This is a genomic window from Brevibacillus sp. AF8 (assembly GCF_021270385.1).
Taxonomy (GTDB): Bacteria; Bacillota; Bacilli; order Brevibacillales; family Brevibacillaceae; genus Brevibacillus.
This window is the reverse complement of sequence record NZ_JAGQDN010000014.1, coordinates 1-57,671: the sequence shown is the minus strand read 5'-3', so window position 1 is coordinate 57,671 and position 57,671 is coordinate 1. Positions and strand designations below refer to the sequence as shown.

Below are 57,671 nucleotides of genomic sequence, written 5' to 3'. Positions count from 1 at the left end.
GCGGACGCCGCGGGGGCGGGTTCTTACCCCAAGTGCGTACCAACACTTTGGTCGGGAGATGAAATCGTGAATCCTGTAGCCAAGCTACTCATTATTGGTGGTGCTGCTTTAATCGTAATCGGTCTTTTGTGGCAGGTAGGTGGCAGATTTTTGCCGCTGGGGCGCTTGCCCGGAGATATCGTGGTAGAAAAGGAAAACGTCAAGTTCTACTTTCCGATCGTGACTTGTATTGTGATTAGCATCGTCCTGTTTCTTGGTATGTATTTATTCCGGCTGTTCAAATAGGGGAAATGTGAAGACCATCGGAGCTCATTGTTCCGGTGGTTTTTTTGCGTGCGGGCGTTTGGTCCCATTTTACGAAAAAGGCAGGAGATCAGCCTGCGATTGTCGAAAAACAGTGGGAAGACATGCCAATTTTTGTTGTAAATCAGGTGAAGAAAGGACAATGGACGACATGAGAAAGAAATGGATGGGGAAAGTCCTTTCGGTGGGCCTGCTGTCAGTAGTTCTCGTAGGAGGACATGTACCAGCGCAGGCAGCCGGCGACAATATCAGAGTTGCGCTTTTTGTGGATACAGGGCAAGGCTATCGGGGAGTAGTTCCTTCCATTACGCTGACTGCCGAAAATGGAATGGATGTCGTGCTCAATGGACCCGAAGGCAAGACAGATTTACCCGAATTAAAGGGAGATGCAGCTCGTTACCGGGTTGATGAATATCATCTGATCGTTGCCGAAACAGGTGACTGGAATCGCGCACAACAGATTGCACAGCAAATGAGTCAACGAAAATACGAAGGCTCAATCCAGGTGGCTAATCGTAACGGTCAGACCGTCTATCAGGTTGTAAGCGGAACGTATGACACGTATCAGGCTGCTGCAAATCAGGCAAAAACAGTTGCCCAAGCAATCGGGCAGAATCCGCTGGTAAAAGGTCCGCATCGACTCGAAGCGGGTACATTCAAAAGCTTAAAGGAAGCACAAGAATGGCAAGCGTCATTTGAAGCAGCAGGTATTCCTGCTTACCCCGTGATGGTATCCGATGGGGATAAAGTCAAATATGCGGTTTGGATCGGTGACGAGGTTAGCCCTGATGCCGTGAAAGAATTGAAACGAAGAGCAAACGCTGCATTTCCCTCTTTCTCCTATCAGGAGCCAGACAGCCAATCTTATGTTATATTGAAGCAGGATGTATACGGATCACCAGATGAAGTGATTTGGAAGTACGTTTTCTCCCCTCAAGTTAAGCTGACAGTTGAAGCGAATAAAGCAGGCGATGAATCGGTGATAGGCGTTGTGGAACGAGAGCAGCGTACATATCGCGGTGAGATGGAACTGTCGGAATACAATGGTCACTTGACACTAGTAAATGAGCTTCCAATGGAAGAGTATCTGTATGGTGTCGTTGGCTCTGAAATGGCTCCAGGCTGGCCGTTGGAAGCATTGAAAACGCAGGCCGTCCTTTCGAGAACTCGTGCTGTGTGGCAAGGCAATAAGTATGGAGTTGCCAATGTGTCTGATACGGTTTTCGAACAGGCATATTATGGTTATACAAAAGAGTCTGATGATGTGCGTGAGGCCGTCGACGAGACTGAAGGCGAAATCATTTACTACCAAGGCAAACCTGCTGAGTCGCTCTTCTATTCCAATGCAGGCGGTATGACAGCGGACGGCACAGAAGTATGGGGCAATCCCGTTCCTTATTTGCGATCTGTCGAGAGTAAAGACACCTATCCAATGGACAATGCAAGCGTATGGTATAAGGTGGCTTTAGCAGATGGCACGCTCGGCTATGTAAGAAATGATCTGGTAACCGAAACGGGCCAAAGCAATTCAGCGGGCCAAAGAATCGCGGTCATTTCGACCGAGAATACCAATTTGCGCTCAGGTCCAAGTACAACGACACAACGTGTGTTGTCTGTACTCCCTACTGGCGCAGAGGTTACGATCCTTTCAGAAGTAAAAGAAGAAAATGCGTATTCGTGGACGCGCGGTCCATTTACCTCTACAGAGATCGCAGCCATGATCAACGCCGCGCATGACAAGAACAAAGCTCCACGCATTTCGGGAAACGTAACGAGCCTGAAAGTGACAGAGCGCGGTCCATCTGGACGTGTGATCGCGATGGAAGCAAACGGGATGCCAATCGTCGTCTCTTCACCGGATGCTTTGCGTTCTGTTTTTCAACAAGGTGGCTCCCCTCTGCGCAGCACGAAGTTTGAAGTAGAAAAAATCAATGGTTCGCAGTTCATCTTCCGTGGTACTGGCTTTGGACACGGACTTGGTGTTTCGCAATACGGAGCACGTGCGATGGCAGAGGAAGGGTATGACTACAAGGATATCTTGCAACACTACTACCAGGATGTGACAATCGAAAAGTAAGTCGTTTGCCACAAGATCTACCGCAAAAAGGAGTAACGATTTCGTGGACGTGCAACAATTTGATTTTGATTTACCAGAGCATTTGATCGCCCAGCACCCGCTAGAAGACCGAACTTCATCGAGATTGCTCGTGTTAGAGAAACAAACAGGCAATATCGTTCATCAGCAATTTACCAATTTAATCGATCATCTCCAAGCAGGGGACGTACTCGTCATGAATGACAGCCGCGTTTTGCCTGCCAGATTGATTGGTGAAAAGGCTGAGACTGGTGCGAAAATAGAAATCCTTTTGTTAAAATCACTTGGTGACGATCGCTGGGAGACGCTGGTGAAGCCCGGTAAGCGGATGAAGCAGGGGACAGAAGTGGTTTTTGGTAACGGTCTTTTGCGTTGTGTTTGTGAAGACGTGACAGAGACAGGTGGACGAATCGTGCGCTTTGTGTACGAGGGTATTTTTTACGAGATTCTCGACCAATTAGGCTCGATGCCTTTGCCACCGTATATTCACGCGCAACTGGAGGACAGTGAACGTTACCAGACAGTCTATGCGAAGGAGCGCGGTTCAGCAGCAGCTCCGACAGCCGGGCTTCATTTCACGAAGCCGTACTTGGAGCAAATCGCTGCCAAAGGAGTACAGCTGGCTTATGTAACACTGCATGTTGGACTTGGGACTTTTCGCCCTGTATCAGCGGATTCCGTGGAAGAGCATGTTATGCATGCGGAGTACTATCAGATTCCCGAGGACACAGTAGAGCTGGTGAACCAGGCAAAAGCAGAAGGTAGAAGAGTAATCGCTGTCGGGACGACATCCTGCCGAACATTGGAGACAGTAGGGCGCGCGAATGGAGGAAAGCTGGTGGCAACCTCTGGTTGGACGGATATTTTCATTTATCCGGGTTACACGTTTTCCATCCTGGACGGGCTACTGACAAACTTCCACTTGCCGAAGTCTACGCTCGTTATGCTAGTGAGTGCTTTGGCTGGAAAAGAGAATGTGATGCGTGCTTACAAAACGGCTGTGGAAGAGGAGTATCGTTTCTTCAGTTTTGGCGATGCGATGCTAATTTTATAAAAATGTGAACAACCCACCTGTATAAGTGTATACTTATTAGTCAGGTGGGTTTACTTCACCCAGAAGTTTTTCTATAATAGGTAAGACTTACATACATAGCTTGAGGAGTGCAAAGATTTGGCTGTACGCTACGAGTTAATCAAAACATGCAAGCAAACTGGTGCACGTCTCGGTAAGCTACATACACCTCATGGGACGATTGACACCCCTGTCTTTATGCCTGTCGGTACACAAGCGACAGTAAAGACGATGAGCCCCGAGGAGTTAAAAGCGATTGGTGCGGGCATCATCCTCAGTAATACGTACCATTTGTTTCTTCGTCCAGGGCATGAAATTGTTCGCGAGGCAGGCGGACTGCACGGCTTTATGAATTGGGACCGTGCCATTCTGACTGATTCCGGCGGTTTTCAAGTATTTAGCCTTAGTAACCTCCGCAAGATCACGGAGGAAGGAGTATCCTTCCGTTCCCACCTAAACGGAGAGAAGCTGTTTATTGGTCCTGAAGAGGCTACACAGATTCAAAACGCGTTGGGTGCCGATATTTTCATGGCATTCGATGAGTGTGCTCCTTATCCTGCGGAGTACGATTACGTAAAAAAATCAATGGAGCGAACAACCCGCTGGGCAGAGCGTTGTCTGAAGGCGCATACTCGTCCAAACGAACAAGCGCTGTTTGGTATCGTTCAAGGTGGAATGTTCAACGATTTGCGCGCACAAAGTGCACGAGATCTCGTTTCCATGGATTTCCCAGGATACGCGATCGGCGGTTTGAGCGTGGGAGAACCGTTTCCTTTGATGTACGAAGTGCTGGAGCATACTGTTCCACTGCTTCCAACAAGCAAAGCCCGCTATTTGATGGGGGTTGGTTCACCAGATGCTCTTATCGAAGGAGCGATCCGAGGCATCGACATGTTTGATTGTGTGTTGCCGACAAGAATCGCCCGCAATGGGACATGCATGACAAGCCAGGGAAGACTGGTCATCCGCAATGCAAAATACGCGCGCGACTTTACCCCGCTTGATCCAAATTGCGATTGCTACACCTGCAAAAATTACACACGTGCTTACATCCGACACCTGGTCAAGTCGGAGGAAACCTTTGGCATCCGATTAACTACCTACCACAACCTGCACTTCTTGGTGAAGTTAATGGAGCAGGTGCGTCAGGCGATTGCCGAAGACCGCTTGCAAGATTTCCGCGACCAGTTTTTCGCTCAATATGGATTGGGTGAAGATAGATCTTTTTAATCGAGGGGGATTTTTTTCATGGATGGCTTGACTCAGTTTTTACCGATTATCATCATGTTTGCGATTTTTTACTTCTTGCTGATTCGTCCGCAACAAAAGAAGGCAAAACAACGCAACGCTATGCTTGCTGCTCTGAAAAAAGGCGACAAGATCGTAACAATCGGTGGAGTGCATGGAACGATCCAAGAACTGTCTGATGATACAGTTACGTTGCGTATTGCTCACAACGTAAACGTTACTTTTGATCGTGGAGCGATCAACAATGTAGTTTCTTCCAGCAACGAACCTGCGAAGAGTGAACCAGCGAAGAGCGAAGAGACAAAAGAAGAATCCAAATAATACATGCGAAAAGCAGGTGGGTGATCCACCTGCTTTTTTCTGTCTTGTTTTAGCGGCGAGGCTTGATAATTTTAGGTTTACTGCCTTTGTGCTTGTTGTTGGAATTGGCCGAATTCACGCCGAGAATCCCACCTAACGCGGCCACTCCAAAAGCGCCGAACAAGAACAGGAAGGTCCCCCATTGCATTGGTGCGTCAAAGCCGAGGAAGCCGATCAAGAGGATGAAGAGGAAGTATGTGAGTCCGGTAAGTCCGCCGTAATACCAGCCCTTGCCGCCACAACGTCGTCCTGTAACGAATCCCCCAATCAAGAGGGCGATGGCATTGATCACGTACGTAAAATAGGGCAGCGTGCCTTCCCGTATCGAGGTAAAGCTAAGAAGCAGGGTCGCGAGCAACGCTCCAATTAAAACTAGACATGTCGTATACAAGAGACCGGTCAGTACAGATGTGGATGCACTTCGCACGGTATGTACCCCCTTATTGGAAGTGTTTGTACATCTATATGAGAGGCTTGGCTCACGTATTCATCTTCGCGTTGAACATTGATAGGAATTTTCGTATGATGGATGGGGAACGAGACGGGGGTGAGGAAGATTGATCAAAACGTACTTTTATAACCACTCTGAACAGAAGATGTTTCACGACGTTGATCTGGCAACGAAAGATCAATGGCTGAAATCACCAGAGGATTTGCTCTGGATCGATCTGTATGATGTGGGAAACAATGAACTGCCCTATATTGCCAAGATTTTCGACTTTCACCCGCTGGCAATTGAGGACTGCCTGCACGTCAGTCCACGTGCCAAGGTAGACAAGTACGATGACTACTATTTCTTCGTTTTTCACGCCCTGCGTTACAATGAAGAAAGCGATGACGAGATTACAACGGTAGAACTGAACGTTTTTCTCGGCCCTAACTACATCGTTACGATCCACAAGTCTCCGATGAATACCATCGGTCGGATCGCTGCCATGTGTCACCGCAACATTTCTTACTTGAACAGAGGTCCCGACTATTTGCTGTATGCCATAGTAGACGGGATTACCGATGAATACTTTCCCATTATTGATCGGATTAGTGTGCGGATTGACGAGCTGGAGGACGAGATTTATGAACATCAGATGGAGGAAATTACCGAAGAGTTCCTGGCGCTGAAGCGAACAATTATTTTAATCAGGCGTGTGATTATGCCGCAAAAAAGAATTTTCGCGAACGTCAATGGCCGTTACTCCTTCGATATTTCCGAGGAAAACGTTCCGTTCTACACCGACCTAACAGACCACTTGGAGCGGATTTCGGATTCAACGGAAACCTTCCGTGATCTGGTAAACGGTGCGTTGGATACGTACTACACCATCATTAGCGCCAAAACAACGGAGACGATGCGAGTTCTTACTATCATCTCCACGATCATCCTACCGTTGACATTTATCACCGGACTGTTCGGGATGAATACTTTCGCATGGCTGGGAGAAGAAGCAGAACCTTATATGCTGATCGTGGCACTCGTGATTATGCTAGCCATGACGTTTGCCATGCTTCACATTTTCCGCAAGCGAAAGTGGCTGTAATTGGTGCTAATACTTTCCCTGCCCCCTGTTGAACACTACTATCAAATGTTCTTTGGGGGGCAGCGTAAGTGGATAATATTACTATGGTGTTACTTCGCACCCTTTTCTCGTATTTTTTCCTCCTGATTTTAGTGCGGTTAATGGGAAAGCGGGAATTGGGAAAGCTGTCCGTTTTTGATGTGGTCATCTCGATCATGCTTGCAGAAATGGCTGCACTGGCGATTGAGGATGTCGATAAGCCTGCTCTTCGGTTTTATTTGCCGATGCTGTTGATTGCCTTGTTGGAAGTCGCCTTCGCTTATCTGTCATTAAAGAGCAAGAAATTCCGCGATACAGTGGACGGCTCTGCCGATTTGATTATAGAAAATGGGCAAATCAGGGAACATGCGATGCGTCGCAATCGCTTGAACATGGATGATTTGATGGTACATCTGCGGCAAAAAGACGTAAAAAACATTGCGGATGTTGAATTTGCGCTGTTGGAGCCAACTGGACAGATGAGTGTGTTTTTAAAGGAGCAAAAAGAAAAGGTCTCGAGGGAAGATCTCGCGTTGATGGAGAAGCCACAGGTCGGTCTTGTCTCGTACAAAGGTCTGCCCATCCCGCTGATTCTCGATGGAAAGGTGAGAACGGAGGCCTTGAACAAGATCGGACAAAACGAGCTTTGGCTCAAACGAGAAATCCGGAAATACGGGATCAAAGACATTCGAGAGGTGTCTTTTTGCAGCATTGACGAGCGTGGCATCATGTATTTGGACAAAAAAGACAAGCCGCAGCAATAAGTGCTAGCGGCGAGGGAAGAACACGGCGAGTTGTTCGCCAATCCACGGAATGCGACGTACGTCTTGCTTGCCCAAGACGCGCATGGCGACGAGCAGGACAATGTACAGCAAGGTGCTAATGAAGGTGCTTGCAGTCAATAGCTGTCCAATCGAAATGTCCATAAACCAGTGCCTGGCAATGTAGGAACCGGAATAACCCATGAGAAGCATGGCGATCGCGATTTTGCCGAATTCCCGAAGGTCGATCGTAAAACCGATTTTTTTGATCAGGCTAGCAAAATGCAATAACGTCCCAAGCGTAATGCCGATATTAAGAGCAATGACAGCGCCGTGAATGCCGAATGCTGGATGAGCCGTGAAAAAAAACATAGCGACAGTTTTGACAATGGCACTGATCAGCGTATTTCGAAAGACGACCTGAGCGTAATCGAGACCTTGCAAGGCGGCGGCAAGCGGTGCTTGGAAAAACAGGAAGACGGAGAACGGTGCCAGCTCTTTTAACAGCACGCCAACCTCCCGATATTCATTGCCGTAGAGCAGGACACATAAAGGTTCTGCAAAGATAGTGAGCAAGACGGTACAAGGTGCTCCGATGACGAGTGTAATCCGCATGGCTTGATAAATGCGGCGATGCACGAGTGGAGCATTTTTTTGATAGGCAGCTTCAGCAACGGCAGGAACGAGGGAAACGGACAAGGAATACGTTAAAAAAGTAGGAAAAAGCAGCAAAGGAACGGCCATCCCGGCAAACTGTCCGTACAAACCAGTAGCAGTCGAGGTGGTAAAGCCTGCAATGACCAGTGCGTATGGCACAAGCAACGGCTCTAGCACGTAAGCAATGGAGCCGATGACGCGGCTAAGCGTGACAGGGAGAGCGACATGGATGAGTTGCGACAAGCTCTTTTTGCTTGCTGAAACCGTCATGAGAAGAGGCTTATCCAAAAGCTGAGTTGCTGCTTTTTTGCTGCCTTTGCGATACTGCCAGAGAATGTACAAGAGTCCGGCGGCTTCTCCAAAAATAATGCTGGCGACAGCCCCTGCTGTGGCGTACTCAATGCCTGCCGAAAGAAACGACATCGTCATGACAACGACCAGTGCCATTCGGACGACTTGCTCCACGAGTTGGGAGACGGCAGTAGGGATCATGTTTTGCTTGCCTTGGAAGTATCCTCGCAGGACAAGGGAAATGCCGGAAATCGGGATGACCGGAATGGCTGCAAGCAGAACGATGTGTGCACGAGGGTCTGTGAATAGCATTTCGGAAATCCATTGAGAGAACAAGAGGAGCAGGACGCAAATGAACAGGCTAATCCCGCCAGCGACCGACAAGGCTAGTAACAAAAACCGGCGAGTCTGCTGCGGATTATTAGCTGCTTCCGTCTCTGCCACTTGCTTTGCAATGGCAACCGGAAGTCCGAATGTCGTCACAGTAATCAGAAAGTATAAAAGGGGCACAACCATCTGATAAAGCCCCATTCCTTCCGCTCCGATAATGCGCGACAACACGATCCTGTGAGCAAAGCCAAACACTTTGGTGATGCCACCAGCAATAATGAGGATGACCGTTCCGTAAAAGAAGGATTGTTTCATGGAAGGCTCCTTTGCAAGGATAAATTCACTCAGTAAAGAATATGGACGTGCCGCTGTCGGCATGACTACTTTGAGGGGGAAATTGGATGGACCAAGCGCAAAAACAGGAATGGTATGGGCAAGTGGCAAGCCTTTGTGTAAGCAAGGCAGAGGAATTTGCTCTTTTGGGGTACGACAACGTGGCGCCTGAAGATGTTTGGGAATGCGTCACGAACGGCTATAAAGAAATGCCACCGATCCACCAGCTTGTCAACGACATATTGTCTCTAAAGCCAAACAAGTACATGAATTACCTCATGATACAAATGTATAAAAATTCTTAGTAATTTTATAGAAACTTCTGGTCGCCCTCTTCGTATACGTACATGTCGCGAAAAACGCAAGGGGTTGGTTACCATGGTTCACCTTTCCAGCAATAATTGACACGTTTTTTTGTACTTCGTTATAATGGGCATATTGGTTTCTCGTCTAGGACGGGACCCTGTTAGGAAAGAGGGGTATTACTACTATGATTAAATGGGGAAGATTCCTCCTGTTTCTGGTCGTTGTAGGGCTTTTGGCTACGCTCGTAGCAACAACGACCAAGCAGGTGGCAGGAAACATCACACTCGGTCTGGACCTGCAGGGCGGGTTTGAGATTCTGTATGAGGTAGAGCCTCTCGAGGCTGGGCACAAAGTTGATATCGAGCTTTTGAAATCAACAGCACACATGATTGAAAGACGGATTAACATCGGTGGCGTGGCTGAGCCAGTCACCACTACCGAATTGCCAAACCGGATTCGCGTTCAAATCGCATCACAATCAGCGGATCAGGACAAGCTTCGCGAGTTGATCGGGAAGCCTGCTCATCTGACATTCCGTGATGAACATGGCAAGATTATATTGCAAGGAAGTGACTTGGCTCCAAACGGGGCAGCAGTTGGTTATGACGACCTGAAACGCCCGCTCGTAACCCTGAAATTCTCTGACCCGAAGAAGCTAGAAGACGCCACACGTGCAAACCTGCACAAGCCAATGGCGATCTTTTTGGATGAGACGATGCAAACTAATCCGACCATTCAATCGGTCATTTCTGGTGGTAGCGCGCAAATTACTGGAAATTACACACAGGAATCGGCACAGGAATTGGCTGATCTACTGAATTCCGGTGCGATGCCAGCCAAATTGATTGAGAAGCAAGTAACCTCCGTGGGTGCTTCCTTGGGAACTCTGGCTCTGGAGAAAACCTTGTATGCAGGATATATCGGGGCTGCGCTGATCTTTATTTTCATGCTAGTTGTATACCGTATGCCAGGTATGATTGCAAACATTACCTTGGCTGGATTTACTTATTTTTGTATGGTCGTACTCGACTGGATGCATGCAACGCTGACGCTGCCAGGTATTGCTGGATTTATTTTGGCGGTAGGGATTGCCGTGGATGCCAACATTATTACCTATGAGCGCATCCAGGAAGAAATTCGTTCTGGCAAGACGGTTCTCTCTGCCTTCCGTGCAGGTGAACGCCGTTCCTTGATTACGATTATCGATGCTCATGTGACGACACTGATTGCAACGGGCGTTCTGTTTTTCTTCGGGACGAGCTCCGTACAAGGCTTCGCTGTTGTATTGGCGATGACGATTATCGTAAGTATCATTACCAACGTGTTTGGGTCCCGCTTCCTCCTCTGGCTGGTTGTCCGTTCCAACATGTTTAAAAAGCCGTTTTGGTTCGGGGTAAAGGAGAGTGAGATCCGTGAGCTATGATAAAGACCATACAGTAATCAGATTTGACATCGTGAAAAATCGCAGGAAGTTTTTCATCGCTTCCTCTGTGATTATTATCATCGGCCTTCTGTTTACGCTATTTCAAGGACTTCACCTTGGCGTTGACTTCAAGGCAGGAACTCGCTTGGATCTTTACATTGGAAAACAATTCAATCCGACAGATATAGAAGCAGTGATCAAGAAAGAGGTTCCTAATGTGAATTTCAGCGCGGTCACTCCGTACGGGGAAAATCATGGTCAGGCCTATACACGTTTTGACCAAACCATTTCATCTGACACACTGATGAAAGTGGAAATGGCTCTCAAAGCAAAATATGGTGAGCAGGTCTCGAAACAGGTTTCGTCGGTTGATCCGAGTATTGCGCAAGAGATGGTGAAAAAAGCAGGGATTGCGGTTGCGATTGCTGCTGTGGGTATTGCCATCTACATCGCGATCCGATTCCAATGGCTGTTCGGTATTGCATGTGTCGTGGGGCTTGCCCATGACGTGTTTATCCCGATTGCATTGTTCTCTATCCTCGGGTTGGAGGTAGACATTACCTTTATCGCCGCGCTTCTGACGATCTTGGGTTACTCGATTAACGATAAAATCGTTATTTTCGACCGGATTCGGGAAAACTTGAGAACGATGAAATCCAAGACAATTCCTGAACTGGAACATCTGGTAAACGTGTCACTGTGGCAAACGATGCGCCGTTCTGTATACACGGTAGCGACTGTATTCTTCACAGCTCTTGCACTGGCTGTTTTGGGAAGCGAGAGCATCCAGAACTTCTCCTTGGCCCTGCTGTTCGGTCTGGTGAGTGGTACGTATTCCTCTATCTTTATTGCAGCCCAAGTATGGGTGAATTTGAAAGAACGGAATATGAAAAAGAAAAAAGAAGGAATGTAAAGGTGGATGAAACCGCAGGGAACCCTGCGGTTTTTCTATTCTCTGGTTCTGTATTTGCTGCAGTTTGAAGCCGTATGAGAGTTTTGCATAAAACGGTATGTTTTATGCAGTTGTCAGCTTCCTGCTCCATCCTCTATAATGAATGAGGATTGGAGGAAAGCCCATGCTGAAAGCGAAAACACGCTGGAAACTGGCCACCTATGATGAGCAGCTTGCTGCTAGTATTGCCGCAGATTGCCAGCTTACTCCGCTCGTATCAAAGCTACTGGTGATACGTGGCATTGACACATCACAAAAGGCTCGTGATTTTTTGCAAGCCGGTCCAGAATTGTTTCATGACCCTTTCTTGCTGGATGGAATGGAACAAAGCGTGCATCGCATTCAACAAGCCATTCAGAGGCAAGAACCGATTTGCATATACGGCGATTACGACGCCGATGGGGTTAGCTCCACATCGCTAATGGTACATCTACTGCGCCAACTCGGCGCTGTTTTTGACTACTACATTCCCAACCGTTTTACAGAAGGGTATGGGTTACATAAAGACGCCTTGGCGCATCTGCATCAAAGTGGCTATAAACTGATCATCACTGTCGATACAGGGATCAGTGCAGTCGAACAGGTAGCGTACGCGAACCAGTTGGGTCTTGACGTCATTGTAACCGACCATCACGAACCTCCGGCAATCATCCCGGAGGCATTTGCTGTGATTAACCCCAAGAAGCCTGGTTGTTCGTACCCGTTTGATATGTTGGCGGGAGTGGGGGTCGCCTTTAAAGTGGGGCATGCCTTGCTGAAGGAGCCGCCTCTGCATTTGGCAGATTTGGCTGCCTTGGGGACGATAGCGGATCTGGTGCCGTTGGTAGATGAAAATCGCATTCTGGCTCGAGCAGGATTAAAGCGCTTAAATCATACAAGGAACCTTGGGCTGCAGGCCTTAATCCGAGTATGTGGCTTAGCCGATACCGAGCTGTCTGCGGGACATGTAGGCTTTGCGCTTGGACCGCGTCTAAATGCAAGTGGAAGGCTGGAGACGGCTGAATCCGCTGTGAAACTGCTGACGACTTCGGATATGGACGAAGCAGAGAAATGTGCCCAGGCGCTGGACGACTTAAACCGTGAACGTCAGGAAATCGTCGCAGCGATGACCGAGGAAGCTGTACAGATGGTGAATGAGCTGTATCCGCCAGACCAGAACAATGTTCTCGTTTTGGCTAAAGAAGGCTGGAACGTGGGCGTGGTAGGGATTGTAGCTTCCCGATTGGTTGAGCTTTTTTACCGTCCCACGATTGTGCTTGGCATCGATCCGGAAAAAGGAACGGCAAAAGGCTCGGCGAGGAGCATTGCAGGTTTTGATATGTATGAAGGTCTGACTGCTTGCAAGGATTGGCTACCGCACTATGGCGGTCATACGATGGCAGCGGGGATGACCTTGCCTGTAGAAAATCTCGACTTATTACGCCAAAAATTAAACGAGCTCGCTGGAGAGTGGTTGTCCGCTGAAGACTTCACGCCGATGACCAAAGTGGACGTTGCGATGAACATGGAAGAGATTAGTTTGACCGCAGCGGAGCAACTCGAACAGCTCGCCCCATATGGCATGGGGAATCCAACTCCGCTCGTTTTGTTAGAAGAAGTAGAGACACAAGGTATGCGCACCATTGGGCGAGATGACAATCATTTAAAGTGTACATTGAGCAAAGCGGGGACCTCTTTGGATGCAATTGGCTTCAACTGGGCACATGTAACAAAGAGAGTAACGCCCAAGGCACGTTTTCACGTATTGGGAGAATTGTCTGTAAACGAATGGAACGGAAATCGAAAGCCTCAGCTGACGATCCGTGATTTGTCTGTTGGACATCAGCAAGTATTTGACTGGCGAGGCAGCCGTGACAAGATAGAGAAATGGCAGCAAGTGATGGCGGAGTCTAATTCGGTGACTGTTCTGTTTCGCGAGGAAAGTTATGAGCCATTGGCAGCGAAAGCAACAAGCGAACAGGTGAATTCCTTGTTCGTGGTTGGTCGAGAGGGGAATATCACAGCCTCATCCAATGTGATTTTGTATGATTTGCCGACGCGCCGTTCTGACTTGGAAGTGGTTCGTGTCTTGCTCAAACAAGCGGAGCGCATTTACTGTTTGTTTGGTGATCCGGATTTAGGAATGGAGCGGCTTTCCTGTCCGGGCCGAGATCATTTTAAACAGTTGTACCAGTTTTTCGTTCAGGTGCCAACTGTTAAAAAAATCCATATGGATGCATTGGCCAGAAAGCTGCAATGGAAAAGAAATCTATTAGACGGTATGATCGCCATCTTTATGGAGCTGGAGTTTTTAGTAGAGGAGGCCGAGCAGTACACGCTGCAGGCAAACACTGCCAAAAGGCCGCTCGAGAGCTCTGTGCTCTATGCGAATTGGAAGGAAGAGGCACAGCTTGCTACGGATTTATTACTATCTTCTTCCGATGCAATGATTCAAGCGCTTCATCAATTGGTGGAACCAACCACCGTTTAGGAGGAATTTTTCATGGATTTTAAACAATACATTCGTGTTATCCCAGATTTTCCACAGCCAGGTATTCGTTTCAAGGACATCACTACTCTGTTGAAAGATGGCCCTGCTTACAAAGCTGCGATTCAAGATTTGGCGGTCTTCGCTCGTGAAGTACAAGCAGACGTGATTGCGGGTCCAGAAGCTCGTGGATTCGTAGTAGGTGCGCCATTGTCGTACGAAATGGGAATTGGCTTTGTACCAATCCGCAAGTCTGGCAAGCTGCCATATGAATCCATCAAGGCGGATTACGACCTGGAGTATGGAAAAGATGCACTGGCCGTACACGTAGATGCGATCCAACCAGGTCAGCGTGTTCTGATTGCAGACGATTTGCTGGCGACAGGTGGAACCATTGAGACAACAATCAATTTGATTGAGCAACTCGGAGGAAAAGTAGTAGGAGCTGCCTTCTTTATCGAACTGTCCTACTTGGATGGACGTAGCAAAATAGGTGAAATTCCTGTCAAATCGCTCGTTCAATATTAATTGATGCAACAAGGAAAAACGGGTCAAATGCCCGTTTTTTTCTTTTTTCTACGACTGTACATACTTTACAGGGGAATTCAGCTTTACAAGACGAACGACATACAAGATAATAGTATGAAATAGACAGACATGATACGTGCAAGTAAGCCTTCGCCTGCGCCAAAAGACTTGGCAACGCCCAAGTTTTCTAGTCGTATAGGAAAGTTCAAGTGCTTCACAGTGCGAAATGCGTCCAGGCTTAAACTTTCCGGAGCGCATCACGAAGTGCCTCAGCTTCTGCTTCCGGCAATACTTCGGTGAAACTTTCCGCTATAATGCGGTCGCTCCTCCGTGAGAAGGCCTCGATCGAGGTTATTTTACTGAGAGGATAAGGGAAGGGAACTATGATTACCGGCATTGATGAGATAGTAAAAAAAGCAAGCACCTATTTATCACAATCGGATATGGACCTGATTACACGTGCCTATCAGCTTGCCGAAAAAGCGCATGAAGGGCAAATACGCAAATCAGGCGTTCCTTACATTATGCATCCAATCGCCGTGGCGGGAATTCTCGCAAACCTGCACATGGATGCGGTTACGATTGCGGCTGGATTTTTGCATGATGTCGTAGAGGATACCGAGATTACGCTTGATCACCTCCGTGAGCAGTTCGGACCAGATGTTGCTCTTCTGGTAGATGGTGTGACCAAGCTGGAAAAAATTAAATACAAGTCCAAAGAAGAACAACTCGCCGAAAACCACCGCAAGATGCTGGTTGCCATGGCACAGGACATCCGCGTCATCATGATCAAGCTGGCAGACCGTCTGCACAACATGAGAACACTTCGGCACATGTCCGAGGAGAAGCAACGAGAGATCTCCGATGAAACGCTGGAAATCTTTGCGCCACTCGCTCATCGCTTGGGGATCGCTTCCGTCAAATGGGAACTGGAAGATACAGCGCTTCGGTATTTGAATCCGCAACAGTACTATCGGATTGTGAATTTGATGCAAAAGAAACGGGTGGAGCGAGAAGCCTACCTGAATGAAGCTTCGGATACGATCAGAGAAAAGCTGGGCGAGTTAAACATTGAGGCAGAAATTTCGGGACGTCCGAAGCATATCTACAGTATTTTTAAAAAGATGACGAGACAAAACAAGCAGTTCAACGAGATTTATGACCTGCTTGCATTGCGGATCATCGTGAATGACATCCGCGACTGTTATGCGGTTCTCGGTATCGTGCATACCCTGTGGAAGCCGATGCCAGGTCGATTCAAAGATTACATTGCCATGCCAAAGACGAACATGTACCAATCCCTTCATACGACAGTGATTGGGCCAAAAGGTGAGCCATTGGAAGTGCAAATCCGCACGTGGGATATGCACCAGACAGCAGAGATCGGGATCGCGGCTCACTGGGCGTACAAGGAAGGCAAAAGCATCGTGCAAGGCTCGTTTGCAGAGAAGCTGGGCAGCCTGCGGGAGATTATCGAAGGTGGGTCAGAAGAAGCTCCGAACGCGCAAGAATTCATGGAGAGCCTCAAGCAGGATCTTTTCTCCGATACGGTTTTCGTCTTCACGCCAAAAGGTGATGTCGTTGAGCTGCCAAAAGGCTCTGTACCGCTGGACTTCTCCTATCGGATTCACTCTGCGGTAGGAAACAGAACGATTGGCGCCAAAGTGAACGGCAAGATTGTACCGCTCGACTACGCGATGAAAACAGGCGATATCGTCGAAATCCTAACCTCCAAGCACTCGTACGGTCCTAGTCAGGACTGGCTCAAGATGGCCAAATCCGCGCATGCCCGAAATAAAATTAAACAGTGGTTTAAAAAAGAGAAGCGGGAAGAGAACGTCGCCAAAGGTCAGCAGATGGTGGAAGCGGAGATCAAATCGCGCAACTTTGATGTAAAAGAAGCGATGACGGAAACGAACCTGAAGGAAGCGGCAGCCCGTTTTAATTTCCAAGGTGCAGAAGACATGTTTGCCGCAGTCGGCTATGGAGGCATTACGGCTTCGCAAATTGCGACTCGTCTCCTGGACAAACTCCGTCGGGAGCGCGAAGAACAAAACCCGACCATTCCTGAGGTCAAACCGAATCCAGCAAATCGTTCTGCCAAGAGTGAGTCTGGCGTCAAAGTCCGTGGCTTGGATAATTTGCTCGTCCGTATATCTCGTTGTTGTACACCTGTCCCAGGAGACCAGATTATCGGTTTCATTACGAGAGGTCGTGGGGTATCGGTGCATCGACTGGACTGTCCGAACGTACTGACTGACGAATGTACAGAGCGTCTGATTGATGTCGAATGGGATACCGATTTCAAACATAATTTCCATGTGGAGATCGAGATCACAGGCAATGATCGGAGCGGACTGTTAAACGATGTATTGCAGGTTGTCGCTGAGACAAAGACAAATATTGCGGCTGTCAGTGGCAAGTCCGATAAAAACCGAGTGGCAACGATTCATATGACCATCTCGATTAGCAATGTGGATCATTTGTTGAAAGTAGTAGAGCGCATTAAGCGCATCAAAGATATATATTCGGTTCGCCGGATACTGAGCACCTGATCCTTCGTGGATTGGGTGTTCTTGTTTAGCTAAGAGGAAGGATGAGTCAGTGTGAGAGTTGTCGTACAAAGAACGAGAGAAGCGAGTGTTACCGTAGCAGGAGAGATCGTCGGACAAATTGATTACGGCTTAATGCTGCTGGTAGGAATTACGCATGATGACACAGAAAAAGAAGTCGAATTTGTCACAGACAAAATTGCGAACTTGCGTATTTTTGAAGATGAGGAGGGCAAAATGAACTTCTCTGTTTTAGACAAGGGTGGTCAAATTTTGTCCGTATCACAATTTACGCTGTATGGGGATTGCAGAAAGGGCAGAAGACCCAACTTCATGGCTGCCGCACGACCTGAGCAGGCTGAACCGTTGTACGAGCTGTTTAACGCCAAGCTGCGGGAAAAAGGGCTCCATGTGGAAACAGGACGCTTTGGTGCAATGATGGACGTGCGTCTGTTAAATGATGGCCCTGTCACATTGATTGTGGAATCATAAACACAACCAAGGGGATGAAATCATGGCGCTAGAAGCATTGGTTATCGGTGCGAGTGGCATGCTTGCAGAGGTCTCCCGATGGCTGGCTCGCCAAGGTTATCAAGTAACTGTACTTGGTCGGGATCCAGTCAAATTAAGTCGTATCAGAGACGGTTCCATTCATCCAGAGTCGATTCATTTACTGCCACAGGACTATCATCAGACAGACAGCTTGCGTCAGGCTATGGCCGAGCTCGTAGAGAAGAGAGGGCCGATGGATGTGGTTGTCGCGTGGATTCATTCGACTGCACCGCATGCACTCTCGGTGATCGTGGAAGAACTGTCGCGTCCTGAGAAGCACTGGCAATTGCTGCATGTGTGTGGGAGCGGTGCTTGGAAAAATTCACCGAAAGAACCTACATCAGAAGTTTGCCATTATCGACGGGTCATTCTCGGGTTTACATGTTCAGGTGAGCATTCACGCTGGCTGACGAATGATGAAATTGCGGCTGGGGTGATTAACGCTCTGCAAACAAATGAACAACAGATAATCGTTGGTCAGGTCGAGCCATGGGAAAAACGCCCCGCTTATTCATCCAGATAACGAAGTCAAATACAAAAAACGATTGCCGAATGCAATCGTTTTTGTCGTTTCAGTACGAAATCGGGTCAGTGAATGTAAGTGGCTGTTGGGAGGATTAGATTTTTGCCAATTAGGTTTGCAGAAATCGGTTTTTTCCCGATTTCTCGTGCCCATATCGAAAGTTGTCCGACATGGTGGATTTCATGAGCAATCATGTGCCGCATAATTTCACCCCATGTGTACGTAGCGATGCTACCGTCTGGTTTCGTATCCTGAAAGGCTCTTGTTTCCATACTTTCATCCCAATTGCGCAAAAATTGAAGCACATCAGGGCGGAAAGTTGCCTCCAGCTCACGAACCTTTTCCAACCGTTTGTAAAGGTTGAAGCTTTCTTGAAAATCAGGCCTTCCCAACATGACTTGAATCCAGCTCCACTCTACATCAATGACATGGAACAGTGTATGCAAAATACCTCCGACACCTCCGAGGCGCGGACGAAGCAATTCTTCCAGTGGAACATCCTCACACCATTTCAGCCATTCTTCACGAACCATCCAATTGTACTCAAACATGGTCTTAATAGAAATCACTCCATTTTCAAAGGTTAACTTGTGATCACCTGCGTCCATACCGTGCGATTACTGATATTGTGATTGTTTTTCATCCGTCATCACTCCTTTCGATGCCTTATGATATTCGCAAATAATTTGGGAATTCCTGCCAGTCCTGCCTTAATGCGATTGGATAGGCCATAAAAGAACCTCCATACGAGTGAGCTTGAGCCAGCTTTTTTCGCATGGAGGTTTTAGTAAGAGAGGGATCAGCCTCCCTGATTGCTTTGTGTATTAAAGTACTGGACAATCCCTTTGAACAAACCTTCTGCCGCAAGATCCTGCTGTTTCTCAGAACGTGCGCGAATCTCATCGTTGTAGTTTGATAAGAAGGAGATCTCGGCCAAAATGGATGGCACCGGGTTTTCGCGTAGAACGAAATAGTTTCCGTACCGATAATTCATGTCCTTGTAGTTTGTCGCTTTGACCAGTTCCGTTTGAACCAGGGAGGCGAGCTTGCTAGAGTTACCTTGGCTGTAGTAGAAAATAATCGAGCCATTCGTTGCAGAGTTTGGATGCGTATTATGATGGACGCTGACAAAAATATCAGCCTGATTTTGAATCGCGATGTCGACGCGCTGTTGCAGGGTCAGCTTGCGATCATCAGCCCGTGTCATGATGACTTTGGCACCTGCCGATTCCAACTTGTTGCGCAGGAGCAGAGATACTTGCAGATTGACTGTTTTCTCTAAAGTAGAGAAGCTGGAACCCGTCGAACCGCCATCTGTGCCACCATGTCCAGCATCGACGACGATGACTTTGCCGGCAAGATCATTACTTCGCACCACTGCTGGCGCACCATTAGCAGAAACGAGCCAGCCCGCAATGTAGCCTGTGGAGCCATCAGGGAAGTTTACTTGGAACCACTCGCCTGATTTATTGGCAATCCCGTATTTCTCGCCAGGTTGTACCTGTTTGATAACATCGTGATCGGTGCTCGGACCAGAACGAACATTGGTATCTGGATTCATGATCGTCACGTATGGGCCAGTCGGAGTAGGCATGCTTGGTTGGTTCACCGTAATATGCCAGCCTGCCACCCAGCCAGTTTTTCCGTCCGCCGTGTTGATGCGGTACCAATCTTCTTGTTTTTCCAAAACAGTCAGCTTGCTTCCGACTGATAGTGTAGCTTGAATGGCACTGGTTGTGTTCGGTTCACTTCGCAGATTCAATCCGTCCGTTTTTACTGTGGCGGTTTGACTGGAAGAGGATGGTTGCCCAGTCTGAGGTTGTTTGTTTCCATTTCCATTTTCGGGTAGAGTCGGTTGACCTGTATTCGGGTTGGTTTGATCGGTGGAGAGCCAAGCATTGACTCCATCGTAAGGGAATTGAATCCAACCATTTTGTTTGTTCAAGACCGTGATTTTCTCGCCCGCATGTAGTTGACCGATAGCAGGTGTACTGGCATCCGGCGTAGCGTATACGTACGGAGCGAAATCCAAGGTTAGGCTGGCTCCTTGTACAGCAGGAGGCTTCTGTTGTGAGCCTGTTCCCGCTGGATTGGTCGTTGGGGGAGTACTACCTGTAGAGGGAGGGGAAACTGCTTGTCCCGTACCTACTTCTTTTACAAGCCAGTTTGCTACCCAGCCTTTTGTTCCTGCGTTGAGTTGAATTTGGAGCCATTCGCCACTCGTTTGCACGATAGGGTAGCGCGTACCTGGATTGATCGTTTGTACGACTGCATATGTCTGACCGGGTCCAGAACGAACATTGAGATTCGTTGTGGTGCTCTCCACTTGCTTGGCAGATACAGCTGGTGGTTTCTGTTGCTGCTGCTGTTGCTGTGGCTGTGCGCTGACGAGCCAGTTCGCTACCCAACCGCTTTGACCGTTCGGAAGCTTTACTTGAATCCAGTCATTTTTGGTGGAGATGACAGGCAGCACAGTTTTGTTCGGCAGTGTAGTGACGATAGCGTCTTGGAGGCTGGGACCTGAACGGACATTGAGCTTGTCCACTGTGACCTGAACAGAACCGGCGGCCCAGGCTGCAGAAACGGGGAGGGAAATGGCACAGACGACAGTCAGGAGACTCCTCAGGATCTTTTGACGAACAAACACGATAGACATCCTTTCCGATATACGTAGCTTTTTGAATTCATAGCGTTCTTGCATGTTTTTACCAAAATAATCACTTCGCTCTTTCTCCTGCCTTTTCCTGCAAAAAACGACAAAGTTCTGCATGACTTCCCTGATTGCTTTTCTGTAGCCAAGGCAATACTAGATTTTACTAGACGCTAGCGAACGTAGCTTATCAGGAGGAATTCATCGTGAGACAGTCAAAGAAGGAAACATTCGCGCAAGGATTGAATCGGCAGTTTTTATCTGTCGATTTTCAAGACGATTTAGAGAAAGAAACGTCACTACAAAATGCAGAAATGGCCCAAGATTTTCATCCGGGCTTGCGGGATATCCAACACCCCAGGCAAAAACGGAAATGACCGCTTTTGCCACCTTGCACATGATGCCACAACTTGTCTAGTTGACCCGAGTAATTCTCGTCGGCTATGATGAGGAGTGGCATTTTTGAAAAAAGCAGGTGAACTCCATGATACAGATCATATGTGAGGGACACGCATTCGAGCGGGAACTCTCCTTAATTCTCGCATTATTTTATGAAGATCCAGCGCTCACTTTTGTACCTGAGTGGACAGATGGGGCAGATTTGAAAATCAAGCTGGCATTGACCGTGCATGAAAATGGAGTCGTAGCATCGGGAGAGTTATACGATGGCAAGCGAAGCATCTCCCATCAGGTGGAGCGAAACTATGTAGCACGTGATGAGAAAGCGATGAAAAAGACAGCCAAGCAAGCTCTTTGTTATGCGCTGTTATTGATGCTGGAAGAATATACAGGCATGGAGCAAGGCTGGGGAATCTTGACCGGGATACGTCCGACGAAATTGCTGCATCAGTTGAACGCCGCTGGTGTAGACAGACAGGAAGCACATAAGAGATTGCAGCAGGATGTAATTTTGCGACCATACAAGCTAAAGCTTTTGCAAGAAATCGTAGACAAGCAGCTTAGCGTCGTGCCTGATTTGTATCAGATTGACCGCGAGCTATCGGTATATATCGGCATCCCATTTTGTCCGACGAAGTGTGCGTACTGTACGTTTCCAGCATACGCGATTCGCAGTCATACGGCTTCGGTTAATCCGTTTCTCGAAGGTCTCCATTACGAGATGGAGCGGATGGGAGAGTGGCTTCGCGCGAATGACCAACGGATCACGTCCATTTATTTCGGCGGTGGAACCCCAACGAGTATTACCGCAGATGACATGAACCAGCTATTTGAGACGATGCATCGTTCGTTTCCACACATGGGAGATGTGCGTGAGTTGACGGTTGAAGCGGGAAGACCTGACACGATCACTCGCGAAAAGCTCGATGTGATGAAGCAGTGGGAAGTGGATCGGATCAGCATTAATCCTCAATCGTTTACGCAGGAGACGCTACAGGCAATCGGTCGTCATCACACCGTCGAAGAGACGATTGAGAAGTACCATCTGGCTATGGAGATGGGCTTGACGAACATTAATATGGATTTGATCATCGGACTGCCAAACGAAGGCGTAGCCGAGCTGGCACACAGCCTCCAAGAGGTAGAAAAGCTGATGCCCGCCTCTTTGACGGTCCATACGCTGTCTTTCAAAAGAGCATCTGAGATGACGCAGAACAAAGACCGCTACAAGGTCGCCAGTCGCGAAGAAATTAGCAAGATGATGGAGATGGCCTCCGAGTGGACAGCAGCGAATGGTTATGATCCGTACTATTTGTATCGTCAGAAAAACATTTTGGGAAATCTGGAGAATGTCGGGTATGCCAAGCCAGGGCAGGAGAGCATCTACAATATCATGATCATGGAAGAGGTACAAACGATCCTTGGTCTCGGCTGTGGTGCGGTATCCAAGCTGATGGCCCCAGGAAGCGGCAAGCTGACGCGCTTTCCGAATCCGAAGGACCCGAAAACGTACAACGACACGTACAAGGTTCTGGTGGATAACAAGCTCCGTGATTTGGATGAAATATATTCGGGCGCGAGAACGGCTGGACAGGTATCTGGGAAGTAAGTGATGGATATACTTGTTCTTAATAAAAAAAGTTTTATTCGAGCGCCTGTTGACGGCTGTTGGCGGGTTTGCTATGATTCACATTAAGCTTTTTTATTGAATAAGAAATGATCTGATGACGGGAACAAGTATCCAGGAACCGGATGCCCAGAGAGAAAGCGCCGTGGCTGAGAGTGCTTTCGTATAACGGCTTGGTGAATGACATCCCTGAAGACCGCAGTGAACGGCTGAAAGAAATCTCTTTCCCCAGTAACTGGCAGGCGTGTGCCGGCGTTAACGGCTAATAAGTGGGATAGCCTTTTGTAATTGTAGGCTATTCAAACAGGGTGGCACCACGGGAGTATAACCAGTCTCTCGTCCCTGACATGCGGCGATTTGCTAAATGTCAGGAGACGAGGGGCTTTTTTATTTGGTCATAAAGAAAAGTTCCTTGATCCTGAAGGTTTGGCTTTAGCCCGAGTTTTTGAAAAGACATGGAGGTTCGAGAGGAATGACAAGAATCCAGATCCCACGCGGTACGCAGGATATCATGCCTGGTACTGTAGAGCTGTGGCACTACGTGGAGGCCAAGGCCCGCGATCTGTGTCGCCGCTCCAATTACGCGGAAATTCGTACACCGCTGTTTGAGAGCACAGAGTTGTTCCAACGGGGTGTAGGCGAGACCACGGATATCGTGGAAAAAGAAATGTACAGTGTAGCCAATCCGCGCAGTACGGATGCCCTCACGCTGCGCCCAGAAGGGACAGCGGGTGTTGTGCGCTCCTACGTGGAAAACAAGCTGTACGGTGTGCCTAATCAGCCGACCAAGCTGTACTACTTAGGACCGATGTTCCGTCACGAGCGTCCGCAAGCAGGCCGCTATCGCCAATTCGTGCAGTTCGGTGCAGAAGCGATCGGTTCAAGCGATCCAGCGATCGATGCAGAAGTCATTGGCCTTGCGATACGTCTGTATCAGGAGCTCGGATTGACAGGACTTTCTGTGGAATTGAACAGCGTAGGTACAGTAGAAGACCGGGCGCGTCACCGTGAGCATTTACTCGCACATTTGAACGGTGTTCGCTCCGAGCTGTGCGAGGATTGCCAGTCTCGTATCGATCGCAATCCGTTGCGCGTGCTCGATTGCAAAAATGAAAAATGCAAAAGACTGACGATGGATGCTCCGTCCATTTTGGACTACTTGAGCGAGGAATCAGCGGCACACTTCGAAGCCGTACAAAACTATTTGACCGCGCTGGATATTCCGTTTCATGTAAATCCGCGCCTGGTGCGCGGCTTGGATTACTACACACTGACCGCATTTGAAATCAAAATGGCGGAGATCGGTGCGGTAGAAACGCTATGTGGCGGTGGGCGCTACAACGGACTGGTTGCAGAGCTGGGCGGCGACGATATGCCGGGCATCGGATTCGCACTCAGTATCGAGCGTCTGCTATTGGCTCTGGAAAAGCAAGGCGTTCAACTGCCAATCTCGGGTGGCATCGACTGCTTCGTAGTGGTGCAGACACCAGAAGCGAAAACAACAGCCTTCGTACTCGTCGACCAATTGCGCCAGGCGGGGATTGCGGCTGAGCTGGATTATCTGGATCGGAAAATGAAAGCACAGCTGAAGCAAGCAGATCGTTTACAGGCTCGCTTTACTGCGATCATCGGTGAGTCTGAATTAGCGAATGGCACGGTTGTTCTAAAGGAAATGGCAACAGGCGAGCAACAAGAAGTGAAACGCGAGGAACTCATTGCTGTACTCGCTGCAAAAGTAAATCAATAAAACAAATCATTGGGGGAAATGATCATGTCTTGGCAATATCGCACCGTACATGGTGGAGAAGTAACAAAAGCACACGTTGGACAGGAAGTCGTACTGAACGGATGGGTACAAAAGCGCCGCGACCTCGGAGGCGTCATCTTCATCGACTTCCGTGACCGCACTGGCATCGTCCAAATCGTATTCAACCCGGAGTACAACAAAGAAGCTTGGGAAGCGGCTGACAAGGTTCGCAGCGAATACGTACTGGTTGTAAAAGGGAAAGTAGTAAACCGTGCACCAGAAGCAGTCAATCCAAAGCTGAAAACAGGCGAAGTAGAAGTGCACATCTCCGAAATTGAAATCCTGAACGATGCAAAAACGCCTCCGTTCCTGATTGAAGATGAGATCGATGTAGATGAACAAGTTCGTCTGAAATACCGCTACCTCGACTTGCGCCGTCCGGAAATGCAGCGCTCCCTGCTTTTGCGTAGTAAAGCAGCAAAAGCTTTCCGTGACTACCTGGATGAGAACAACTTCCTGGAAATCGAAACACCAATTCTCCAGAAGAGCACGCCTGAGGGCGCACGTGACTACCTCGTGCCTTCCCGTGTACATCCAGGCGAGTTCTACGCCCTGCCGCAATCGCCACAGCTGTTCAAACAGCTTTTGATGGTATCCGGTTTGGAGCGCTATTACCAAATCGCACGTTGCTTCCGTGACGAAGACCTGCGTGCTGACCGTCAGCCTGAATTTACCCAGGTGGACATTGAAACCTCTTTCCTGTCTATGGAAGAAATCCTGCCAATGATGGAAAAGATGGTCGCTCACGTATTCAAGCAAACGATTGGCGTAGACGTACCGACTCCATTCCCTCGTCTCACGTATGCGGATGCCATGGCGCGTTACGGTTCTGACAAACCAGACGTACGCTTCGGCATGGAGCTGACGGACGTATCTGATCTGGTTGCGACAAGCGACTTCAAGGTGTTTGCAGCAGCAGTAGCTGGCGGCGGACAAGTAAAAGCGATCAATGCAAAAGGTTGCGGACACTACTCCCGTAAAGAAGCAGACGACTTGGGCAAATTCGCTTCCCGTTATGGCGCGAAGGGCTTGGCTTGGATCGGCTTCAAAGACGGAGAGGTCAAAGGGCCAATTGCGAAATTCTTTAAAGAAGAAGAGCTTAACGAGATGAAAGCACGCTTGGCGGTAGAAGAAGGCGACTTGCTCCTGTTCGTTGCTGACAAACCAAAAGTAGTAGCAGATGCGCTGGGTGCTCTTCGCTCCAAGCTGGGTGCTGAACTTGGTCTGATTGACCAAAGCCAGTTTGCATTCCTCTGGGTAGTAGACTTCCCGCTGGTTGAGTGGGATGAGGATGCAAAACGTTACGTTGCCCTGCACCATCCGTTCACACGTCCAAAAGACGAAGACCTGCACCTGTTCGACACCGATCCAGGTCAAATGCGCGCACAAGCGTACGACATGGTTCTCAACGGATACGAGCTCGGCGGAGGTTCCATGCGAATCTTCAAGCGCGAAGTCCAAGAAAAAATGTTTACCGCCCTTGGCTTTACACCAGAAGAGGCGCGGAAACAATTCGGCTTCCTCATGGATGCATTCGAGTACGGTACACCTCCACACGGTGGAATTGCTCTTGGATTGGACCGTCTGATCATGCTCTTGGCTGGCCGCACCAACCTGCGCGAAGTCATCGCATTCCCGAAAACAGCAAGTGCGAGCGACCTGATGGTAAACGCACCAGATGTCGTAGACGGAAAACAATTGAAAGAGCTGTCCATTGCAACAATTGTCACAGAAGAAGAAAAGGTAGAAGCGTAATCGACTTGCGCAACTGCATTGCTCTTTGATACATTGGTAATACTATGATGAAAGCCCTGCGATGCCCGTGACATCCGATAGTTTTGAGCCACAAAGTTTGTTTAGGGAGTTTTTCGTCCGTGATTGTAAAGGCATGCCTCCTTAGAGTGGACGTCTGTAACAGTTCGGCAAGACACCCACCTGCGATGAGCAGGTTCAAAACTAAGGAGCAACACGGCATAATGGGGCTCCTTTTTTCTACTTCAATCCTACTTTTCCGATTGACTATAAACTCGCTTGTGAAAGGTGACACGAAATATGCTTCATCAATTTTCTCGTTGTGAATTGGCCTTCGGTCCCGAAGGTTTGGAAAAAATGAAAAATAGTCGCGTTGCTGTATTAGGGATTGGCGGAGTCGGTTCCTTTACAGTAGAAGCACTCGCGCGTACAGGTGTAGGCAAGCTCATTTTGGTAGATAAGGATGTAGTAGACATCACAAACATCAACCGCCAAATCCACGCGACGCTGAACACAGTCGGTCAAAAAAAGGCTGAGCTCATGAAGGAACGTATTGCGACGATCAATCCAGAGTGCGAGGTCGTTACACTGAATATGTTCTACAATGAAGAAACAGCGCATGAGCTGTTTGAGCATGAACTGGATTACATCGTGGATGCGATGGATACCATGTCCGCAAAGCTACATGTAATTAAGGAAGCGAAGCGTCGCAATATCCCTATTATTTCTAGCATGGGTGCGGCGAACAAAATGGACCCGACCCGTTTTGAGGTTGCCGATATTTCCCAAACGAGTTATGATCCGATTGCAAAGGTCATTCGTCGTGAGCTGCGGAAAAGCGGTATCTACAAAGGGGTAAAAGTGGTATATTCCCGTGAGATTCCCGTAACCGTACGTGTAGATGTACGCGAACAGATCGTTTCCAACCCGGACTCACCGATTAGTAAAGTGCGGATGCCTCCAGCAAGTAATGCTTTCGTGCCTTCTGTAGCTGGTTTAATTTTGGCCAGTGTAGTGGCAAGAGATATTTTGGAGTGGCAGCCTGTAAAAGGATAGTGGAACATGGATGATTTATTCACGTTTGCCTATGACCAGCAGGGTGGCGGCAAACAGAAGCCATTGGCTGCGCGGATGCGGCCGAAAACGATTCAGGATGTAATCGGGCAATCGCATATTTTAGCTCCTGGAAAGCTGCTCCGACGCGCGATTGAAGCAGATCAAGTGTCCTCTGTCATTTTTTACGGACCTCCAGGAACAGGGAAAACAACACTGGCAAAAGTCATTGCCCGAACCACACGTACGCATTTCTCCGAGTTAAATGCCGTTACGGCTGGTGTCGCTGACATTCGCAAAGTGGTAGATGCGGCAAAGGAACGGCTCGTCATGGATAGTCAGCGGACAACCTTGTTCGTAGACGAGATACACCGCTTCAATAAATCGCAACAGGACGCCCTTCTTCCTTATGTGGAGGAAGGCACGATTATTTTGATCGGCGCTACGACGGAGAATCCTTTTTTCGAGGTGAATCCGGCGCTTTTGTCGCGTTCACAAGTATTTTCCCTTCAATCGCTTTCTCATGAGGAATTGAAGCAGGTCATGGATCGGGCCCTTACTGATGAAGAAAATGGATTGGCAGAGCTATTTGTCACAGTAGAACCGGAAGCGGCTGAGCATTTGATTCAATACGCTGAAGGGGATGCCAGGCGATTGCTCAATGCATTGGAACTGGCGGTGACAACGACGCAACCAGGAGCGGATGGAAGAATTACGGTGACATTGGACGTCGCCGTAGAATCCATTCAGCGCAGGGTTGTACGCTACGATAAGAGTGGGGACAACCATTACGATACGATCTCTGCTTTTATTAAATCCATTCGTGGATCTGATCCCGATGCAGCTCTTTACTGGTTGGCAAGGATGATTGATGCTGGAGAAGATCCGCGGTTTATTTCTCGCCGTTTGGTCATTTCGGCTTCAGAGGACATCGGAAATGCTGATCCGCAAGCGATCACAGTTGCGATTTCCTGCTTTCAGGCGGTAGAATTGGTGGGGATGCCTGAAGGGCGTATCCCTTTAGCACAAGCGACGACGTACCTGGCAACCGCCCCCAAAAGCAATGCCGCTTACAACGGAATTAATTCCGCGTTGGATCGTATCCGAACGGATGGTCACAAGCAAGTGCCGATTCATCTGCGAGATTCTGCTTACAAGGGAGCTGCGAAGCTGGGACACGGTCAGGGATATCTGTACCCTCATAACTATCCATATGGATATGTACCTCAACAGTATCTGCCTGACGGTGTAAACTACTCGTTCTACCAGCCAAAGGATCACGGCTATGAGCGTCACATTCGCCGCTTCCAGGAAGAAAGACAGAAGATGGATGAGCGTGGATTGCCAAGGAAAAACTCCCCCGAATAATGGGGGAGCTAACATGTTAAGTGCGGACATTTCCGCCTGGTTTATTGGGCAAATCACCGTTTTCATTCGGCTGTTTGCTCTGCTCACTCGCACCATAACGGGCTTTGTGAGCAATCGTGCCTGCGGGTTGGTCGTACAAGGTATCGGACGGGTGGTTGCGACCTCGTTCCGAGCGTTTGTTCGTTGTCATTTGCATATCACCCCCTAAGATGTTAGTGTGTCCCGCGATACTGAAGACATGTAGGGGGCTGGCGCGTATTACCGATACAAAGAGGAGAGTTGTTAACGTGAAGATTTCAACGAAAGGACGTTACGGGCTGACGATCATGATGGAATTGGCCAACCGTTGCGGTGAAGGGCCGACTTCCCTGCGGAGCATCGCCCAAAAACACGATTTGTCCGAGCATTATTTGGAGCAATTGATTGCACCTCTGCGTAACGCGGGTTTGGTAAAAAGCATTCGTGGCGCATATGGAGGTTACGTTCTGGCAAAGCAGCCGGATGAGATTTCTGCTGGAGATGTGATTCGCGTGCTGGAAGGACCGATCAGCCCTGTGGAATTTGCAGAGGAAGAAGATCCGGCTAAGCGTTTTTTATGGCTGCGTATTCGGGATAGTATTTCTTCTGTTCTGGATTCGACCTCTCTTCAAGACTTGATCAGCTTTGAAGACGATGGTCCTGCCGATAATTATATGTTTTACATCTAGAATATAAGAGGTTGTTCAAAAAGTCGTCTTTTGATCACGAAGTAGCTCAGAAATCTAATTCGACATCGAATATGGCGTTCACCTCCGAAGTCCGGTGCTCGCCATCTTCTCGGTGCTAAAAAGCCGACTTTTTGAACACGTACTATAAGTTGGTAGAAGGTGACAGCAGTGTCAGATCGAATGTATTTTGACCATGCAGCAACTACGCCCGTTCATCCGCGGGTAGTTGCTGCTATGACTCCCTATTTGACGCAAGTATACGGGAATCCATCCAGTGTCCATGGTGCTGGTCGCGAAGCGCGAAAAGCGTTGGAGCATGCGAGAGATACGATTGCAGACTTTATGGATGCTGATCCGCAATCGCTTATCTTTACGAGTGGCGGGACAGAAGCCGACAATATGGCAATCATTGGCGCTGCAATGGCACAGCGCGAACGTGGTCGTCACGTCATTACTTCGCAGATCGAGCATCATGCGGTCTTGCATGCTTGTGAATTTTTGGAGCAGGCAGGATTTGAAGTGACATACTTGCCTGTTGACCAGACAGGCATGGTTCATTTGGAAGACCTGAAACAAGCGGTTCGCCCGGATACGGTCCTAGTGTCCATTATGTACGGCAACAATGAAGTAGGAACGATCCAGCCAATCGAGGAAATCGGCACCTTTCTGCGAGAAAAAGGGATTGTTTTTCATACAGATGCCGTACAGGCTTTTGGTGTACTGCCTGTCCATGCACGAAAGCTGCCTGTAGATATGCTCTCGGTATCCGCCCATAAAATTAATGGGCCAAAAGGAGTCGGCGCTTTGTATTTAGCGCGTAAGGTTCCGTTTTCCCCGATTTTGCACGGCGGCTCACAAGAGCGTAAACGCAGAGCGGGAACGGAAAATCTGGCTGGGATTGTTGGGTTTGCCGAAGCGACAAAGGTCGCTCGCGAGGAAATGGCGGAGCGGGTTGAAAAGTATGAGCAGATGAAAGCAGCGATGATCGCAGTCTGGCAGGAAGCGGGAATTACATTCTGCCTGAATGGACATCGCGAGCAGACTTTGCCACATATTTTAAATGTGTCATTCCCTGGCGCCCATACAGAAACCATGCTGATGAATCTGGACATCGCCAAGATTGCAGCTGCGAGCGGCTCAGCTTGTACATCCGGATCATTAGAGCTGTCACATGTGCTGAAAGCGATGCACTTGGACGATAAAATTGCTCTTTCAGCTATTCGTTTCAGCTTTGGGATTACGAATACGGTGGAAGAGGCGAAACAGGCTGCTACAGCGGTTGCTGCGATTGTAAAGCGCTTGGTTCGTGAATAGCGAAGGATGAAAGCCGTTTGGATGAAGCCAAGCGGTTTTTTCTTTGAGCTAAAGCGGGTTTCTTATTGGAGTTTGTGGTGAATAGTGGAAGAGGATGGTAAAATGATGCTGTAGTACTATTCCTGAAGAACTATACAATTCGGATCATCCGATAAGGAGAGGACTTTCATGTTGGCCAGACGATACTCCATTCGCTACAAACTGGTGTTTACGATACTCATCCTAACCATGCTCCCATTAATGGTCGTCGGCTATATCCAATTTGAAAATGCGCGCAGCGCGCTTTACAAGCTGGCTGTATCTGACTTGCAATACATAACGGAAATGAAGGCGCGTGAGCTGGCTGCTTACGCTCAAGATACAACGATTCGTGAGGGAAGCAGACAGAAAATTAACGAAATAACACGCGAGGTGGCCGAAAAATATTACAAGCCAAATGGCATGGTTGGCTACGCCTATATCTTGGATGCGAGTGGAATCGCCGTCTTTCATCCAGATCCGAAAGTGGAGAGTACCTCTTTGGCGAATGAGGAATTCACGCAAGTCATGCTCGCTCAAAAAAACGGCTGGATCGAATATGAATTCGGAGGCTCTACCAAAGTGGCGGCGTATAAGCAGTTGCCGAACGGGTGGATTCTTGTCATTGGCAGCTACGAGAATGATTTGCTGACGACGATTGAAAGCAGTCGTCCGATGATGTTTCTCCTCAGTCTCATAAGTGCCAGCCTAGCGCTGGTCACGGGTATTTTTATTGTCAACAAGCTGGTACGACCGTTAAAAGAGCTGGTATCAGCAATGAAGCGTGCAGAGACTGGAGATTTGACCACGCAAGTGACTGTTCGTTCCCGGGACGAGCTTGGGGAATTATCATCGATGTACAATGAGATGATGGGGGTATTTCGCAGCATGGTCAACGAGGTGCAGCGAGTAGCCCAACAAGTCGCGGCAGCTTCGGAAGAATTAACTGCGAGTGCGACAGAAAGTGCACGTGCTTCCGAACAGATTTCCATGGCTTCTTCGGAAATCGCGACGGGTTCCGAACAACAAAAACAAACGGTGACGGATACAGTGCGCTTTTTGTCTCGTATCGGTGGAGATATTCAACTTATTGCGGCCTCGACTTCTCAAGTCAATGTCGATGCGACAGACGCGAATCAATTGGCACAGGTTGGTGAAGGCAAGCTGAAAGAGCTCGTACAAGAGATGGATCAAATCACGGATCATGCCCGTCGAACAGAGCAGGTTATCCGCGAGCTTGGCTCTCAATCCGAGCAAATCATCGGAATCATCACGACCATTCGTCAAATATCCAACCAAACGAATCTATTGGCTTTGAATGCCGCCATCGAGGCTGCCCGGGCGGGGGAACAGGGACGCGGATTTGCGGTTGTGGCCCAAGAGGTACGCAAGCTGGCTGAGCAATCGGGTGAGGCAGCAGAAGAGATAGCAGGCTTGATTCATACGATCCATACAGATATTCTCGCGGCTGTATCGGAAATGGGAACGACTGCTGTCGCTATCCAGGATGGACGCGAAGGAGTGGCCCAGGCAGGGGACAGCTTTAAGCAAATCTTGGCGGCCGTTCAAGACGTCAGCCAGCAAGTACATCGCATGAACGATGCTGCCCAAGCGATTCATCGCGATACAGTCCAATTGGTGAGTCACTCCGAAAAAATTGCTGGGCTTGCGGAAATAGCGGCAAGAGATACACAGGAAGTGGCAGGAGCGTCCGAAGAACAGTCAGCAACGTCCGAGGAAATGACAGCGGCATCCGAAACGTTGGCGAAAATGGCCGAGCAGTTGTCAGAACAAGTAAAACGATTTACAATTTAAGACGAGCATATGAGAAATCCACTTTCAAGAGAAGTGGATTTTTCCTTTCTGGAACGGTTTTTATGTAAGGAGGCGTTTAGATGGACGAGCAGCAGTCAATCTCGCTGTTTGCAGAAACCTACATTCGAGGATTTGTTTCTCAAGAAATTTTTTACAATGATGAAACCTGGTACGGAGTTATCCGTCTAAAGATAGAAGAGACTACCGAATCGACCAAAGAATCGGAGGTCATTATTGTCGGTAATTTTCCTCGTCCACATCCAGATGAGCTGTACACCTTTTACGGTGAATGGAAAACACATCCTCGATTTGGACAGCAGTATGTAGCAAAGCGCTATGAACGTGAAACACCGAAGACATTGGCCGGGGTTGAGCGATACTTAGCCAGTGGCTTATTTCAAGGGATCGGAAAGAAGATGGCCAAACGAATTGTAGAGCAGCTCGGGGTAGATGCGCTGTCCATTATCGCGGACTTCCCGGAGCGATTGGCTGAGGTACCAGGCATTTCTGAACAACGTGCCAAAACGATCTATGATTCTGTAGTCGAGCATCGTTCTTTGGAAAGTGCCATGGTTTTCTTGTACGACTTCGGCATTGGTGTAAACATGGCGCTGCGTATTTATCAGACCTACAAGCTGGAAACGATGACAGTGCTGAAGGAAGAGCCATACCGTTTGATTGAGGATGTCGTAGGAATCGGCTTTAAGCGGGCGGATGACATTGCACGAGCAACTGGTATCGCGGCTTCCTCGGAAGAACGTGTGAAGGCAGCGGCACTCTTTGGGCTGCAAGAGGCTTCGTATTCAGAAGGACACGTTTATTTGCCTGTGGAGGAGCTTTGTGAAAAAACGCTGCGCCTTCTCGAAGAGTGCGGGGGACACGTCTTTTCTGGTGACGATATTCGACTGGCAGTGGAAGCCCTGTTTGTGTCGAGCAAAATTGCCTGGGAAGATGAGCGGGTGTATTTGCCCTCTCTGTTTTTTGCTGAGCTCGGTCTAGCCAAAAGACTGCGTCACTTCGCTGCGCGTGATGAATTCGGTACGTTCCCGACATCGGAATTTTACCGTGCGTTAGGGGCTGTCGAGGATGAACTGGGGATTACGTATGCCCAGACGCAGCGTGATGCCATTGAACAGGCGATCAAAGCAGGTCTGATGCTGTTGACAGGGGGACCTGGTACGGGGAAAACGACAGTGATTCGTGGGATATGTCGTGTCTTTTCCCAGCTTCATGGATTGTCGCTGGACTTGAAAAAATACAACGAAGAAAATCCGTTCCCGATTGTTCTTGTGGCTCCTACTGGACGTGCAGCAAAACGTATGACAGAGACTACGGGTTTACCTGCTATGACCATCCATCGTTTGCTCGGTTACAAAGGGGAGAGCTTCGAGCATGATGCGGAGCACCCAATCCGTGGTCGGCTATTAATTGTGGATGAAATGTCCATGGTCGATATCTGGCTCGCAAATCAATTGTTTCGTGCGGTCCCAGACGACATGCAGATCATCATGGTAGGTGACCCTGACCAGCTGCCTTCTGTAGGACCGGGCAACGTCCTGTTGGATATGATCCGATCTGGATTGCTACCGTTGGTGCAGCTAACAGAAATTTATCGGCAAGCGGAAGAGTCTACCATTATTCGGTTGGCCCATGATGTACGCAAGGGGAATGTACCGGCAGATTTGCTTCACACCACCCCGGATCGGCGATTCTTCACAAGTTTGCCACAAGAAGTTCCGGAAGCAGTGAAACAAATTTGTTTCGGAGCCGTAAAAAAAGGATATACGGCAAAAGATGTTCAGGTATTAGCCCCTATCTATAAAGGTAATGCCGGTGTGAACCGGTTGAATGAAGAATTGCAGGAGCTGTTTAATCCGAAAACGCCGCAAAAGCGTGAAGTTACTTTTGGAGAGACGACTTTCCGTACAGGAGACAAGGTTCTGCAATTGGTAAACAATGCTGAAGAACAGGTGTTTAACGGTGACATGGGTGAGATCGTCGCCATCTTTTTCCCGAATGAAAATGCGGAGAACCAGGAGATGCTGGTCGCTGCTTTTGATAACAGGGAAGTGGTGTACAAGCGTTCGGACTATCATCAGCTGACGCTTGCCTACTGCTGCTCGGTTCATAAGTCTCAAGGCAGCGAATTTCCGATTGTGATCATGCCGTTTGTCAAAAGTTACTACCGTATGCTCAGACGCAAGTTGGTCTATACCGGGATTACCCGGAGCAAATCATTCCTCATCATGTGTGGAGAGCCGGATGCGTTCCGTGCTGCTGTAGAGTCTGATGAGGAGGGGGTACGGTACAGTTACCTGGAGGAACGGCTAAAGCAAGAGTGAATTTGGAACCATTTGCGCCGAATGGACGTATCCATTTCGCCTGATACTAACAAGGCGGAAGGGGGATGTCCCACATGCGCAAGGCAATGGATGCAGTCGGATTACCAGTTGTTTGCCTCCAAACAGGAGAGACGATGGGAACCGTGCGTGACATTCTTTGCGACTCCACTTGGCATGTACGAGGAGTCTTGCTGAGCGAACAGGGCTGGTTCCAATCAGGTACCTATATTCCTGCCGAACATATTCATGCGGTCGGGGAGTCCTGCCTTACCGTATCGGGAAAAGACGCGATCACGCCCTTACCTCATCTCGCCGGACTAGAGCCTGTCGGCATTGTGACGGGAAAGACGAAGTTAAAAGGAAAAGCGGTGATTACCGCTTCCGGAGAGTGTTTGGGGAGGCTGGAAGATGTTTACTTTTCAGCCAACTGGGAGAAACTTGTAGGGTACGAACTATCGAATGGCTGGCTTGCAGATATTACGGAAGGTCGAAAGCGCCTCCCTGCACCAGCATCCGTGATCATCGGGGAAGAAAACCTGATCGTGCCGGACTAGTTCGTGGCCAGGCGTGAAAGGGAGGAAAAGCGTGATGCGTGTCATATGCCCGAATTGCAGTTCCAAAGACGTAGGGAAGATTGGAACCAATCAATACTATTGCTGGAACTGCTTTATAGAAATGAGCGTTTCCAATGAGCAGATCGCTTCTGTCTACCAAGTTGAGGAAGATGGATCTTTGCATTCGCTCAACGATCTGTTTATTGAGGATCAGACAGTAACCGCTCACTTGAATATGTAGTGGATTTGAGCGGCAAAACCAATGGAGGTGGCACGCTTGTTCACTCGAAGCCTGTTGCGGGTTCTGGCCACAAGCGGAATTGTGGCGATCATTGGCTATTGGTTGGCTCCGCGACGTCGCAGTCGGTTTTCATTGAATTGGAATCAGTTGCCCTTTTCCATGCGTGATGTAACACGTATGTGGAAATCAGGTCGCAAGCTGATGCGTGCCGTCACTCGTTAACACAAAATGTGAATTGGAACGTAAATAAACACCCGAACATACACTGTGTTCGGGTGCTTTTTTTCGACCGGCATGAAAAAGCTCCGTCGCAGAAACGACGGAGCCTTGCTTTGTATTAAGATTGTTCTGCCAAGCGTTTTTGCTGTTGGCTTTTCATGCGTCCGATCAACAGGACACCAACCACAACAGCTACGATGAATACCCATTTTACCCAAGGGTAAGCGGCAAAGAATGGTGTGAGGAACTTCTCGCTTGTTACCATGCTCGCAGCAGTATACGCCAATACTGCAGAACCGATATATATAACGACCGGATATTTCTCGATCAGCTTCAAGATCAATGTGCTACCCCATACCATGATCGGAACACTGATGATCAAACCGATAACCACCAGAAGAAAATCACCATGTGCTGCACCAGCAACCGCGATCACGTTATCCAAGCCCATTACCGTGTCGGCTACGATAATCGTCCAGATCGCTGCTCCAAGCGTTCCGCTTGCCTTCATATTCTCATGACCATTATCTTGAATCAGCAATTTGAGAGCGATCCAAATGAGAATCAAACCACCTACAAGCAGCAGACCAGGAATTTTCAACAACCAAACAACAGCAAGTGTCGCCAATGCACGAATGACAATTGCACCAACCGTTCCCCAGATGATGGCTTGCTTTTGCTGATGAGCAGGCAGGTTACGAGCTGCCATCCCGATGACGAGGGCATTGTCCCCGGCCAGCACGAGGTCGATGATAACGATAGAAAGTAATGCGGTCCAAAACTCAGGGCTTAACAATAAATCCATTTCTCTTCCTCCTCCTAATCCATTTTGGAAGCGAATAATCCGCTGGCCGTTTTCTTGATACCTCCCATAGTGTGTGTAAAGGGGCGAAAAAGAAAACGACCTTTCCCGATGCAGGAAAAGGTCGTTTAAAAAACAAAAATAGACCTTTTACCTGGTCGGCAAAGGTCTTGCTTACAACATTTACGAAAATGTTGCCAACATAGCCGGGGAAAAATCCCGTAATGACGACTATGTTGCGAAAAAGCTACTCCCCTTTGGAGATATCCTCTTGTAATTACATACTACTGAACACGAAATTGTGTGTCAATAGGTTACATGAAATTAATGTGAATGAGACAAGCTAAAAAAGATGTAGGCAAATAGGGAGGAGTTGGGGAACGTGGATGAACTTCGGCGAAGTCGTCTATTTGCTGCTGCTGTTTGGGTCATCACACTTTTGGTCATCGGCAATCTGCTTTGGCTGCTCCGCCCAGTCCTGTCCCAGTTGTTTTCGCTCGTAAAGGAAGTGCTCGTTCCCGTCATATTGGGACTCGTCATTGCGTACTTGCTCCATCCGATCGTGCAATTGCTGGAAAAAAGAAGGGTTCCGCGCTTGATGGCAGTCCTGCTCATTTATGGATCATTTGTATTGGTGATTACCATTGCGATTATAAACGCCATCCCAGTTTTCACGAAACAATTGGTGGAGCTGTCAGACGATATTCCCCGCCTGATGGATTGGTACCATACATGGATGAGTGAGTGGGAGGCACGAAAATATTTCTTGCCGGATAGCATCTCCAAGGGTGTGGACCGGGTGATCATCCAGTCGAATGAGGGAATGTCTCATTCTGTATCGAAAATCGTGGATAATGCCAGGCATTCGATGGGAAAGCTGTTTGCATTTGCTATCGTGCCGTTTATCGCTTTTTACTTTTTGAAGGATATGAAGCAATTGCACGAGACAGGGATGTCGATTGTTCCAAAGGCTTATCGGAAGCAAGTGCTGATCGTCCTGCGGGATATAAACGAATCCTTGGGCAAATACATACATGGACAAATGATGGTCGCCTTGATCGTAGGCGTTTTCGCATACGTGGGCTACTGGTGGATCGGCATGCCGTATCCTTTTGTACTGGCTGCATTCGTATGTCTCACCAACATTATTCCGTACATCGGACCATTGATTGGGGCGGCACCAGCAGTTGTGATCGCGATTACGATTTCCACCAAGACACTGCTACTCGTGGTCGTTGTCAATCTCATCATTCAAATCGTAGAAGGGAACATTTTGTCTCCCAACATCGTTGGTCGTTCCTTGCATTTGCATCCGCTTCTCATTATCCTGGCACTGCTTGTAGGGGAGACGGTAGGGGGGATCATCGGGTTGATCGTTGCTGTCCCGATTCTTGCCGTTTGCAAAGTGATCGTTAGCCGAATCGCTGTCATGATGCATGAAAGTTGACAGTGATCAGGTAAAATATTTATAATATGGACAAAGTGATTTATGTGAAATCAATGAGGGAACGAGTATGTTGCAGACCTTTTACAGAGAGGACGCTCCATGGTTGAGAGGGCGACCAAAAGAAGAGCAGCAGAAGGCTACTCCTAAGACCGGGCAAAACCCGGCGGCTTGGCACCGTTAGACGCCACTTAAGCGACAGGCCTTGGCTCAGAAACGTGTAGCGAGCCTGTAAGCAGGGTGGTACCGCGAGAAATCAGTTCTCGTCCCTGAGGGGATGGGGACTTTTTTTATTTTTAGATGAGGAGAATGTTAGATGAAGAAACTGACAGGCAATCAAATCCGCCAGATGTTCCTCGACTTTTTTGTAGAAAAAGGACATCGCATTGAGCCTAGCGCTCCATTGGTTCCAATCGACGATCCTTCCCTTCTGTGGATCAACAGTGGTGTGGCGACTCTCAAGAAATACTTTGACGGCCGCATCATTCCGGACAACCCGCGTATTACGAACTCGCAAAAGTCTATTCGTACGAACGATATTGAAAATGTGGGACGTACTGCTCGCCATCATACTTTCTTTGAAATGCTGGGTAACTTCTCTATTGGTGAGTACTTCAAGGAAGAAGCGATTGAATGGGCATGGGAGTTTTTGACAAGCCCAAAATGGATCGGCTTTGATCCAGAGTTGCTCTCCGTTACCATTCACCCGGAGGACGAAGAAGCATTTGAGCTGTGGAGCAAGAAAATCGGTGTTCCAGAAGAGCGAATCATCCGACTGGAGGGCAACTTCTGGGATATTGGAGAAGGCCCGAGCGGACCAAACACAGAGATTTTCTATGACCGTGGAGAAGCATTCGGAAACGACCCGAGCGACCCTGAGCTGTACCCAGGTGGAGAGAACGAGCGTTACCTGGAAGTGTGGAATCTGGTATTCTCCCAGTTCAACCACAATCCAGACGGTACCTACACGCCGTTGCCTAAGAAGAACATTGATACAGGGATGGGTCTTGAGCGCATGGCCTCTGTCATCCAAGGCGTAGACAACAACTTTGAGACGGACTTGCTGTTCCCGCTGATCGAAAAGACCACGGAAATCTCCGGTGTGAAGTATAAAACAAGCCCTGAGATGGATGTAGCCCTGAAGGTTATCGCTGACCATGCGCGTACGGTTGTGTTTGCGATCGGTGACGGTGCGCTTCCATCCAATGAAGGGCGTGGCTATGTCATTCGCCGTCTGCTTCGCCGTGCCGTACGTATGGGGAAAAAGCTGGGCGTGGAGAAGCCATTCCTGTACAGCTTGACTGAAACAGTAGGCACGATGATGGGCGAATTCTATCCAGAGGTTGTCCAAAAGCGTGCGTTTATCGAAAAAGTCATTCGTGCCGAGGAAGAGCGCTTCCACGAGACACTGAACGACGGTCTGGCGATCCTGTCCGACATGGTAAAAGCAGCAAAAGAAAGCGGAAAGACGCAACTGTCTGGGCAAGATGTGTTCAAAATGTACGATACGTATGGATTCCCTGTTGACTTGACAGAAGACTTCGCAGACGAGCAAGGGCTGACTGTCGATCGCGATGGCTTTGATCAAGCGATGGAAGAACAGCGTGAGCGCGCACGTGCAGCACGTCAAGATGTAGACAGCATGCAAATCCAAGGCGGTCCATTGTCTGATTTGACGGTTACGAGCCAATTTGTTGGTTATACTGAATTGGTAGCAACAGGTAAAGTGGAAGCGATTATTTTGGACAACCAGCTGGTAGAAGAAGCAGAAGAGGGGCAAACCGTACAAGTCGTTCTGAGCCAAACTCCTTTCTATGCAGAAAGCGGTGGTCAGATCAATGACGAAGGTTTCCTGATTTCTGATACCGTGAAAGCACGCGTGACAGATGTACAAAAAGGACCAATGGGACAAAATGTGCATTCTGTTATCGTCGATGCAGGTACCCTGCGCAAAGGCGACGAGATTCGCGCGGAAGTGAATCGTGAAGCACGTCTGGCAATCACGCAAAACCATACAGCGACTCACTTGCTGCATCAAGCACTCAAGGATGTCCTGGGAACGCATGTCAATCAGGCAGGTTCCTTGGTAGCACCAGAGCGTCTCCGCTTTGACTTCACTCACATTAGCTCCATTACTCCAGAAGAACTGGAGCGTATCGAAGCGATCGTGAATGAAAAAGTGTGGGCAAACCTGAGTGTCGAGATCTCCAACAAACCATTGGCTGAGGCAAAAGCGATGGGCGCAATGGCGTTGTTCGGTGAAAAATACGGCGACGTTGTACGCGTTGTAAAAGTGGGCGAATACAGCCTGGAGCTGTGCGGTGGATGCCATGTAAACAATACCGCGGAAATCGGTCTGTTCAAGCTGGTTAGCGAGAGCGGTATCGGCGCAGGCACACGCCGGATCGAAGCAGTAACAGGGCGCGGCGCTTATCAGTTCTTGAACCAGCAGTTCACTACGCTCAAAGAAGTGGCGCAAGCACTCAAGGCACCAGTTCTGGCAGAAGCACCTGCACGTGTAGAAGGTCTGCAACAACAATTGAAAGAAGTACAGCGCGAAAACGAGTCCCTGCGTGCAAAACTGGGGAACATCGAGGCAGCGTCGTTGACGGATAAACTCCAACAAGTAGACGGTATGAACGTACTCGCTGCACGTGTTTCCGCTGTCGATATGGACAACCTGCGCGGCATGGTAGATGAGCTGAAAAACAAACTCGGCTCCGCTGTCATTGTGTTGGGTGCGGTCGATGGCGACAAGGTGAACCTCGTTGCAGGTGTAACCAAAGATCTCATGGATCAAGGCATTCACGCTGGCAAGATCATCAAGGAAGTCGCAACTCGTTGCGGTGGCGGCGGTGGTGGACGTCCTGATATGGCACAAGCCGGTGGTAAGGACCCATCCAAGCTGCAAGAAGCTCTGGACGCTGTGGTTGACTTCGTGAAGAGTCAAGTAGTAGCGAAATAGTGCGATTGCAAGAGAAATTTGTATAATCGACAGGAGTAAACGAAATCCGAGTCGAATACAAAAAAGAGTATGTAACCAAAAGAGTCTCAAAAGGAAATCGAGGTGTTGATTGTGAGTTCGTTGGATAATACCATGAAATTCACGGTGCCCAAGGAAGCGAATGCGGCGGATGTGCAAGAAACATTGACAGAGGTGTACAAAGCCCTGCAGGAAAAAGGATACAACCCGATCACCCAGATCGTAGGTTACTTGCTTTCTGGCGACCCGGCGTTTATCCCACGCCACAACAACGCGCGGAGCCTGATCGGCAAATTGGAACGGGACAAAATTATAGAAGAGTTGGTGACCGTTTACTTGTCAGAGCGCAAGTAGACCTTAACGATGACACGATTGATGGGGTTGGATGTAGGCGACAAGACGATTGGAGTGGCTGTCAGCGATGAGCTGGGATGGACTGCGCAAGGAGTAGAGACCATCAAGCGACAATCCAAGGAAAAAGATCTTGCCCGCCTGAGCGAATTAGTTTCGCAGTATCAAATTGGGGCTTTCGTCGTTGGTTTGCCCAAAAACATGAACGGAACCATAGGCCCGCGTGCTGAAATGTGTCTAGCATTTGGCAAGCTTTTGGAGGAACGCACGTCTCTTCCTGTCCACATGTGGGACGAACGCTTGACGACGATGGCGGCAGAGCGTATGCTGATCTCTGCTGATGTTAGCCGTCAAAAGCGAAAGACAGTGATAGATAAAATGGCGGCCACTTTAATCCTCCAAGGATATTTGGACGCGAAATCGAGGTGACCACAATGAGTGAAGAGATGATGGAAGAGTTCGAAGTGGGCGATGTGATCGCGCTGACGGAAGAAGGTACCGAGGAACCGCGAGATTTTCGTATCATGTACATTTTTGACATTGAAGACCGCAGCTATTTGGTGCTCGTACCAGTAGATCAGGAAGAGGAAGAAGAGTACGAGGTTCACTTCCTGCGTTATGATGGTACAGACATGCTCCAGCCAATCGAGGATGACGAAGAGTGGGAGCAAGTAGAAGCTACCTTCGAAACATTGATTGCTGATTTGGAGAAAGACGGAATTTAATAGACGAGTGGAAAGGGAGTCCGCAACTGGCGGGCTCTTTTTTTGTCTTTTTTCGCCAAAATCACCCATGAAGTGACAGGTAGATAAGCCTCTAGTATAATGAATGGGATGGAGATAAAGAGACCCTAAAGGGAGGATTTCTAGCTTGAAACCAATGTCAGCGAAGCCTGATTTTAACCCCGGCCGCCCTGTGACGCATCGACGCAGACGCGGCGGACGAATTGTGATGTGGCTGGTTACCTTTTTGTTATTGATCATTTTGGCTGCAGGGGGAGCAGCGTGGTACGTGTACCAGCAATTGCAGCCCGTTGCAGGTGAACAGACGGTGAAGAACGTAGCGATTCCGTCCGGTTCCTCCGTACAAAAAATCGGTCGACTACTGGAAGAACAAGGTCTGATCCGAAATGCCGATGTATTTAATTACTACGTGAAGTATAAAGGCATGGCTCCTGATCTTAAGGCGGGAGAATACCAATTTACGACTGGCCAAGCCATTGACGAGATCCTAACCGCCATGGTGGAAGGAAACACGGTGATCAATGCGAACCGATTTACGATCCCGGAAGGCTGGAATGTCGAACAGATCGCAGATCATCTCGATAAAGAAGGCATTGTAGAGAAAGCGGCATTTTTAAAAGAAGTAAATGAAGGAGCATTCCCGGACTATCCTTTTGTCGCAGCCATACCGAAGCATGCAGACCGAAAACACCGTCTGGAAGGGTATTTGTTCCCGGAAACGTATGAGGTGGGCAAAGACGCTACGGCACATGATGTCGTCTCGCGTATGCTGGCTCAATTCCAAAAGGAATGGAAGCCAGAGTGGACAGAGCAGTTGAAGCAGCGCGACTTAACACTGGATGAAGCAGTGAATCTCGCATCGATTGTCGAGCGTGAAGTAACAGTAGACAAGGAGCGTCCGCTTGTAGCAGGCGTGTACTACAATCGGATTCGTGACAAGTGGCCATTGCAGGCTGATGCTACCGTCCAATTTATTCTCGGCAAACAACGAGACCGTCTGACCTTTGAGGACCTAAAAGTAAAAAGCCCGTACAACACGTACACAAATCCTGGATTGCCACCAGGGCCGATTGCCAACCCAGGTAGAGCTTCGCTTGAAGCCGTCGTCAAACCGGCGAAGCACGATTACTTTTTCTACGTGACGAAAAAAGACGGAACGTCCGAGCATTACTTTTCCAAAACACTGCAAGAGCATGAAGCAAATGATAAGAAAAGCAGGGGAAACTAACCGGGTTTCCTCTTTTTTTTTTGCATACGGTCAACAGTGCTTGACGTAGCCAAGTTTTCCTAAGGTGTGCTATAATAATTCGGTTGTAACGAAAGAGGAGTGAAATCATGATTAACAATCCGGCAATTGACGACTACGTGTCAAGCCTGGTTCCCGAGCGTTCTTTGCTGCTCAAGCGACTGGAGCAGGAGGCGGCAGAGGAAAACATTCCGATTGTGCAGCTCCCGTCCGCTCAAGTCATGCGGATGTTGTTATTGCTGCATCGTCCCAAAGCGATTCTTGAAGTGGGTACGGCAATTGGCTATTCCACTATTTGGCTTGCAGAAGCTGCACCGGAAGCGCGAATTGTCACGATGGACATAGATGAAGATCGATTGGTGAGAGCACGGGAAAATATAAAAGAAGCAGGCTGTGCAGATCGTGTGGAAATACTCTCACGTGACGCTACTTTAGGGCTGCCGGAGTCGTATCAATTTGACTGCTTGTTTATCGATGCGGCCAAAGGTCAGTATCGAGTATTCCTCGATTTGTATCTACCGCTACTTCGCGAAGGCGGTTTGGTAATCAGCGACAATGTCCTGTTCCGAGGACTGGTGGCGACCCCAGAAGAAGCGGGCAAGCGCCAGCGTCCGATGGTGGACAAGCTGCTTTCTTATAATTCACATCTGATGGAGCGTCCTGATTTAGAAACGACATTTATTCCAGTGGGAGACGGGCTGGCTATCAGTATGAAAAAGAAGTAAAAACTTAGGGTCGTATAGGTGTAAAGCATCATGAGGAAGGGGACATGAAGCATGGGTAACCCCGTATTGATTGGGGTAGCGGGAGGCAGTGGTTCCGGAAAAACGACTGTAGCAAAGGAGCTGTACCGCCAGTTCCAAAATGATAGTGTAACGATGATTGAGCAGGATTCCTACTACAAGGATCAAAGCCATTTGAGCCCAGAAGAGCGGGCGTTGACAAACTACGACCATCCCTTCGCTTTTGACAATGATTTGTTGCTTGCGCATTTGCAGGAGCTGATGCAAGGAAAAGCGATCCAAAAACCGATCTACGATTTCAAGGTGCATAACCGCAAGCCGGAGCAAATTCAGGTCGACCCGAAGGATGTCATCATTCTGGAAGGAATGCTGATTCTGGAGGATGAGCGGATTCGTAATTTAATGGATATCAAGGTGTTCGTCGATACCGATGCGGATGTGCGTATTGCACGCCGAATTGTACGTGACATCGAAGAGCGCGGTCGTTCCCTCGATTCAGTGGTGACGCAATACTTAAACGTCGTTCGACCGATGCATTTGCAGTTTATTGAGCCGACGAAGCGATATGCAGACGTCATCATTCCAGAGGGCGGCTACAACCGTGTAGCATTGGATCTGTTATCCACGAAAATCAGCAATATTTTATTGGAGAAGCAGCAATTCTCCAATCAATCATAAACACTTACAAGTGCACCGTGACGTACGGTGTGCTTTTTTCTTTGTTCGTTGTTTCTGTCGCGTACATTCCGGCAATACTGGTGAAAAAAGCCAGGGAGGGAATTCGATGCAGCTGGATCGACGAATCAAAAGACGTCACTTTCTTGTATTGCTGTCCATGTCGTTGTTATGGCTCGGTTTGATCGTGCGCTTGTGGTGGATTCAACTCGGATCGCCCCATCGGTTTTCTCGGCATGGCGTTGATTTGGTAAAGGCAGCAGTAAAGCAAAGACAGCAAAGCATTGTACTGCATAGCGGTCGTGGCGATATCGTGGATCGGAATGGGTACGCCTTTACCGGAGAAGAGCATCTCGCCTTGATTTTGTTCCCGTTGGCGCGTGGGAGCCTGCAAGGAACAGATGCCTTGCAGCGGGTGGCACAAATAACCGGGGAATCCAAGGAGCGGTTGTCGGAGACCATGGAAAAGGCGAAAGCACCGCTGCTCATGCGAGAGGCGTCTGGAAAGCTGGTGATGCTCACAGAGCGGCAGGCTGAGGAAATCAATGCCCTTGCCATCCCGGGAGTTGTGGCATTGGCGGTGACAGAGCGATACCGCGCTGATGAGGTAGCCAAGCATTTGATTGGTTTTATCCATAAAAATCCCGACATGGTGCAAAAGCTGTATCCAGATGAATGGACAAGCGGCAAAATGAATGCCGAGAGCACGCTGGGGGCATCGGGTCTGGAGCGAAGCTTTGATCGGTTTTTACAGGGGGTAGAGCCGTCTGTCTTGTCCTATTACGTAGATGGGCACGGACAACCGCTCCGAGGACTGGATATTCGCTATACAAAACAGTCGAATCAATACTATCCGCTTTCATTAACGACGACCTTGGATGCAGCAATCCAGAGAAGCATGGAAGCAGCAGCCGATCAAGTAGGTCTCAAAGAGGGCAGTATCGTCGTTTTGGACGTACAAACAGCCGACGTTCTTGCAGCTGTGAGTCGCCCTACCTATGATCAAACAAATGTCACGGGAAACACGAGCGATTGGAAGAATCGCGCGTTCAAACAACTCCCGCCTGGTTCTGTCTATAAAACAGTGGTTGCGGCAGCATCCCTGGCGGAAGGAATCGTTTCGCCCATTGACCGTTTTACATGTACAGGGGAGTACGGGAAGTATCAATTCTCCTGCTGGAAAAAAGAAGGTCACGGCAGTGTGACATTGGAAGAAGCGTATGCCCAATCCTGCAACATTGCGATTGCCCATATCGCCAAGATGGTGGGCGGAGCCAAATTGGAGGAATATGCAAAAAAGCTGGGCTTGACCACTCAAGTGGGGCATGTTACTCCCAATCTGTATAAACTCAAGAACTTCAAGCAGTTGGATGGTGAAGAGCCGGGTAGAGTCTTTGCAGAGGGGATATCCCGCGACGATGAAGGCGTCCTGATTCAAAGCGCCATCGGTCAGCGGGATGTACGCATTACCCCCTTGCAAGCAGCCAATATGATGGTAACGATTTTGCGTGGCGGGCAAAGCTCTCAAGTACGACTGGTAAAGGAGATCGCATACCGAAATGGTCAGTCGTTCCATACATTTCCCCAGCAGGAGCTCTCTTTGGACGGAATTGACTACGTCACAGCCAACAAATTGCGAAAAATGATGCGTAAAGTTGTTACAGAGGGAACAGGACAGATGCTCATGAATTCCGCTTGGCAGGTGGCAGGCAAAAGCGGGACTGCGCAAATCGGGGATGCGAATGGAAACAATCATCTGTGGTTTCTCGGGTACGCTCCGTTAGAAGAGCCGCGCTACGCCATTTGTGTCGTGGCAGAAAATCAGCCGAGTTGGGGAAAAAACCAGGCTATGGAGCTTTTTCACCGGGTTGTCGCTGAGCTTGCCGATCATACAGCTCAATCTTCCCAACCTCGCGAAGAGTATTTCCGAGGATGAATCCTCTTGCGTTAATTTGATTGTTTTTACCTAGTCCAACGATCAGCATGAGGGGAGAGGAGGACATGTACATGGATTGTGACGCTTTTGACCAAATGGTTCTCTTATCACCTTTGCTGGGAGATAGGCGCTTTACCGTATGGCTATGCCAATCACCAATGTATTTCCATTGTCGATGCCTGCTTAATTTGCGGACGAGCTTTTTGAGATGTATGTCATCGAAAAATATAGAATGTGGCTGGTGAATCGCATTTGGGCCTGGTTCACTTGCATACGTTACGACCCATCTATCCTCTCCAAGTGGGTATCCCATCATGATCCCTCCTGTTTCCAGCGAGGGTTTTTTTCGTACGGCCTGCTCAATTTGTTTCCACGCTTTTGGTGTGATGTACAGCGTCGTCATGAGACATTCGTCCCTCCTTGATAAAACCACTGACATTTGCTTGATATCATATGTACGCGAATAGTGAAATGTCCCGGCGCCAGCAAAGTTAGGAATTGTCGAAAAAAGGATTGTAACTCACCTTCTTCCTTTCTATAATTTGAGTAAAAGTGTGAGTTCAAAAAGTCGGCTTTTTGAACAACCTCTAAAAAGACGGAGACTGGAAAGGTTGATTGTATGCCTTTGGCACCTGTTGATCTCTCACTGATTGGGCAAGTATTAGCGGTTGATTTGTACACCGAACAAGGAATATTGCTGCTGGGACAAAACACGACGATTACGCCTGCCCATGTGATCCTATTGCAAAAGCAACGAGTCCGTGAGGTTGATATCATACAGAGTCTTACAGAGGGAACTGGTGAGGAAGTTACTTCTCAACTATTCCAACTAGAGGCAGATTCTGAGACCGTTGCAGCTTATGTACAAGCCCTCGACAAAACGAGACTACTCTTCGATGAACTGACAGTTGGCGGGGCACCAAGTCTTGATCATTTTTCCAACATCTTTTTTGATGTAGCAGAAAAATCGAGGAAGCATTTGGGGTTGTTCCGGAACTTGTACGTACTGGAAGGAGCAGACAGCTATACATACCGCCATTCATTAAATGTAGGCATTCTCTGCTCGCTCATTGCTCGCTTGATGAAATGGGATGAAGAGCGAGTAGCATTCATGGGGACAGCCGGATTTTTGCATGACATTGGGAAAATGAGGGTACCTAAGGAAATATTGCTGAAGCCAGGCAAGCTAAGTGAAGAGGAATTTGCGATCATGAAGAAGCATACCGTTTTCGGCTATGAGATGATCCGTGAGATGAAGGGTGGATCTGAGCTGTTGGCATTGTGTGCCTTACTGCATCACGAGCGACTCGACGGGTCTGGCTATCCGGAGCAAAGAAAAGGCGATAGCATACCAATCGAATGTCAGGTGCTCGCCGTTGCCGACATGTTTGATGCGATCTGTTCTGATCGTGTGTACAAAGGAAGGTCGTCCCCATTCGAGGCGGCACAGCTCCTCTGGAAGGAAGCATGTAACGGAACGTTGAACGTGGAGATCGTTGCGCAGTTTGTCCGCTACATTGCTTTGCTGTACGTAGGGGCAAAGGCGAGATTGAGTAGCGGGGAAGAAGTCGAAGTAATTCTTATTCATCAAGATGAACCGATGCGTCCATTGGTAAGAAGAATGGGTGAATTCCTCGATTTGCGGCATGATCGCAAGCTGACGATTGAAAAAATGATTGGATAGAAAATCGATGCGAAAAAGATGAAACCGCTCTTGAAAAATGAGAGCGGTTTCATTGTTGCTGATCTGTGAACGATCGTCGGGAAAGCTCGATCAGCCTGGCAGATTGTGACACAATGATAGAGTATCTGGTAGTCTAAGAAACGAAAAGAAACGTGTCGTGCGAATGCTCGAAACGCAAGGAGGAAACACATGATACGCAAAGCGGAACCCACAGATGCAGCTTTTGCTGCGCCCTTAATTTATGATGCCATTGGAGATATCGCGCATACGTTGACAGGTGCGACGGAGGCAGGGGAAGCGATTCGCATGATGGAGGAGTTTTTTGCGAAGGAAAATAACCGACTGAGCTACGAAAACGCGGTGATTGCCATGGATGGAGATGTACCGGTAGGCCTGGCGCTCTTTTATCATGGGAGCCAAACAGAGGTGCTTGATCGTCCCTTCGTTGAGCATGTCCAACGTTTGACTGGCGAGACGATTACGCTTGTAAAAGAAGCAAAGGATGACGAATTTTATTTGGATTCTGTCGCGGTTGATTCCTCATGCAGAGGGAAGGGGATCGGATCACTTCTATTGGATGCTTTTGAAAAAGAAGCAATTCAGCGCGGGCATGACCGAATCGCTTTGCTCGTTGACGAGGAAAAACCGCGTGCGCGCAAGCTGTATGAATCGCTCGGCTATCGTGAGGATGGGACAGTGATCGTAAGCGGCCATAAATTGAGCCATATGGTGAAGGACATTTCGGAAAAGGCGTAAGAAGACCTCTATCGAGGCTTGATACAAGAACCAAAAACGTTTCCCATTGGACATAGAGCTTAAAGTCCGAGGGAAACGTTTTTCGTAAGCTTAACTGCTAAAAGAAGGCACGCTTTGTACTTGGGGTGAGGGCAGGTAAGGTGTGAGATCAAACTTCCAGTCAAATTCACGGATGGGACTGTACTTACCCGTCAGGAGCTTCAAAATATGAGCTTCGGTTGCTTTACTCGTGTTTTTAGACGCGCCTGCTTCATCGTATAGATTGCCACATGCATAGGCAAATAAATACTCTTCCCAACTTGAATAAGCGAGTTGGATTCGCTTGGCTACGTCCAGCATGCCTTCTACGGCATCTGCCTTGGGAAGGTAGGACTGTTGGGCGCCTGCTTTGCAAATAATGAGATACCAGGCATAATCAAACGCGGCAATGCCGGCATGTGGGAGTCTGTTCATGTACGCGTACACGATCAACTGCCGGGCTGACTCCATATCCCCTTTTTTTAAGGACGCGATGTAGTTGGAGCGATTGGCAGCGCTTAGTGCAGATAATACGTGGCGATGCCGATCAAATTCAATTCTTCGCCCATGCTCTAAAAACCAAGTTAAGCGCTCTTTCGTTTTCACGGCGTCCCCCGTATCCCATCTGTTATCAATACGAAGCCGCAAAAACGTATCGCGCAGGCGGTTGTATTCGTGGATGGCCAAATAATAGGCGAGCCGCTTCTGATTTAGGCAAACAGAGGAGAGAGCATGCAAGTAGCGGCTTAACTTTGGGTCGATCTCTTTTTCGTTTTCTGCTTCTTTTGTCATGGAAGTCGTCTCTGCCTCCTTTAGTGGAATGTCAATGCTTTGCGAGTTTTGGGAATCTCACGAATGATGCGGATGTAATACAACATGGAAATCATCGCGAGAATGCCCAGAAGCCATGATCCCGTCCATCCTTTTTCCTCCAAGTCAGGCTTGGCATTGATATACATATCAGTCAAAAGAATCGACTGGTAGGGATGCTTTCGTTTTTCCAAAGCATTCACAATGACAGGCAACATCTCCCCATCCGGTATCGCCTTCAGCGTGCCTCGCATCGTTATGGATTGCTTGTCATGAATTTCCTTGGCATGGTCGTAGTCCGTAATGACAATGATCGCTTGTTGATCCAGATAACCTATATTTACATAGCCTGTCTCAGAGTTTAACAGATCTCGCTCTTCGGCTTTGGCGGCAGGAATGAACTCAGCTTTTGGCTCGGGATGCTTCTCTGTGTCATAGACGCGGAGCAAATTGATATAAGATGCTTTGGTCAATGTAAACTCCACCTGGTAGCCAAGGGGAGTTTGTTTCAACTCATCCATCGTCTTCAATTGGACAGGATTATATTTATTGACCAAGGAGTCAAACATCTGCTCCGAAGTCATCTCCAGCTTCATGGATACGACAGCAAACATAGCGTAATGGAGCAGAAGGAGAAAAATAATCGTCCAAATGTTACGTCTCGTGTAGAGGGCAAAAAATTGCTTGAACCTTGCTAGCTTGCCAGGAAGCCCGAGGGCTTTCAACGTTTTTCTTCTAGCGGCTTTGGCTTGCTTGTTCACAGACGGTTCGGACCTCTTGTTAAACGGAGAATGTATTTGCGTCAAGCCTATCTTTGCGTCGATATCGGAGGGATTATGCGAAAGCATCTCCTGAAAAACCACTTGAGCCTTCTCCCATTCGCCCAGCTGAAGATAACCTTTCCCTAGCAAGCTGCGAGCGTCCCACAGTTCTGGCATGCGAGTGAGGATTTCCTCGCAATCTTTGATCGCATCGGCGGCATCTCCCTTTTCGAGGAAAAGTCGGGCTCGGCACAAATACGCATCGATGTTATTTGGGTCAAGACGTATCAATTGATCAAAGGTATGAAAGGCTCGATTCTTATTTCCGGTTCGCAAAAAATATTCGCCCTGTAAACGGATCAAATCGGGGTCAAGCGCGTACAGAGCATGTGCTTTTGCCAAATAGTTCTGAGCCGATTCGCAATCATTCTCCATGAGGGCAAATAACGCATCGCTGCGCCATTCTAGAAACGCTTCAATATCCAGGTCATCGCGATTGTCAAAAGAGTGGTAACGCAGCGTGAAGGTCTGATTGAGCTGGCCGTTCAGGTACGCGACAAAACGTCCTGAGAGCTGGCTTGCGAGCTTTTCCGATTTCTCTCGCCATTGGAAATGGGAATCGAGCAACTGCCACACCTCATGAGGCAAGTGATAGTGTTCTTCTAAAAAGTGGAGAAATCGCGTATCGATGAGTTGATGGCAGCCGACATTCCACATCGCCTCGTCATTCAGCAACTCACGCCAGTTTTCAAGCTGGATACGCTCGTGATAGTTGTCGTACAACATTTGCGTACGGCGGAAAAAACGCTCCACCATATCATCGGGGTTCATGGAGCGTTCGGAATGATCGTAGCTCTCAGTGAAATCGTACCGCTTGGGAATAGGGGTTTCTTCTACAGAGACTACTTCTTGCGTTGTTTCCTCTAAAAACCTGTCAAACAGTGTGAGCCGCTGCGGTGGATCGTAGGTAGGCTGCTCTTCTTCTGCTGGTTCAGAATGCCACAGCTCATATTGTCGTCTCGGCGGCTGGAGGTGAATCGTCTCTTCTTGCGATTCATGATTTTCCTCACTATCCAGCTGTCTTTTTTCAGGTAGGGGCGTTTCTTCGATCCTGCGATTCCGCTTGTCATTGCCCGTGAACTTCAGGGCGAGGTCGTATGCCTCTCGCAATCGCTGAAAGCCTTCAGGATCAACTTCCGGATTGTGCACCTTCAACTTTTTGGCATAAGCCTTTTTTATCTGGGCAGGATTGTCCGTCGGTTCAATCCCGAGAATCTCCCAAATCCCCATTAATACTCATTCCACCCTTCAAACATGTCCAGCTGTTGCTTCAATTCTTCTGCTGCTTTGGCAATGTCTCTATCATTTTGGGTGGACAGGACACTTTCAAATCGGCGTAAGTAATTCGCAATGATCATACGGTTTTCGCCCAACGCTTCCTCATACATACGCTCGCCTTTTGCCAGAAGCAATCGATTTTCAGTTCGTTCCCTGGGGTGGATCTTAATGTTTTGGAGGGCTTGAAAACGCTCCTCAATTTCTTTTGGTGAAAGGCTGCCCGGGTTTTTTTCGATGACGGCCTTGGTTTTGACCCCTGTAGATACGACAGTCACTTCGACTTCGAGAATCCCGTTGATATCATATGTATAACGAACATCGATAGACTCCTCGCCCTTTTTGGCAGGGGGAACTTTTACATCCAGTTCGCCAAGTTTGAGGTTATGTTCGACCCGTCGGCTTTCGCCTTGATACACGTCAACGAGAATGGAGCGTTGATAATCGAGAACGGTGTATAACCGTTCTACCCGACTGACCGGGATTGGCGTATTGCGCTCGATGATCGGAAAGAAGTAGCCATCCTCGTGTTTGCCGTTTGCCATGGTTTGTACAATACCCGTACCGAGTGTGTATGGGCAAACATCTGTTAAAACTAGCTCGTTTAACGCCTCGTTGCGTTCCTTGAGTGCTGCTTGAATCGCTGTTCCCAATGCAACAGCCTCATCGGGATTAATATGGGAATAGGGCAGTCGCCCAAATATTTTGCTTACGATGGACTTGATAAGCGGCATCCGCGTCGCACCACCAATAAGCACGATTGCGTCCAATTCCCGAGGTGAGATGGAGGCGTCTCTCAAAGCGCGCTCGATTGGCTGACGCAGTCGTTGCAGCAGGGGAAACGCGAGATCTTCCAGCTGATTCCGGCTGAGAGTCGTTTCAACCAGCTCTCCCTGGATATTGACACTCATTTTCCCTTCTTGGTCCACAAACAAGGCGCGCTTGCACAACTCAGCTTGTTTGTGGATGGACGAACGCGTTTTACTGTCCAGCGTGTTGATATCGAGTCGATGGGCTTCTATGAAATAAGAGGCGATCAGATCGGTAAAGTCTTCGCCGCCCAAAAAGTTGTCTCCAGCGATTGATTTTACTTCCATCACACCTTCGAACATTTCCAAAATAGAAACGTCAAACGTTCCGCCACCTAAATCAAATACGAGGAATTGTGTCTCCGATTCCTCCTGATGGAGCCCATATGAGATCGCAGCAGCAGTCGGTTCGCTGATTAAGCGCTCCACTTTTAGTCCAGCAAGCTCTGCTGCTCGCTTGGTCGCTTTGCGTTGTGTGTCGTTGAAATAGGCAGGCACACTGATAACCGCTTCGTGAACGGGATGCCCTAAATGAGCCTCTGCATCCGCCTTCAAAGATTTAATCACAAAGGAGGAAAGGTCTTCGGCAGAAAAGGAATATCTCCCAAGTTGGTATCTTTTTTCTGTCCCCATAAACCGTTTGAAGGTAGAAGCTGTACGATCTGGGTGAGTCAAGAGACGCTCTCTGGCGATTTTTCCAATCAAGATCTCGCCATTCTCATCGACGCTGACAACAGAAGGAGTCAGTGTTTCTCCGAGCGCGTTTGGAATGAGCACGGGTCCATTTTCAGTCCAGTAGGCCACCAGACTGTTCGTCGTGCCCAAATCAATTCCTATGGTGGTCATCAGCTAGGTCCTCTTTTCCGAGTTTTTTCTACTAATATCGGCAAAAATAGTTACTTTGTAGATAATTTTACCATGAAAAAAATGGATATAATTGGTGCTTTAGTAGGATATGAAATCGAATTTTAGATAACGAAAATAGATATAGAATTCCTAAGATAGAAAACGACAGACGAGAGAGGTCGTTATGCCAATGCAGCAGCGAATGGAAAAGTGGTTTGAAACGTGGAAGTTACTTATGCATGATATGGAGCGACAAGGTGCTCAGGTTTGGCCGCTCACTATAGAACCACCAGCAAGGCTGGAAGAAATCGAGAGTAGAGAGGAAAGTATCGGGATCAGATTTCCTGCGACGATCCGGACTATTTTGCTTGCGGGTAGTAGTCAGGTTCAAATAAATTGGTCGTTGCCATCTCGAGCGTTAGACCCTTTTTCGCTGAGTGGGGATTTGGGATGGTCATTGGATGCTTTTGAGTGGCCGTACTTTGGTGGGGACGAAGAGAGTGAGGACGAGAAAAGGTATCTCTGTTTTCACGTCGGCGGGAATGGCGACATGCTGCTCATCGATTTGTCGACAGGCGTGGATGACCCGCCCGTTTATTCCTGGGGGCATGAGACAGACGAATTCCTATTGCTCGGCAAAAGCTTCACAGAGTTCATAGAGCGGGTCACGGAGCTGGGCTGTATTGGGGCAGAGTGCTGGAATTATGAAGCACTCGCCGGTGCAGATGGGCTCGATGTCGAGGGACAAGTCGCACAAGAGTGGAAAGAATGGCTGCAAATCTATCGGACGCTAACCTTTGAAGAGGCAGCACAAGATTTCGAAAAGCTAGTCTTGTTTGCCAAAATGCATGGTGCAGGAGATTCGCGTATCCAAGAGGCATTTACTCAGTACGATTGGGAGCCAGTTTTACAAAAATGGGTAACGCAAATCGAGCAGGAAACCTCATCAAGCAATCTACTACTTTGGTGCCAGCTCATTGTTGAGACAGTAGGCAAGAAGGCAGAGAGCTGGGTGCGCTCGCTTTGGGAGTCCGGGCCACATTATGAACGCATAGGCTCAACCTTGCGTGCATATGTAACGGCAGCTTGTTTGCCCGAAGAAGAGGGGTTACAGCGAGTTTTGGCTGAAATGGATGAAGTCGTTGCCAGAAAAGAATGTTTGGTAGGATATGCTGCCAACAGTCATTTGCATCACTTTCGCTCCCGAGAAGTCATTTTATGGATGGAACCGCATGTGGCGTACCCGATTGAAGGCTGGGATGAGCTTTTCGCGGTGTCACGTCCACAATGGGATGATCTGATTCGTTGGCTGGACGGAAATGAAGCACAGCGGCAGATTGCATTAAGTGCTTGGGGCAAAATGCTGACAAGCGGTGAATCGCCTTCCGGTGAGGCGAATTGGGAAGAAATTAATCGGTTGTTGGATGTAGCGTACGAGAAAGCCATTCTGCGCAAGGAAAAGGAGCGTGTAGATCGCATTCGCTCTTCCTTGGAAACAGTAAAGCAGTAGACGAGGGGGGAAATTACAATGAGAAATGTGGTAACGGTATGGGGAACAACCTTGCAGTCTTCTGATGAGCTAGCGGATTTTCTGACTCCGGTTTACGACGAGGACGGGGAAGTGATACCGTCTGGCTTTTTAACAGCATCGGGTCTTGAATGGGTAGACGAGGATTTTTTTGAAGTGCATGAGGTACAGGATGCAGAGGCCAGAGCGGACTTTTTGACGTATTTGGAAAACGAATATGCGATGAATGCAACACTCGACAGAAAAGAATGGCCGAAAAAGCTAACAGAGGAGATTGGCAAGTACCCACATGTCATTTTGCTGTACGGCAATGAATCGAGGTACGGTCCGATTAACGAAAAACTGTTCGAACTCACTGAGGATGGGCAAGAAAAAGACTCACCGCTGGTCCTGCTCGCCAAACTTGTCTTTGAAACAGAGGAGCGGTAAGGAACAGGGAGGAATACATAAGTTAGGGGAGGCAGACATGGCTTACAAATTCGCAGATTTATACGATGCGGCTGAACTGGGAGATATTGAGCTCGTAAAGAAGATCGTCACGCAACAGCCGGAATTGCTGCATGAAAAGGATGAGTATGAGTTTTCCGTACTGCATGGAGCTGTGATGACAGACGATGTCGACCTTATTGCGTACTTGGTGGCACAGGGAGCAGATGTTCATGCGAAAAACGATGAGGGCATTACCCCGTTGCATATTGCACTCTATCCAGAGGTTGCAGAGGCGCTCATCGCCCACGGTGCAGACATACATGCCAGCGCTCATGATGGAAGTACCCCGCTGCACACACAGGTAGCGGATGGAGAGGAGCGTGTGGATGTGGTAGAGTTGCTGCTGGCTAAAGGTGCGAATCCTAACAAAAAGGACATAGAGGGGCAAACACCATACGATATAGCGCGCGAGAGAGAAGACGAAGAGATGATGGCATTATTTGAATAGGGGAAAGGTAAGCGTCCGTTATAATTTCGGACGCTTTCTTTCTTGTTCGAGTGCTGCGACGCGTTTTTCCAGCTCGTCGAAGGCTTTTTGCTTGGTTCCTGTGCGTTTTACGATGAAAATGCAGCAAGCAATGAAAAGGGCTAAAGGCATGAGGAAGACAAAGAGCTGAATGAGTAACGTACCCCATTCGAGCGACACAGCGCCAAAATCTAGCATGGGTGACCACTCCAATAACTTTGGTTTAGATATGCCAATTCGTTTGGATCATTGTACCAAAAAATATAATTTTTAAAAAATATTGTAACGAAAACGATAGGGAGGCTCATATGCCCGACAACATAAAAAACTTAGTTGAATACACAGAGGTGTTCGCCGAAAAATGGTTACATTTTCAACTAAGCCAGAGGGAGATTTACGTCATTTATCTCCCATTGGATAGCGTTTTAATTGTCGATGGTAGAATAAGGAACTGAGAGAAGATGGTGGTGTCTGAGGAGTTTATTCAATTTTTACAACCGCAATTAAGTAATCTTGAAATTATTTCGATAAAAGACGATTGGGATGACCATGCGGTTTTTGGAATATCTGACTCGCTCGTGTTCATTTACCTTCGTTTAATCAGCCACTAACCGAGTACGTCTTTGTACAAAGAAGGATTCGCTTATTCACTCGGTTATTTTAGCGTACATGCACATATAGGCGACCGCCCACATAAGGATAGAAGTAAGCTATTCCAGACGTGGAGGTGGCAGCCATGTCCAGCATTATCGCGGCGCTTTCCCTTGTTTTTAAAGAACTTCTTGTTTTTGTGGCTTATGTCAAGAACAATGCCTTCCCGCAACCGCTTCAGGACACCGAAGAAGAAAAGTACCTCCGACTCATGGCCAAAGGCGACCCTTACGCCCGCAACAAGCTGATTGAGCACAATTTGCGTTTGGTGGCGCATATTGTGAAGAAATTCGAGAACACGGGTGAGGACAGTGAAGATCTGATTTCCATCGGTACCATCGGCCTGATCAAAGCAATCGAGAGTTATCAGGTGGATAAGGGCACCAAGCTGGCTACGTATGCTGCGCGTTGTATTGAGAATGA

At 48.4% G+C, this 57,671-nt stretch carries 55 protein-coding genes, 1 other RNA gene and 1 other annotated feature (1 of these 57 running past the window's edge); of the genes, 45 read left to right on the top strand and 11 right to left on the bottom strand.

All coding sequences use genetic code 11. The features are described from left to right. The 6 genes from ruvB to yajC all read left to right on the top strand — a co-directional run. Nucleotides 1-70, top strand: the final stretch of a protein-coding gene (gene ruvB, locus KB186_RS18095) for a Holliday junction branch migration DNA helicase RuvB (protein ID WP_012685582.1). Its footprint begins 929 nt before the window's first position; 70 of the gene's 999 nt are visible here — the last part of the coding sequence; its start codon lies off the left edge, out of view; it ends in the stop codon at nucleotides 68-70. Then, nucleotides 67-285: a DUF2905 domain-containing protein gene (locus KB186_RS18090; protein WP_232774106.1), complete on the top strand. Its 219-nt coding sequence runs from the start codon at nucleotides 67-69 to the stop codon at nucleotides 283-285. Before ruvB ends, KB186_RS18090 begins: the two co-directional genes overlap by 4 nt. A 160-nt stretch (nucleotides 286-445) precedes the next feature. After that, the gene (locus KB186_RS18085) at nucleotides 446-2,380 is read left to right on the top strand and encodes a SpoIID/LytB domain-containing protein (protein ID WP_221868861.1); all 1,935 of its coding nucleotides are present in this window, start codon (nucleotides 446-448) and stop codon (nucleotides 2,378-2,380) included. A gap of 43 nt (nucleotides 2,381-2,423) precedes the next feature. Continuing rightward, on the top strand, nucleotides 2,424-3,452 hold the full coding sequence (gene queA, locus KB186_RS18080; RefSeq protein WP_173608456.1) for a tRNA preQ1(34) S-adenosylmethionine ribosyltransferase-isomerase QueA: 1,029 nt from the start codon (nucleotides 2,424-2,426) through the stop codon (nucleotides 3,450-3,452). Between the two features lie 117 nt (nucleotides 3,453-3,569). Next, entirely contained in the window at nucleotides 3,570-4,700 is a 1,131-nt protein-coding gene (gene tgt, locus KB186_RS18075; RefSeq protein WP_012685587.1) for a tRNA guanosine(34) transglycosylase Tgt, read from the top strand. Between the two features lie 18 nt (nucleotides 4,701-4,718). Next, nucleotides 4,719-5,039 (top strand): preprotein translocase subunit YajC, encoded by a 321-nt coding sequence (gene yajC / locus KB186_RS18070; RefSeq protein ID WP_173608455.1) that lies wholly within the window; start codon nucleotides 4,719-4,721, stop codon nucleotides 5,037-5,039. A 49-nt stretch (nucleotides 5,040-5,088) separates the two neighbouring features. Here yajC and KB186_RS18065 read toward each other — a convergent pair whose 3' ends face one another. Beyond that, complete coding sequence (locus KB186_RS18065; RefSeq protein WP_232774105.1) at nucleotides 5,089-5,505, bottom strand: TIGR04086 family membrane protein; 417 nt, start codon at nucleotides 5,503-5,505, stop codon at nucleotides 5,089-5,091. Nucleotides 5,506-5,635: 130 nt separating this feature from the next. Here KB186_RS18065 and corA point away from each other — a divergent pair, with 130 nt between their 5' ends. After that, nucleotides 5,636-6,613, top strand: coding sequence for a magnesium/cobalt transporter CorA (corA, locus tag KB186_RS18060; protein ID WP_007717563.1), 978 nt, complete (start codon nucleotides 5,636-5,638; stop codon nucleotides 6,611-6,613). A gap of 68 nt (nucleotides 6,614-6,681) precedes the next feature. Next, nucleotides 6,682-7,395, top strand: a complete 714-nt coding sequence (locus KB186_RS18055) for a DUF421 domain-containing protein (RefSeq protein ID WP_173608453.1) — start codon at nucleotides 6,682-6,684, stop codon at nucleotides 7,393-7,395. 3 nt (nucleotides 7,396-7,398) lie between these two features. On the opposite strand, the gene spoVB is transcribed toward KB186_RS18055, so the two are convergent. Next, nucleotides 7,399-8,985, bottom strand: a complete 1,587-nt coding sequence (gene spoVB, locus KB186_RS18050; protein ID WP_173608452.1) for a stage V sporulation protein B — start codon at nucleotides 8,983-8,985, stop codon at nucleotides 7,399-7,401. An 86-nt stretch (nucleotides 8,986-9,071) separates the two neighbouring features. On the opposite strand from spoVB, the gene KB186_RS18045 reads away from it, so the two are divergent. The 8 genes from KB186_RS18045 (at nucleotide 9,072) to KB186_RS18010 (ending at nucleotide 18,306) form a co-directional block, all read left to right on the top strand. Beyond that, nucleotides 9,072-9,308 (top strand): post-transcriptional regulator, encoded by a 237-nt coding sequence (locus KB186_RS18045; RefSeq protein WP_173608451.1) that lies wholly within the window; start codon nucleotides 9,072-9,074, stop codon nucleotides 9,306-9,308. Nucleotides 9,309-9,493: 185 nt separating this feature from the next. Continuing rightward, nucleotides 9,494-10,732 (top strand): protein translocase subunit SecD, encoded by a 1,239-nt coding sequence (secD, locus tag KB186_RS18040; RefSeq protein ID WP_173608450.1) that lies wholly within the window; start codon nucleotides 9,494-9,496, stop codon nucleotides 10,730-10,732. After that, a complete protein-coding gene (secF, locus tag KB186_RS18035; RefSeq protein WP_173608449.1) occupies nucleotides 10,722-11,645 on the top strand; it encodes a protein translocase subunit SecF in 924 nt (307 codons plus the stop codon). Before secD ends, secF begins: the two co-directional genes overlap by 11 nt. 163 nt (nucleotides 11,646-11,808) lie before the next feature. Then, the gene (recJ, locus tag KB186_RS18030; RefSeq protein ID WP_232774104.1) at nucleotides 11,809-14,154 is read left to right on the top strand and encodes a single-stranded-DNA-specific exonuclease RecJ; all 2,346 of its coding nucleotides are present in this window, start codon (nucleotides 11,809-11,811) and stop codon (nucleotides 14,152-14,154) included. A 12-nt stretch (nucleotides 14,155-14,166) separates the two neighbouring features. Then, nucleotides 14,167-14,679, top strand: a complete 513-nt coding sequence (locus KB186_RS18025; RefSeq protein ID WP_173608447.1) for an adenine phosphoribosyltransferase — start codon at nucleotides 14,167-14,169, stop codon at nucleotides 14,677-14,679. Nucleotides 14,680-15,062: 383 nt separating this feature from the next. After that, nucleotides 15,063-17,234: a RelA/SpoT family protein gene (locus KB186_RS18020; protein ID WP_232774103.1), complete on the top strand. Its 2,172-nt coding sequence runs from the start codon at nucleotides 15,063-15,065 to the stop codon at nucleotides 17,232-17,234. Nucleotides 17,235-17,285: 51 nt separating this feature from the next. Beyond that, nucleotides 17,286-17,723: a D-aminoacyl-tRNA deacylase gene (dtd, locus tag KB186_RS18015; RefSeq protein WP_232774102.1), complete on the top strand. Its 438-nt coding sequence runs from the start codon at nucleotides 17,286-17,288 to the stop codon at nucleotides 17,721-17,723. 22 nt (nucleotides 17,724-17,745) lie between these two features. Beyond that, nucleotides 17,746-18,306, top strand: coding sequence for a short-chain dehydrogenase (locus KB186_RS18010; RefSeq protein WP_232774101.1), 561 nt, complete (start codon nucleotides 17,746-17,748; stop codon nucleotides 18,304-18,306). 65 nt (nucleotides 18,307-18,371) lie between these two features. Here KB186_RS18010 and KB186_RS18005 read toward each other — a convergent pair whose 3' ends face one another. Both KB186_RS18005 and KB186_RS18000 read right to left on the bottom strand, forming a co-directional pair. After that, the gene (locus tag KB186_RS18005) at nucleotides 18,372-18,866 is read right to left on the bottom strand and encodes a DinB family protein (RefSeq protein WP_173609119.1); all 495 of its coding nucleotides are present in this window, start codon (nucleotides 18,864-18,866) and stop codon (nucleotides 18,372-18,374) included. A gap of 239 nt (nucleotides 18,867-19,105) precedes the next feature. Then, entirely contained in the window at nucleotides 19,106-21,007 is a 1,902-nt protein-coding gene (locus tag KB186_RS18000; protein WP_232774132.1) for an N-acetylmuramoyl-L-alanine amidase family protein, read from the bottom strand. A gap of 155 nt (nucleotides 21,008-21,162) precedes the next feature. Between KB186_RS18000 and KB186_RS17995 the strand changes: the two genes are divergently transcribed. From KB186_RS17995 to KB186_RS17965, 7 genes are all read left to right on the top strand, one after another. Further along, nucleotides 21,163-21,333, top strand: a complete 171-nt coding sequence (locus KB186_RS17995; protein WP_012685602.1) for a hypothetical protein — start codon at nucleotides 21,163-21,165, stop codon at nucleotides 21,331-21,333. A gap of 107 nt (nucleotides 21,334-21,440) precedes the next feature. Next, nucleotides 21,441-22,964 (top strand): coproporphyrinogen III oxidase, encoded by a 1,524-nt coding sequence (locus KB186_RS17990; RefSeq protein WP_173608444.1) that lies wholly within the window; start codon nucleotides 21,441-21,443, stop codon nucleotides 22,962-22,964. A gap of 106 nt (nucleotides 22,965-23,070) precedes the next feature. Beyond that, nucleotides 23,071-23,329, top strand: a binding site (T-box leader). Nucleotides 23,330-23,454: 125 nt separating this feature from the next. Continuing rightward, nucleotides 23,455-24,729 carry a histidine--tRNA ligase gene (gene hisS, locus KB186_RS17985; protein ID WP_173608443.1) on the top strand — a complete coding sequence of 425 codons (1,275 nt, stop codon included), beginning with the start codon at nucleotides 23,455-23,457 and terminating at the stop codon, nucleotides 24,727-24,729. A 24-nt stretch (nucleotides 24,730-24,753) separates the two neighbouring features. Then, entirely contained in the window at nucleotides 24,754-26,544 is a 1,791-nt protein-coding gene (gene aspS / locus KB186_RS17980) for an aspartate--tRNA ligase (protein ID WP_232774100.1), read from the top strand. 50 nt (nucleotides 26,545-26,594) lie between these two features. Then, a non-coding RNA gene (gene ssrS / locus KB186_RS17975) (6S RNA) lies at nucleotides 26,595-26,776 on the top strand. A 65-nt stretch (nucleotides 26,777-26,841) separates the two neighbouring features. Then, the gene (locus tag KB186_RS17970) at nucleotides 26,842-27,597 is read left to right on the top strand and encodes a tRNA threonylcarbamoyladenosine dehydratase (protein ID WP_173608441.1); all 756 of its coding nucleotides are present in this window, start codon (nucleotides 26,842-26,844) and stop codon (nucleotides 27,595-27,597) included. Nucleotides 27,598-27,603: 6 nt separating this feature from the next. After that, nucleotides 27,604-28,962: a replication-associated recombination protein A gene (locus KB186_RS17965; protein WP_232774099.1), complete on the top strand. Its 1,359-nt coding sequence runs from the start codon at nucleotides 27,604-27,606 to the stop codon at nucleotides 28,960-28,962. Nucleotides 28,963-28,978: 16 nt separating this feature from the next. On the opposite strand, the gene KB186_RS17960 is transcribed toward KB186_RS17965, so the two are convergent. After that, the gene (locus KB186_RS17960) at nucleotides 28,979-29,152 is read right to left on the bottom strand and encodes a hypothetical protein (protein WP_162837766.1); all 174 of its coding nucleotides are present in this window, start codon (nucleotides 29,150-29,152) and stop codon (nucleotides 28,979-28,981) included. A gap of 97 nt (nucleotides 29,153-29,249) precedes the next feature. On the opposite strand from KB186_RS17960, the gene cymR reads away from it, so the two are divergent. The 7 genes from cymR (at nucleotide 29,250) to KB186_RS17925 (ending at nucleotide 36,175) form a co-directional block, all read left to right on the top strand. After that, complete coding sequence (gene cymR, locus KB186_RS17955) at nucleotides 29,250-29,669, top strand: cysteine metabolism transcriptional regulator CymR (protein WP_012685608.1); 420 nt, start codon at nucleotides 29,250-29,252, stop codon at nucleotides 29,667-29,669. Nucleotides 29,670-29,837: 168 nt separating this feature from the next. Continuing rightward, a complete protein-coding gene (locus tag KB186_RS17950; protein WP_221868867.1) occupies nucleotides 29,838-30,983 on the top strand; it encodes a cysteine desulfurase family protein in 1,146 nt (381 codons plus the stop codon). Nucleotides 30,984-31,151: 168 nt separating this feature from the next. Further along, the gene (locus KB186_RS17945; protein WP_232774098.1) at nucleotides 31,152-32,816 is read left to right on the top strand and encodes a methyl-accepting chemotaxis protein; all 1,665 of its coding nucleotides are present in this window, start codon (nucleotides 31,152-31,154) and stop codon (nucleotides 32,814-32,816) included. Nucleotides 32,817-32,896: 80 nt separating this feature from the next. Continuing rightward, nucleotides 32,897-35,158: an SF1B family DNA helicase RecD2 gene (gene recD2 / locus KB186_RS17940; RefSeq protein ID WP_173608437.1), complete on the top strand. Its 2,262-nt coding sequence runs from the start codon at nucleotides 32,897-32,899 to the stop codon at nucleotides 35,156-35,158. 74 nt (nucleotides 35,159-35,232) lie between these two features. Next, a complete protein-coding gene (locus KB186_RS17935) occupies nucleotides 35,233-35,712 on the top strand; it encodes a PRC-barrel domain-containing protein (RefSeq protein WP_173608436.1) in 480 nt (159 codons plus the stop codon). Nucleotides 35,713-35,746: 34 nt separating this feature from the next. Continuing rightward, on the top strand, nucleotides 35,747-35,953 hold the full coding sequence (locus tag KB186_RS17930) for a hypothetical protein (protein WP_007717618.1): 207 nt from the start codon (nucleotides 35,747-35,749) through the stop codon (nucleotides 35,951-35,953). Between the two features lie 27 nt (nucleotides 35,954-35,980). Further along, entirely contained in the window at nucleotides 35,981-36,175 is a 195-nt protein-coding gene (locus KB186_RS17925; RefSeq protein ID WP_229088206.1) for a hypothetical protein, read from the top strand. 115 nt (nucleotides 36,176-36,290) lie between these two features. Here KB186_RS17925 and KB186_RS17920 read toward each other — a convergent pair whose 3' ends face one another. After that, complete coding sequence (locus KB186_RS17920) at nucleotides 36,291-36,977, bottom strand: TerC family protein (protein ID WP_173608435.1); 687 nt, start codon at nucleotides 36,975-36,977, stop codon at nucleotides 36,291-36,293. A 379-nt stretch (nucleotides 36,978-37,356) separates the two neighbouring features. Between KB186_RS17920 and KB186_RS17915 the strand changes: the two genes are divergently transcribed. From KB186_RS17915 to KB186_RS17875, 9 genes are all read left to right on the top strand, one after another. Further along, a complete protein-coding gene (locus KB186_RS17915; protein ID WP_173608434.1) occupies nucleotides 37,357-38,421 on the top strand; it encodes an AI-2E family transporter in 1,065 nt (354 codons plus the stop codon). 313 nt (nucleotides 38,422-38,734) lie between these two features. Continuing rightward, nucleotides 38,735-41,383 (top strand): alanine--tRNA ligase, encoded by a 2,649-nt coding sequence (gene alaS, locus KB186_RS17910; RefSeq protein WP_173608433.1) that lies wholly within the window; start codon nucleotides 38,735-38,737, stop codon nucleotides 41,381-41,383. 111 nt (nucleotides 41,384-41,494) lie between these two features. Next, the gene (locus KB186_RS17905) at nucleotides 41,495-41,755 is read left to right on the top strand and encodes an IreB family regulatory phosphoprotein (RefSeq protein ID WP_007727936.1); all 261 of its coding nucleotides are present in this window, start codon (nucleotides 41,495-41,497) and stop codon (nucleotides 41,753-41,755) included. 9 nt (nucleotides 41,756-41,764) lie between these two features. Then, the gene (ruvX, locus tag KB186_RS17900) at nucleotides 41,765-42,181 is read left to right on the top strand and encodes a Holliday junction resolvase RuvX (RefSeq protein WP_232774097.1); all 417 of its coding nucleotides are present in this window, start codon (nucleotides 41,765-41,767) and stop codon (nucleotides 42,179-42,181) included. A gap of 5 nt (nucleotides 42,182-42,186) precedes the next feature. Then, entirely contained in the window at nucleotides 42,187-42,477 is a 291-nt protein-coding gene (locus KB186_RS17895) for a DUF1292 domain-containing protein (protein ID WP_005832492.1), read from the top strand. 145 nt (nucleotides 42,478-42,622) lie between these two features. Further along, on the top strand, nucleotides 42,623-43,723 hold the full coding sequence (mltG, locus tag KB186_RS17890) for an endolytic transglycosylase MltG (RefSeq protein WP_232774096.1): 1,101 nt from the start codon (nucleotides 42,623-42,625) through the stop codon (nucleotides 43,721-43,723). Between the two features lie 107 nt (nucleotides 43,724-43,830). After that, entirely contained in the window at nucleotides 43,831-44,466 is a 636-nt protein-coding gene (locus tag KB186_RS17885; protein ID WP_232774095.1) for an O-methyltransferase, read from the top strand. Nucleotides 44,467-44,517: 51 nt separating this feature from the next. Beyond that, nucleotides 44,518-45,162: a uridine kinase gene (udk, locus tag KB186_RS17880; RefSeq protein WP_173608430.1), complete on the top strand. Its 645-nt coding sequence runs from the start codon at nucleotides 44,518-44,520 to the stop codon at nucleotides 45,160-45,162. 106 nt (nucleotides 45,163-45,268) lie between these two features. Beyond that, the gene (locus tag KB186_RS17875) at nucleotides 45,269-47,095 is read left to right on the top strand and encodes a peptidoglycan D,D-transpeptidase FtsI family protein (protein WP_232774094.1); all 1,827 of its coding nucleotides are present in this window, start codon (nucleotides 45,269-45,271) and stop codon (nucleotides 47,093-47,095) included. Here KB186_RS17875 and KB186_RS17870 read toward each other — a convergent pair. After that, a complete protein-coding gene (locus KB186_RS17870) occupies nucleotides 47,007-47,498 on the bottom strand; it encodes a Mov34/MPN/PAD-1 family protein (protein WP_173608428.1) in 492 nt (163 codons plus the stop codon). The genes KB186_RS17875 and KB186_RS17870 overlap by 89 nt on opposite strands. A 216-nt stretch (nucleotides 47,499-47,714) precedes the next feature. Between KB186_RS17870 and KB186_RS17865 the strand changes: the two genes are divergently transcribed. Together KB186_RS17865 and KB186_RS17860 are read left to right on the top strand one after the other, a co-directional pair. After that, nucleotides 47,715-48,779 (top strand): HD-GYP domain-containing protein, encoded by a 1,065-nt coding sequence (locus KB186_RS17865; RefSeq protein ID WP_173608427.1) that lies wholly within the window; start codon nucleotides 47,715-47,717, stop codon nucleotides 48,777-48,779. A 189-nt stretch (nucleotides 48,780-48,968) separates the two neighbouring features. Continuing rightward, nucleotides 48,969-49,535 (top strand): GNAT family N-acetyltransferase, encoded by a 567-nt coding sequence (locus KB186_RS17860; protein ID WP_173608426.1) that lies wholly within the window; start codon nucleotides 48,969-48,971, stop codon nucleotides 49,533-49,535. A 90-nt stretch (nucleotides 49,536-49,625) separates the two neighbouring features. Here KB186_RS17860 and KB186_RS17855 read toward each other — a convergent pair whose 3' ends face one another. The 3 genes from KB186_RS17855 to KB186_RS17845 are packed head-to-tail and all read right to left on the bottom strand — an operon-like array spanning nucleotide 49,626 to nucleotide 54,114. Then, on the bottom strand, nucleotides 49,626-50,345 hold the full coding sequence (locus tag KB186_RS17855; RefSeq protein WP_173608425.1) for a DUF1266 domain-containing protein: 720 nt from the start codon (nucleotides 50,343-50,345) through the stop codon (nucleotides 49,626-49,628). 20 nt (nucleotides 50,346-50,365) lie between these two features. After that, nucleotides 50,366-52,414: a J domain-containing protein gene (locus tag KB186_RS17850; protein WP_232774093.1), complete on the bottom strand. Its 2,049-nt coding sequence runs from the start codon at nucleotides 52,412-52,414 to the stop codon at nucleotides 50,366-50,368. Further along, entirely contained in the window at nucleotides 52,414-54,114 is a 1,701-nt protein-coding gene (locus KB186_RS17845) for a molecular chaperone HscC (RefSeq protein ID WP_232774092.1), read from the bottom strand. The genes KB186_RS17850 and KB186_RS17845 overlap by 1 nt, the downstream gene beginning before the upstream one ends. A gap of 184 nt (nucleotides 54,115-54,298) precedes the next feature. On the opposite strand from KB186_RS17845, the gene KB186_RS17840 reads away from it, so the two are divergent. The 3 genes from KB186_RS17840 to KB186_RS17830 are packed head-to-tail and all read left to right on the top strand — an operon-like array spanning nucleotide 54,299 to nucleotide 56,579. Next, nucleotides 54,299-55,624 (top strand): SMI1/KNR4 family protein, encoded by a 1,326-nt coding sequence (locus KB186_RS17840; RefSeq protein WP_232774091.1) that lies wholly within the window; start codon nucleotides 54,299-54,301, stop codon nucleotides 55,622-55,624. A gap of 18 nt (nucleotides 55,625-55,642) precedes the next feature. Beyond that, nucleotides 55,643-56,071, top strand: coding sequence for an immunity 22 family protein (locus KB186_RS17835; protein WP_173608421.1), 429 nt, complete (start codon nucleotides 55,643-55,645; stop codon nucleotides 56,069-56,071). 37 nt (nucleotides 56,072-56,108) lie between these two features. Next, nucleotides 56,109-56,579 carry an ankyrin repeat domain-containing protein gene (locus KB186_RS17830; protein ID WP_173608420.1) on the top strand — a complete coding sequence of 157 codons (471 nt, stop codon included), beginning with the start codon at nucleotides 56,109-56,111 and terminating at the stop codon, nucleotides 56,577-56,579. Nucleotides 56,580-56,597: 18 nt separating this feature from the next. On the opposite strand, the gene KB186_RS17825 is transcribed toward KB186_RS17830, so the two are convergent. Continuing rightward, nucleotides 56,598-56,795: a hypothetical protein gene (locus KB186_RS17825; RefSeq protein WP_232774090.1), complete on the bottom strand. Its 198-nt coding sequence runs from the start codon at nucleotides 56,793-56,795 to the stop codon at nucleotides 56,598-56,600. 538 nt (nucleotides 56,796-57,333) lie between these two features. Between KB186_RS17825 and KB186_RS17820 the strand changes: the two genes are divergently transcribed. Then, a partial coding sequence (locus KB186_RS17820) for a sigma-70 family RNA polymerase sigma factor (RefSeq protein WP_232774089.1) occupies nucleotides 57,334-57,671 on the top strand: 338 nt, incomplete at its 3' end.

What these genes read in the sequence shown, in the direction of transcription:
- KB186_RS18085 (WP_221868861.1), top strand. Translation starts at nt 446, where the DNA reads ATGGACGACATGAGAAAGAAATGGATGGGGAAAGTCCTTTCGGTGGGC.
- yajC (WP_173608455.1), top strand. Translation starts at nt 4,719, where the DNA reads ATGGATGGCTTGACTCAGTTTTTACCGATTATCATCATGTTTGCGATT.
- spoVB (WP_173608452.1), bottom strand. Translation starts at nt 8,985, where the DNA reads ATGAAACAATCCTTCTTTTACGGAACGGTCATCCTCATTATTGCTGGT.
- KB186_RS18045 (WP_173608451.1), top strand. Translation starts at nt 9,072, where the DNA reads ATGGACCAAGCGCAAAAACAGGAATGGTATGGGCAAGTGGCAAGCCTT.
- secD (WP_173608450.1), top strand. Translation starts at nt 9,494, where the DNA reads ATGATTAAATGGGGAAGATTCCTCCTGTTTCTGGTCGTTGTAGGGCTT.
- recJ (WP_232774104.1), top strand. Translation starts at nt 11,809, where the DNA reads ATGCTGAAAGCGAAAACACGCTGGAAACTGGCCACCTATGATGAGCAG.
- KB186_RS18025 (WP_173608447.1), top strand. Translation starts at nt 14,167, where the DNA reads ATGGATTTTAAACAATACATTCGTGTTATCCCAGATTTTCCACAGCCA.
- KB186_RS18020 (WP_232774103.1), top strand. Translation starts at nt 15,063, where the DNA reads ATGATTACCGGCATTGATGAGATAGTAAAAAAAGCAAGCACCTATTTA.
- KB186_RS18010 (WP_232774101.1), top strand. Translation starts at nt 17,746, where the DNA reads ATGGCGCTAGAAGCATTGGTTATCGGTGCGAGTGGCATGCTTGCAGAG.
- KB186_RS18000 (WP_232774132.1), bottom strand. Translation starts at nt 21,007, where the DNA reads ATGCAAGAACGCTATGAATTCAAAAAGCTACGTATATCGGAAAGGATG.
- KB186_RS17990 (WP_173608444.1), top strand. Translation starts at nt 21,441, where the DNA reads ATGATACAGATCATATGTGAGGGACACGCATTCGAGCGGGAACTCTCC.
- hisS (WP_173608443.1), top strand. Translation starts at nt 23,455, where the DNA reads ATGACAAGAATCCAGATCCCACGCGGTACGCAGGATATCATGCCTGGT.
- aspS (WP_232774100.1), top strand. Translation starts at nt 24,754, where the DNA reads ATGTCTTGGCAATATCGCACCGTACATGGTGGAGAAGTAACAAAAGCA.
- KB186_RS17970 (WP_173608441.1), top strand. Translation starts at nt 26,842, where the DNA reads ATGCTTCATCAATTTTCTCGTTGTGAATTGGCCTTCGGTCCCGAAGGT.
- KB186_RS17965 (WP_232774099.1), top strand. Translation starts at nt 27,604, where the DNA reads ATGGATGATTTATTCACGTTTGCCTATGACCAGCAGGGTGGCGGCAAA.
- KB186_RS17960 (WP_162837766.1), bottom strand. Translation starts at nt 29,152, where the DNA reads ATGACAACGAACAAACGCTCGGAACGAGGTCGCAACCACCCGTCCGAT.
- KB186_RS17945 (WP_232774098.1), top strand. Translation starts at nt 31,152, where the DNA reads ATGTTGGCCAGACGATACTCCATTCGCTACAAACTGGTGTTTACGATA.
- recD2 (WP_173608437.1), top strand. Translation starts at nt 32,897, where the DNA reads ATGGACGAGCAGCAGTCAATCTCGCTGTTTGCAGAAACCTACATTCGA.
- KB186_RS17935 (WP_173608436.1), top strand. Translation starts at nt 35,233, where the DNA reads ATGCGCAAGGCAATGGATGCAGTCGGATTACCAGTTGTTTGCCTCCAA.
- KB186_RS17930 (WP_007717618.1), top strand. Translation starts at nt 35,747, where the DNA reads ATGCGTGTCATATGCCCGAATTGCAGTTCCAAAGACGTAGGGAAGATT.
- KB186_RS17920 (WP_173608435.1), bottom strand. Translation starts at nt 36,977, where the DNA reads ATGGATTTATTGTTAAGCCCTGAGTTTTGGACCGCATTACTTTCTATC.
- alaS (WP_173608433.1), top strand. Translation starts at nt 38,735, where the DNA reads ATGAAGAAACTGACAGGCAATCAAATCCGCCAGATGTTCCTCGACTTT.
- ruvX (WP_232774097.1), top strand. Translation starts at nt 41,765, where the DNA reads ATGACACGATTGATGGGGTTGGATGTAGGCGACAAGACGATTGGAGTG.
- KB186_RS17895 (WP_005832492.1), top strand. Translation starts at nt 42,187, where the DNA reads ATGAGTGAAGAGATGATGGAAGAGTTCGAAGTGGGCGATGTGATCGCG.
- KB186_RS17885 (WP_232774095.1), top strand. Translation starts at nt 43,831, where the DNA reads ATGATTAACAATCCGGCAATTGACGACTACGTGTCAAGCCTGGTTCCC.
- udk (WP_173608430.1), top strand. Translation starts at nt 44,518, where the DNA reads ATGGGTAACCCCGTATTGATTGGGGTAGCGGGAGGCAGTGGTTCCGGA.
- KB186_RS17875 (WP_232774094.1), top strand. Translation starts at nt 45,269, where the DNA reads ATGCAGCTGGATCGACGAATCAAAAGACGTCACTTTCTTGTATTGCTG.
- KB186_RS17870 (WP_173608428.1), bottom strand. Translation starts at nt 47,498, where the DNA reads ATGACGACGCTGTACATCACACCAAAAGCGTGGAAACAAATTGAGCAG.
- KB186_RS17865 (WP_173608427.1), top strand. Translation starts at nt 47,715, where the DNA reads ATGCCTTTGGCACCTGTTGATCTCTCACTGATTGGGCAAGTATTAGCG.
- KB186_RS17860 (WP_173608426.1), top strand. Translation starts at nt 48,969, where the DNA reads ATGATACGCAAAGCGGAACCCACAGATGCAGCTTTTGCTGCGCCCTTA.
- KB186_RS17855 (WP_173608425.1), bottom strand. Translation starts at nt 50,345, where the DNA reads ATGACAAAAGAAGCAGAAAACGAAAAAGAGATCGACCCAAAGTTAAGC.
- KB186_RS17850 (WP_232774093.1), bottom strand. Translation starts at nt 52,414, where the DNA reads ATGGGGATTTGGGAGATTCTCGGGATTGAACCGACGGACAATCCTGCC.
- KB186_RS17845 (WP_232774092.1), bottom strand. Translation starts at nt 54,114, where the DNA reads ATGACCACCATAGGAATTGATTTGGGCACGACGAACAGTCTGGTGGCC.
- KB186_RS17840 (WP_232774091.1), top strand. Translation starts at nt 54,299, where the DNA reads ATGCCAATGCAGCAGCGAATGGAAAAGTGGTTTGAAACGTGGAAGTTA.
- KB186_RS17835 (WP_173608421.1), top strand. Translation starts at nt 55,643, where the DNA reads ATGAGAAATGTGGTAACGGTATGGGGAACAACCTTGCAGTCTTCTGAT.
- KB186_RS17830 (WP_173608420.1), top strand. Translation starts at nt 56,109, where the DNA reads ATGGCTTACAAATTCGCAGATTTATACGATGCGGCTGAACTGGGAGAT.
- KB186_RS17825 (WP_232774090.1), bottom strand. Translation starts at nt 56,795, where the DNA reads ATGCTAGATTTTGGCGCTGTGTCGCTCGAATGGGGTACGTTACTCATT.